The organism is Spirillospora sp. NPDC047418 (genome assembly GCF_040643275.1).
Taxonomy (GTDB): Bacteria; Actinomycetota; Actinomycetes; order Streptosporangiales; family Streptosporangiaceae; genus Spirillospora.
Window position 1 is genome coordinate 55743 of record NZ_JBEYTW010000010.1, and the last position, 55720, is coordinate 111462.

A 55720-nucleotide genomic window follows, 5' to 3' on the forward strand; every position below is an offset into this window, starting at 1 on the left:
GCACGGCGGCCCGCCGCTCGTCCGCCATGACCCGGTCGTAGGCGTCCCAGTCGTCGTGGGTGCCGCCGGCGGCCCGGAAGACGTCCCGGAGCAGTCGCCGCAGCGCCTCGCCGTCAATGTCGGGGTGCGGATCGTCCGGGCCGATGATCTCGGCGTCGCCCTCCACCGCCGTCCAGCGCCAGCCCGCGCGGGCGACGATCGTGACCCGGGGATCGGCGCGCAGGTTGTGCAGCTTGCGCGCCCCGCCCCTGGCGACCAGCCCCACGACCCGCCCGTCCCGCAGCGGATGCTCCAGAACCCCTGCGTTGACCACGGACGACTGGACGCTCCCATCGCGCCGGACCGTGCTGACGACGCACAGTCCGTGGTCGAGAGGTACGAGTTCGGTGAAGGCCGCGAGATCGATCCCCATGCCGCCAGCCTCTCACGCCCACCGCGAGCAGCCCGCGGCGCGACGACGACTACCGGGTCGAAGACCGTCCGACCAGGCGCGACGGCTCGCGTCTTGACGATAGGCAGGCAGATACCTGCATAATGAGATGGTGAGCCCCGAAGCGAACACGATGGACCCCGTCTTCAAGGCGCTGGCCGATCCCACCAGGCGGCTGCTGCTCGACCGGCTGCGCGAGCACAACGGCCAGACGCTGCGCGAACTGTGCGAACACCTGGGCATGGCGCGCCAGTCGGCGACGCAGCATCTCGACATCCTCGTCCGGGCCGGCCTCGTGACCGTGGTCCGGCGCGGACGGGAACGCCTGCACTACCTCAACCCGGCGCCGATCCACGAGATCGAGGAGCGCTGGATCTCCGTGTTCGACAGACCGCGCCTGCAAGCGCTCAGTGCCATCAAGAACCAGGCAGAGGAGTACGCCATGACCGATACGACCGTGCCGGACTACGTCTACGTCACCTACATCCGCGCCAGCGCCGACCAGGTCTGGAAGGCCCTCACCGACGCGGACCTCACCGCGCGCTACTGGGGGCACGCCAACGTCTCGGACTGGCAGCCGGGCTCGTCCTGGGAGCACCAGCGCGCCGACGGGTCGGGCGCCGTCGACGTCGTCGGGCGGGTGCTGGAGGCCGAGCCCCCGACGCGGCTGGTCATCACGTTCGAGGACTCCCCGGACGTCCAGCCGCCGCGAGACCCGTCGGTCGTCACCTTCCGCGTCGAGCCGCACCAGGACATCGTCCGCCTCACGGTGACGCACGAGAACCTGCCCAACGAGGAGATGCTCCACGGCATCTCGAGCGGCTGGCCCGCCGTGCTGGCGAACCTGAAGTCGCTGCTGGAGACCGGCGACGTCCTCCCGCAGGCGCCCTGGGAGATGACCGACGCCCACGCCTGACCCCGCCGGCGGAAGGAAGAGGACATGCTGGACACCGAACCACTGGACACCGCACCACTGGACACCGCACCACTGGACACCGGACCGCTGGACACCGGACCGCTGGACACCGAACCGCTCCGGGACGCCTACCGCGGGCTGCTGGACGCCGCCACCACCGTGGCCGGCTCCGGCGGCCCCGTCCCGGGCCCCGTCCCCGTCCCGCCGCCCGGCGAATGGGACGCCGACCAGATCCTGGCGCACATCGTGCTGGTCGGCACCGCCACCATCACGGCCGTCTCCTCGGCCGTGACGGGAACGGTCACGACCTACGACAACCGCCTCGCGCACGACGCCTGGACCATCGACCGCGTCATCACGCTCACCGGCGGCGGCACGGGACTCCGGAACCGCATCCGCCACCAGGCGGACGCTCTGTGCACACTCGCGATGTCGTGCAGCAAGGCCGAACTCGACACGCCCGTACCCACCCTGCTGCTGTCCAAGGGCAAGGTCATGGTCGACCAGCCCGTCCCGCTGAGAGACCTCATCACCGGCCTGACGGAGTCAGAACTTCCCGGCCACACCCAACAACTCCTAGCCCTACCCGCAACCAACTAGCACGCCACCCGGGCCACCCCCTCGTTGATCTGCGGCGTGTTGTTGTTTTCGAGGCGCTCATAACAACAACACGCCGCAGATCAACGCGTCTGGTGAACCTGGTGGAGACCGCTAGCCGAAGGTCGCCGCCGTTGGTCGGAGCTCTCAGCGGGCGTGCTCGGCTCGGCGGCTCGGCGACGAGCGGTCTGCCACGACCGCGGAACGAACACGGAATCCGATTCCCGCCAGGCCGAGGACGGCGGCCGCAGGGGTGACGTAGGCGGGTACTGAGGAGGTGGCGTAGCTTCCGCCGTCCTTGAGACGGCATTCGAAGCGAAGCGGGACGAAGCCGATGCCGTAGTCGACCACGTGTATCGCCTTGTCCATGCCGGCAGCACGGCAAGGGAGGATCGGTGACGAGTCCGCGCCGCCGTCCTCGGCGTACATGACGTCGGAGAGCACGTGCGCCATCCCCCAGACGTACATGCCGATCGCCCCGGCTCCGGCGAGGAGCGCGGCGGCCTTCCACAGGACGGCCGGGGAGCGCCGCTTCCGCGAGACACCCAGCACGAGACCGCGGAAGAAGAGGACAGGCGTGATGACCAGCCCGGCCAGCAGGCCGAGAAGCAGAACGATCACCGACACCATGGTCCCCCGCCCATCCACGCCGCAAGTCACCGCAAGGATGACAAACCCCACGATCCTGGCAGACGAGAGCCGCCCCCGCCAGCGCATCGGACGGTGCGCGGCACGCCGTCCGGGGACGCGGCAAGGACATCGAAAGGTCGGCACCCGCCCGCTCGCCCCTCGCCGTCCGGCCGTATGTCCCGGGTCACCGGCGCACTGCGCGGGGTTTCGCGGACGGGTTGCCGCCGCTTGCGGAAACCGTCCGGTTCCGTAGGAGGTAGCTTGGAGCGGCCGCACACTCCAGTCAATTCTTGGATTTCCTTGTAGATCCCCAAGGGATACCTTTGAGGAGTGACGCTAGACGACCTGCGGGTTTTCCTGGCCGTGTGCGAGACCCGCAATCTCAGCGCGGTCGCCCGCCACCTGTCGTGCAGCCAGCCGGCGGTCAGCCAGCACGTCAGACGGCTCGAACGCGAGATCGGCCTCACGCTGATCGAACGCCGGCCGCGCGGGGTCTCGCCGACGGACGCGGGGCAGATCCTGTACCAGGCGGCGCTGACCGGCATCGCCTCGCTCGACGCCGCGCTGCGCCATCTCGGCGAACTCCGCGACGGCAACGGCGGCACCCTGAGAATCACCACGGGCGGCGTGACGGTGCGCCATTTCATGCCGGACGCCATCACCGCCTTCCGCGACCGGCATCCGGAAGCGACCCTGCACTTCCAGTCCGCCCACTCCACCCGCCGCTGCCTGGACCTTCTGCGCAGCGGACAGGCCGACCTGGCATGGATCACCCTCGACGGGCCGGTACCCGACATCGAGCAGCGTCCGGTCATCGACCTGCCGTGGGTCCTGGTGGTCAACGCCGCCGATCCGCTGGCCGCCAGGGAGGTCATCGACCCAGCCGACCTGCGCGCGATTCGCCATATCGCCCATCCGGCGAATTCCGCGTCGCACCGGCGCCTTGAGGAGAACTTCGTCCGCCTCGGCTGCACACCCGCGGAAACCGTCGGCGTCGCCGACTGGGACACGGCCGTCCTGCTCGCCGAACTCGGCGTCGGCCACGCCGTCCTGCCGTCCCTGCCCAGGCTGGCGCTCGCACCGTCCAGCGCGGTGCGGACCGTCCCGATCCCCGCGCTCTCCCCCATCACCGTCGGCTGGGCCGCCCGCCAATGGGACGCCCTGAGCCCCCTCGCCACCGAATTCGCCGCCCTCGTCGCCGCCGACCAACCTCACCAGTACACCGGATCGTCCGTCTCCCACCAGTAGCAAAACTGCGCGAGCCGGACCACACTTTCGAGACGACCGGTGAACGTCCGAGGGTCCTTCTAAGGTCGCGGCATGGATCGAGTAGACCTTGCGCCGTTTCATCGGGCCTGGGAGCGCTTCTCCGGGTGGTTGGCCACGAACGCTCCTTACAATCACGCCACGCTGGGGCCGCCGGCCACCGAGGAACAGATCGCGGCAGTCGAGGAGGCGTACGGCTTCGCATTGCACCCCGAACTCAAGGCGCTTCTGCGCCTGCACAACGGCACGCCTCCGGACGCTTCGCAACCGGTCTTCGCCAGCTTCCTGCCGATCGGACATCGCCTGAGCAGCACCAACCAGATCATCGGCGCGCGACAGACACTGATGCATTTCTACAACGACTTCCCCGAGAACTGGGGGGATTGCTGGGAGGAAGAGGAGGTTCTCGCCCACTCCCACCAATGGGTCGTCTTCGCCGAACCCAACGACGGCGGGATGGCCTTCATCGACCACCGCCCCGGGCCGACCTACGGACACGTGTACGAGTTCGGCATGGGCTCGGGCGCAAGCGAGGTCACCGAATGGGCCACCAGCCTGTCCGCACTGTTCGACGCGCTGGCCACGGCGGTGGAGACGGGCACTCCTTTCCAAGGCTCCCACCCGACCTTCCTCGAATTCGCCCGAACCGACATCGCCTCCCTCGCATCATTGGTCGGCCGACGCTTCCTCGAGTGGAACACCGACCCGCAGGGCCCCGTCCCGGACGACTACATCGTCCATCCGGTCACCGGAAGCCGCTGACCCGCTCACCGAGACCGGCGATGGTTCGGTCACTCGCTCCTGGCCGCCGTCACAGTTCGGCGTTCCGGCGGATCAGCCGAGGATGAAGGGGAGCCTTGTGGAGAGTTCGCCCAGGGCGGTCTTTTCGGCGGACGTCGGCGGGCGGCGGCCGGTGCCTATGAGCAGGGCGTCCCTGTCGGAGAGTGCTGGCGGGAACGGTGTTCCGGCTATGTTTTCCAGCATTGTGCGGGCGGCGGCGAGGGTTTCGGCGGGCGGGTCGGCGGCCGAGGGCAGGTGCGCGATCAGGTCGAGATGGTGCAGCGTCCATTCCATGACGTACGCGGAAAGGTAGTCGCCGGCGGTCAGCACCATGTCCTGGGTGCTGACGCGAAGGTCGCGGTCGGCGAGTTCCGCGGCGCGGCCGGCGGCGGAACCGACGTCGTCGAAGTGGAACTTCAGCAGGCTCGGGTCGCCGTAGGCGGCGGCCAGCCGCGGGATCAGCGCGTCGAGCGGGTCGTCGCCGGTCGGGGGCTCGACGAGTTTCCAGTAGGTGACCGAGTCCGCGGTCGGGTCGGCGTCGGCGGGCGTGACCAGGGTGATCAGGACGTCCTGGGCGTCGATGACCAGGTGGCACACCAGGTCGCGGACGAGCCAGCCGGCGCAGCCGGACGGACGCTCCCAGTCGTCGCCGGAGAGTTCGCCTACCGCCGCGCGCAACGCCGTCCAAGAATGTGAGAACAGGTCCACTCCGGCAAAGCTAGTGCCGCCACGGAACAGCGGACAAACACAGTGTTCTCCACAGAGGCGAGTCGGGAATGAAGTCGGAGCGCCTCCATGTTGAGCATCGTCGTCCGACTCCCCTACTCCCGGGAAGAAGGCGGGCTCATGCCGCCCACGCCGACCGTTATGCACGCCGTCCAGCTCACCGGTCCGGGTCCCGTGGAGAACCTGCGGCTGACGACGCTTCCGCTCCCGCCGGAGCGGGACGGCTGGGTGCGCATCCGCATCGAGGCGTTCGGCCTCAACCGCTCCGAGTTGAAGCTTCGGCTCGGGGTGAGCGTCGGCGTCACCTTTCCCCGGGTACCGGGCATCGAGGCCGCCGGGACGGTCGACGCGGCCCCGGTCGGCAGTGGGCTGACGCGGGGGCAGAAGGTCGTCGCGATGATGGGCGACATGGGGCGCACTTACGACGGCGGCTATGCCGAGTACACGTCGGTGCCGCTGTCCCAGGTCATCCCCGTCGAGACCGACCTGCCATGGGAGGTGCTGGGCGCCCTGCCGGAGATGGTGCAGACCGCCCACGGCTCGCTCACCGTCGGGCTGGATCTGCAGCCGGGCCAGTCCGTGCTGATCCGCGGCGGGACGTCCTCGGTCGGCCTGGCCGCGGCCGCGCTGGCCGGGTGGCGCGGCGCGACGGTGCTGGCCACGACCCGGCGGGCCGACCGCCTGGCCTTCCTGAAGGAGCGCGGTGTCGACCACCCTTTGCTCGACACCGGCGAAGTCGCGCCTGCGGTGCGCGAACTGTTCCCGGACGGTGTCGACGCCGCCCTCGATCTCGTCGGCACGCCGACTCTGCCCGACACCCTGCGCGCGGTGCGCGTGCACGGCACGGCCTGCTTCGGCGGGAGCCTCTCCAACCAGTGGACGGTCCGGGACTTCTCCCCCAACGAGTACATACCGAGGGGCGTCCGCCTCGCGGGCTACTTCGGTGACGCCGCCGACCTGTCCCGGGAGTCGTTCCAGGACATCCTCGACGCTGTCGCGGCCGGTCGGCTGACCTTCCCCGTGGACCGCGTCTATGACGGCCTGGAGCAGGTGCCGCAGGCCCACGACGACATGGAGCACAACCGCGCCACCGGCAAACTCGTCGTCCGCGTCCAGCACTGAGGCGTCGTCAGCGGACGTCGTAGGTCAGGTGCGTCGCGGTCGATGTCGCGGTCACGGTCCGCTGTGCGAGCGTGCGCGGCGTCCCGCCGGTGAACAGCGGTGTGCCGGAGCCCAGGACGACGGGTGCGAGGTGCAGCGACAGCACGTCGGCCAGTCCTGCGTCGAGCGCCGAGCGGATCAGCGCGCCACCGCCCATGAGGACGACGTCGAGGTCCGTGCCGGTATCCGACGAGGCCGCCTCGGCACGCGCGCGGGCGGCGGTGATGGCGTCCGGCAGGCCGGTGGTGACGAACGTCCAGTCGAGGCCGGTGAGTCGCACCGGGGACGGCCGTGTGCTCGTCACGACGAAGAACGCGGGCTTGCCGACCTCACCGGCGCCGTAGCCGACGTCGTCGTCCCAGCCGCCCGGCCCGTCGACCACGTCGAAGAGCCGGCGGCCGAGGACGACGGCGCCCGAGCGGGCGGTCGCCTCGCGCAGGATCCGGCGATCGCCGGGGTCGTCGGAGAAGGCCCAGGTGTGAAGGCCCTCCCCGCCGGTGCCCAGACCGTTGTCCGGGCCGGGGTCGGGCCCGGTGACGAAGCCGTCCAGGGACACCGAGATGTCAGCGATGATTCGAGTCATACCAGGCAGACTCCCCCTGCCGCCGGAACTCATCTCTCCCGCGAGGAAGCCCGCGGAAAAAGGAGTTGGGCGGACGGCGGCCGGATGTTACCGTGCCGGAGGCCGTGACATCACGCGAGGAGGTGAGACCCATGAACGCTGTATCGATGTGGGTGCTCCCCTCGTCGTCACGGTAGGGCGATCGACGTAGGGGTCGCCGGGAGCGCCGCGACAACAAGGCACTCCCGAAAGGCAGAACCTATGCACTCTGTGCGTTTCACCGCGGATACATCGTCCAGCGGTGTCCTCGAACGCGAATTCGCCGTGGGCGAGATCCCCGGCATGCTCTGGACGCCCGCCTCCGGCGGCGACCGCGCCCCCCTCGTCCTGCTGGGACACGGCGGCGGCCGCGACAGCAAGGCCGCGCCGACGGCCGGTCGGGCACACCTCCTCGTCACCCGCTGCGGTTTCAACGTCGCGGCCATCGACGCGCCCGGCCACGGCGACCGGCCGCGCACCGCGATCGACGACCGGGAGATAGCCGCGATGCAGCAGGCGATGGCCTCGGGCGAGCCGGTCGGCCCGATCGTCGTCCCCTACAACCTGCATCTGGCGGAGCGCGCCGTGCCGGAATGGCAGGCGACCCTGGACGCCCTCCAGCAGCTTCCCGAGATCGGCGACGAAGGCCCGGTCGGCTACTACGGCATCAACATGGGCACCGCGATCGGCATGCCGCTGACGGCGGCCGACTCCAGAATCACCGCCGCGGTGTTCGGCCTCTTCTGGCACAACGAGTACCTGGCCGAGGTGGCGAGCCGCATCACCGTCCCGGTCGAGTTCGCGATCCAGTGGGACGACGAGCACATCCCGCGCCAATCCGGCCTGGCATTGTTCGACGCCTTCGCCTCGAAGGAGAAGACGCTGCACGCGAACGCGGGCGCGCACAAAGCCATGCCCCGGTTCGAGGCGGACAGCGCCGTGCGCTTCTTCGCCCGGCACTTCAGCGGCGCCATGGCACCCGCCTGACGTGACGGTATCGGCGTCCAGCAACACCTGGGCGCCGATACCGCCCCACGCCGCAGGGCCCGCGCCGCAGGGCGCCACTCGCCCAGCGGCGGATCCCGGCTCGGCCGCCCGGACGCTTCAGCCGGTGGGACAGCCCGCTCCAGCGCGCGGCGGCGCCATAACGTCGTTCAGGCCTGACCACCCAGGTCGAACTCGCGCGCCTTCACCCGCCGCGCGAACACCCGCCACTCACCGACACCGAACGACAGCCGGGGACCACCAGGGTCCTTGGAGTCACGCACCGCGACCACAGGAGCAAGCGCCGCCACCTCCACGCACTCGCCCCCCTGAGGTCCGCTGTGGCTGCTCTTGCGCCACCGGACGTCCACTCCGTCAGAGATGCTCATAGCTGCCCCATCGCTTTCTCGATCATGGCCAGTGACTCCTCGACGGAGAGGGTATGGCCCTGGACGAGGTCCCAGGTTATGGCTTGCAATGCGACCCTGTCGCACTGCTCCAGCAGTATTCCCTCTCCGGACGACTCCGTATAGGCGACCTCTGGTCCCTCCGCAAAACGGAGGATAGTGAAACTTCCTGTTAGGCCGACGTGGAAGCCTGCGGTGTACGGAACGATCTGGAGTTGAGTTCTCTTTCGTTGCCCCACCTCCAGTAGATAGCCGAGTTGCTCGCGCATGACATCCTTGCCGCCCACGTTTCGGCGGATGACGCCCTCGTCCAAGATGAGGAAGGTGTGGGGAGGGTCGTCACGATCGAAGATCGACTTCCGCTCCATGCGCTCGGCGACGACTCTCGAGGTCGCCGAGCCCATCAGCGAACTGATCACCGTGGTCGCGTACGCCTCGGTTTGGAAGAGGCCGCTGATCAGGTTGGCGCTGAAGACGCGGAGGTGGCTGGCCTTCTTCTCGTAGCCGAGGTACTCCGGGAAGCCCGGCGGCAGGACGGCAAGGTGGCGGGTCTCGTTGATGCGTTCCAGGAGGCGATCGAACAGGCCGTCCGTCTTGAAGAAGGTGTCGAGGGCGGCGGTGAACTCGTCGGACGGCAGGTTCTTGCAGAGTTCGACCTGGCCGACGTAGGAGTCGGCGAAGCCCAGCTTTTCGGCGAGTTCCCTCTTGGTGAGGACGGCCTGCTTCCGGCGCCATTCGAGCTCTTTCGCGTACGTGACGATGGCGGGGGCTTCGTAGGGCTCTGACTTCGCGGGCATCTCGACCTCCGGGGGACTGCACCCGGGGGGCGGGTGCGATCGATCTTGCCTGTGGTGCATTGCAGGTAGTGCTCGGTCTACTCCTCAGCGTAATCGACCGTGTGAGTGTGGTCACATCAATCGGTCAAGGCGAGCGATCAGAGGTTCCTGATGGACGTGCGAGAGCGGGATGAGCGGGAGTTGGAGCGGCTGCGGGGCGACTTCGGCGGGTGGCGGATCTGGCGGTCCGTGAAGCAGGACGGCCGGCTGGGCGAGTGGGTCGCCAGCCTGCACGACCCGCGGGTGGGCGTCGAGCCGACGCTGATGTTCCCCACCGCGCCCCTGCTGCGGAAGGCGCTGCTGCGGCAGGCCGAGCAGGCGCAGGTCCGGAACCGCTGATACGCGCGGCGGTGGCGGGTGTGCCGCCGCCTCACGAACGCGGCGCGGCCGGTGGACGTCCCCCCGGGCCCACCGGCCGCGCCGTCCCACGAGAGGAGATGGAGTCATGGCCACCGGAAAACACAGCACGACCGGCGTCCTCCCCACTATGCGCAACGACCGTCGCTCCCACCTGGAAGCCCTGCAAGTCGCTGTCGCAGCACGGCCGGAACTGGCTTGCGAGGTCGTTGAGCGGCAGGGAGTCGCGTGGGTGAGCGTGGTCGGGCTGTCGCGGCGGACGGTCGAGGTCGGATGCGACTACGTCCGGTCCGGGTAGTGGTTCACCTGGGCGGACGGACGGCTGATCGCGCCGGTGCGAGACATCCAGGACGTCGTCGAACGGCTCGCCCTCTGAACCGTTCTTCGCCGGCCGTCCGGTCAGCCGACCTTGAAGCCGAGGACGATCGATCGGTCGGGCTCCGACAGATACTGGGAGTAGATGCTGACCCGGCTGATCTCCGGTGAGCCCTCGGTCCTGACGGTGAACCGGCAGCCGGGGTTCTCCTCGCAGCTGGTCCTGGGGCCGTCGAAGCTCACGGATTGCACGTTGCGCTGTGCCCGCAGCCATCTGTCGATGGCCGCGATCAAGCTGTTCACGTCGCATTCACCGGCGGAGAAGCGGGTGTCATCGCACAGTTCCGACTCCACATAGGCCTTGCCCGCCTCATTGGCCTCGACGATCTTCCAGACCTTTCCTGGAATCGACGGCATTCTTTCGGCGATCCTCTTGTTCGCTTCGAAGCGCGCCTTCGCCTGATTCTCTTGGTGCTCCTGCCACATGTCTTCGACGAACGCCGCCGCGGCGACCGCGAGGCCGAGTGCCAGGACGGCTGACGCCGCGACGGTCCCGAGGCGGACGGCCCTCCTCTTGCGCGAGCGGGCCGCACGCGGCGGCGGGCCCGGCGGCTGCAAGACGGTCGGTGGCACGGGCGGCCGGTCCTGAGCGAGCGCGGTGAGCTGGGCGTGCAGGTGATCAGCAGTCGGGCGCTGCGCCGGAACACGGTTCAGCAGCGCTCGCAGCACCGGTTCCAACGGACCCGCGTGCACGGGCGGCAGGGGGTCCTTGGTGGCGATGGCGATGAAGATCGCCCCGGTGCTCGCGCCCGCGAACGGAGGGCGCCCCTCCACCGCGGTGTAGAGCGCGGCTCCCAGCGACCACAGATCGGAGGAGGCCGTGACCTCTTCACCGTTCACCTGCTCGGGTGACATGTAGGCGGGGGTCCCGAGGACCGCGCCCGTCGCGGTCAGCGTCGCGTCGCCCTCGACGGCCGCGATGCCGAAGTCGGTCAGGACGACGCGGTCGTCCTCCAGCAGGACGTTGGCGGGCTTGATGTCGCGGTGCGTGATGCCCGCCCGGTGGGCCGCCCGCAGAGCGTCCAGCATCCGCAGTCCGATCTGCGCGACCCGGCCGGGCGGCAGCGGTCCCTCGGCCTTGAGCAGGTCGTCCAGGGAGCGCCCGCGCACCAGTTCCATGACGATCCAGGGCCGCCCGTCCGCGCCGGTGACGCGGTCGTGCACGGTGACGATTCCCGGATGTCGCAGCCGCGCCGCAGCGCGCGCCTCCCGGTCCAGCCGGGCGATCCAGGTCCGCCGCCCGGCGCCGTCCAGGTGCTCGGGGAGGCGCAGCTCCTTGACGGCCACCTCACGGTCGAGGGTCTCGTCGTGGGCGCGCCAGACCGCTCCCATGCCGCCCCGGCCCAGCAGCGAGACCAACCGGTACCGGCCTGCCAGCAGCTGCGTCTCCGCGTCCGCCGCCTGCCGTGGGATGTCGTGTCTCGGCGGCTCCACCGGCGGCTCCCCCAGGAACATTCATGTCTGTTCGACCTCGGTTGAGATCATCCCAGACACGGGAGCCACACGTCCCGGCCGATCCGGGTGCTCGTCCGCCGTCAGGCTATGCGATCGATGATCAACGGGGTCACGGCCGGTCCCGCGTCGGCGATCTCGTAGGCGCCGTCCAGGGACTCCAGGGCTCGGGGCAGGCGGGTCTCGTCGTCGGTGTGGAGTGTCAGGAGGGGCTGGCCCTCCTTGACCGTGTCGCCGGGCTTGGCGTGGCAGATCACGCCTGCGCCGAACGAGACCGGGTCTTCCTTGCGGGCGCGGCCGGCGCCGAGGCGCCAGGCCGCTACGCCGACCCCGTACGCGTCCAGCTTCGTCAGGACGCCGGAGGACGGGGCCGTGACCGTGTGGGTCTCGCGGGCGGACGGCAGCGGCGCGTCCGGGTCGCCGCCCTGGGCGGTGATCATGCGGCGCCAGACGTCCATGGCGGAGCCGTCCTTCAGCGCGTCCGCCGGGTCCTTCGAGGTCAGGCCGGCGGCGGCGAGCATCTCGCGGGCCAGGGTCAGGGTCAGCTCGACCACGTCGGACGGGCCGCCCCCCGCCAGCACCTCGACCGACTCCGCTACCTCGACGGCGTTGCCGACCGCGTTGCCCAGCGGGCGGTCCATGGCGGTCAGCAGGGCGATCGTGCGGAGGCCGTGGTCGGTGCCGATCGCGACCATCGTCTCGGCCAGCTCGCGGGCGTTCTCGACCGTCTTCATGAAGGCGCCGGAGCCGACCTTCACGTCCAGCACCAGGGCGCCCGTGCCCTCGGCGATCTTCTTCGACATGATCGAGGAGGCGATCAGCGGAATCGACTCCACCGTCCCCGTCACGTCGCGGAGCGCGTAGAGCTTGCGGTCGGCCGGGGCCAGGCCGCTGCCCGCCGCGCAGATCACCGCGCCCGCCGAGCGCAGGACGTCCAGCATCTCGGCGTTCGACAGCGACGCCTTCCAGCCGGGGATCGACTCCAGTTTGTCCAGGGTGCCGCCCGTGTGGCCGAGGCCGCGGCCCGACAGCTGCGGGACGGCCGCGCCGCACGCGGCCACCAGCGGCGCCAGCGGCAGCGTGATCTTGTCGCCGACGCCGCCCGTCGAGTGCTTGTCGGTGGTGGGGCGGTCGAGGGCCGACCAGTCCATCCGCTCGCCCGACCGGATCATCGCCTCGGTCCAGCGCGCCACCTCGGGACGGGTCATGCCGTTCAGCAGGATCGCCATCGCCAGCGCCGACATCTGCTCTTCGGCGATCGCGCCCCGCGTGTAGGCGTCGACGGCCCAGTCGATCTGCGCGGGGCTCAGCTCGCCGCCGTCGCGCTTGGCGCGGATGACGTCAATGGCGTCCACGGATCACGCTCTCTCAATCAGGTCGTCGGGGCCGAACGCGTCCGGAAGGACGTCCGACATGGGCAGGATGCCGCGAACCGTCTCCAGCAGCATCGGGGCGCCGCCGTGCTCCCAGAGGAGCTGGCGGCAGCGCCCGCAGGGCATCACCGGGTCACCGTGCTTGTCGACGACCGACACGGCCACGAGGCGGGGCCGCGACGACTTGCCGGGGCCGTGCAGCGCCGACACGAGCGAGCATTCCGCGCAGAGCCCGACCCCGTACGAGGCGTTCTCCACGTTGCACCCGGTGATGATCCGGCCGTCGTCGGTCAGCCCTGCGGCGCCGACCGGGAAGCCGGAGTACGGGCAGTACGCACGTGTCATCGCCTCCCGCGCGGCGTCGCGCAGGGCCGGCCAGTCGATCTCCATGCCCTTATCGTGCCTCACCACGGCGGTACTGCACCCCGTTGGCGGCGGGCATGCGGAGCCGCTGGCTGGCCAGGGCCAGGACGAGCAGCGTCGTCAGGTGCGGCGTGAAGGAGACCAGCTCGCCGGGGACGATCTCGCTCAGCAGGAACCAGGTGAGCAGCCCGGCGGCCGAGACCAGCGCCAGCACCGCGCCGAGGTAGGCGTTGCGCATCTCGCGGCGGTTCAGGTCGGTGACGAGTTCGGACCGCAGCCGGTTCGCCCGGATCCCCTGCCACACCGCGACGGCGACCAGCAGGACCGCCACGAACAGCAGCAGCGCGTGGACGGACTGCCCGCCGCCGCGCACGTTCATCGCGTCGGTGTACCCGAACAGCAGCGAGCCCGCGGTGAGCCCGCCGGGACGCCAATTGCCGAAGATCATGGCGGCGAGGCCGATGAAGCCGCGGCCGTTGGTCTGGCCGTCCTGGTAGAGCGGCGCGGCGACGGTGACGAGGAACGCGCCGGCCAGGCCGGAGAACGCGCCCGAGATCATCACCGCGGCGTACTTCATCCGGTACACCTGCACGCCGAGCGACTCGGCGGCGTACGGGTCCTCGCCGCAGGAGCGGATGCGCAGGCCGAACGGGGTCCGCCACAGGATGAGGAAGCTCAGCGGGACGAGCAGCAGCGACACGAGCGTCAGCAGCGACATGTCGCTGGTCAGCCCGCGGACGATGCCGGCGACGTCGGAGAGCAGGAACCAGTGGTGCCCCTCCAGCGAGCCGAGCCAGTCGGGACTCTGCCAGCCGCCGATCTTGCCGCCGGACAGCACCGGCAGCGTCAACGTCATGATCGGATCGACGGGTGGCGACTGCCGGGGGCCGCCGCCGAGCGCCTTCGCCGCGCCGGTGTCGAAGATCAGCCCGGCGAGGAACTGCGTCAACCCCAGCCCGAGGATGTTGATCGCTACACCCGACACGATGTGGTCGACGCCGAACGACACCGTCGCGATGGCGTGCAGCAGGCCGCCGAGCGCGCCGCCGATGATCCCGGCGAGGACGCCGATCCACGGGCCCCACTGGTAGCCGGCCCACGCACCCGTCCAGGTGCCGAGGATCATCATGCCCTCGAGGCCGATGTTGATCACGCCGGAGCGCTCCGACCAGAGCCCGCCGAGACCGGCGAGGAAGATCGGCACGGCGAGGCGCAGCGACGCGCTAACCGTCCCGCTGGAGGTCACCGGGTCGGCGTCGTCGATGACGCGGACCAGCGACAGCAGCACCAGCAGCCCGGCGATGATCAGCGCGTAGTGCGGCCAGCGCAGCTGGATCTTGCGGGAGCCGGCCTTCGCGGCGGCCACCGTCTCGGTCACGGCGCTCATGAGGAGCTCCCAGCGGCCTCGCGGGCCAGGTCGTGGCCGGTGGCCAGTTCGGCGGCGACGGTCCGCTGCTGCAGCCGGATCTCCCAGCGCCGGACGAGCTCGTACACGATGACGACGGTCAGCACGACCACGCCCTGCATGACCCCGACGATCTCCTTCGGCACGTCGACCTCCTGGAGCACGTCGGAGGTCTGGTCGAGGAACGCGAACAGCAGTGCGGCGAGCGCGATGCCGGCCGGATGGTTGCGGCCGAGCAGCGCCACCGTGATGCCGGTGAAGCCGAGCCCGGCCGGGAAGTTCAGCGAGTACTCATACGACGCGCCGAGCAGCTCCGGCATGCCGATCAGCCCGGCCACCACACCGGACGCGATCATCGTGTAGACGATCATGCGCCGGGCGTTGACCCCGCTGGCCTGCGCGGCGGACGCCGACAGCCCCGAGATCTTCAGGTCGAACCCGAACCGGGTGTAGTTGATGACGACCCAGAACACGATCCCGACGAGGACGGCGACGGGCAGCATCCCGTACACGTCGTTCGGCGGGTTGATCCCGATGGAGGACAGGAACCCGTTCAGCGGCCCGATCCGTCCCGACTCGGGGATCTGCGGGGTCGCGACGTTGTTGCTGCCCGGCCGCACCTCGGCGAGCCGCTTGTCGTTCAGCAGGTAGGCGATGATGCCGGTCGCGATCGCGTTCAGCATGATCGTGGACAGCACCTCGCTGACCCCGCGGGTCACCTTCAGCACGCCCGCGATCGCGGCCCACAGCCCGCCGACGACCATCGCGGCGACGATGACGAGCAGCTGCCCGAACGGGGCGGGGAGTGTGAGCGCGCCGCCGAGCGCGGCGGCGAGGAACGCGGCGATGCGGTACTGGCCGTCCACGCCGATGTTCAGCAGCGCCATCCGGAACCCGATCGCCACCGCGACGGCCGACAGGTAGTACCGGGTCGCGCGGTTGACGATGTCGACGAGCGAATGCTCGGTGGTGCCGTAGTCGACCATGCTCTGGATGGAGCTGACCGGGTCGGCGCCGGTGATCCGCAGCAGGATCATCGTGATGCCGAGCGAGATCAGCAGCGCCAGCACCGGCGCGCCGATCTTCAGGCCGAGCCCGGTCGGGCCCATCCCCTTGATGATCGCCTTCCAGGCCGGCACCGCGGCGATCTCCGCCGCGCCGGGTGTGGTCGCCGTTCCGCCGGACGCGGGGGGTTCGCCGGAGTCAGCCCCCGGCGCAGGCTCGGGCGGCTCGGCGGACGTGGTCTCCGCAGGGTCCGGTTCGCGCTGCTCCGGTACGGACGGCTCGCGTCCCTCCGGCTCGCCGCCCGGCGGCTTCGGGTCCTTCGGGTCGCTCATGAGGCGCCGCCGGCGCCGGTCATGGCGGAACCGAGCTCCTCGGGGGTGACGGTCCGCGGATCGACCTCCGCGACCAGCCGGCCCCGCAGGATCACGTGCAGGGTGTCGGACATTCCGATGAGTTCCTCAAGGTCTGCGCTGATCAGCAGCACGGCCAGCCCGTCCGCGCGGGCCTGCCGCAGGTAGTCCCAGATGGCGGCCTGGGCGCCGACGTCGATACCGCGCGTCGGATGCGCGGCGATCAGCAGCCGCGGGTCGCCGGACATCTCCCGCCCGACGATCAGCTTCTGCTGGTTGCCGCCCGACAGCGCGGCGGCGGGCACGTCGATCCCGGGCGTCCGGACGTCGTACTCCCGGACGATCCGGGTCGTGTCGCGGCGGGCGCCGCGCCGGTCCACCCACGGGCCGCGGACGTTCGGCTTCTGCGTCTGGTGGCCGAGCATCCGGTTCTCCCAGAGCGTCCCCTCCAGGACGAGCCCGTGCCGGTGCCGGTCCTCGGGGATGTAGGCGATGCCGGCCTCGCGGCGCCGCCGGGTCGCCCAGTGGGTGATCTCGTCGCCGCCGTAGACGATCGTCCCGGCGTCCGCGTTGCGGATGCCCATGATCGCCTCGATGAGCTCGCTCTGCCCGTTGCCCTCGACACCGGCCAGCCCGACGATCTCGCCGCGGCGGATGCGCAGCGACACCTCGTCCACCACGGGGCGGCCCTCGCCGGTGAGCACCGTCAGCCCGCCGATCTCCAGCTGGACGTCGGAGGTGACGGTCGACTCGCGCAGCTCGGGCGTCGGCAGCTCGGACCCGACCATCAGCTCGGCCAGCCGCCGCGAGGTGACCTCGCCGGGGTCGAGCCGGGTCGCGACGGTGGTGCCGCGCCGGATCACCGAGATCGTGTCGGCGACGGTCAGCACCTCGTCCAGCTTGTGCGAGATGAACAGCACGGTGAGGCCCTCGGCGCGCAGCTCCCGCAGGTTGCCGAACAGCTCCTCGACCTCCTGCGGGACGAGCACGGCGGTCGGCTCGTCCAGGATCAGGACGCGGGCGCCCCGGTACAGCACCTTGAGGATCTCCACGCGCTGCCGCTCGCCGACGCCGAGGTCCTCCACCAGCGTGTCCGGGGCGACGCGCAGCCCGTACGCCTGCGACATCTCCTTGATCTTGGCGCGGGCGGCGGCGAAGTCGATGCGGCCGCGCCGCCAGCCCTTGCCGCGCGGCTCGGCGCCGAGGACGACATTCTCCAGCACGGTCAGGTTGTCGGCCAGCTTGAAGTGCTGGTGGACCATGCCGATGCCGCGGCCGATCGCGTCGGCCGGGGTCCGGAACGCGACCTGCTCGCCGCCGACCTCGATGGTGCCCTCGTCCGGCTTCTGCATCCCGTACAGGATCTTCATCAGCGTGGACTTGCCGGCGCCGTTCTCACCGCAGAGCGCGTGCACCTCGCCGCGCTCGATGGTCAGGTTGATGTCGCGGTTCGCCACCACTCCGGGGAACCGCTTGGTGATCGATGTCAGCCGCACGGCCGGCACCTGCTCAGGCACGAGTGCCCCTCCTCCTGCCTAGGACGCGCTGTCAACGACGGGGGACGCAACGGGCACCGGATGCCACCCGGAGGGGTGGCTCCCGGTGCCGCACACTCCCGGCCGGCCGGTCAGGGCTTCGTCGGGACCTTGATCTCGCCGCTGACGATCTTGGCCTTCAGCTCGTCCAGCTTGGCCTTGATGTCGTCGACGTTGCCGCCGGACGTCGAGTAGCCCACGCCGTCGTTGCTGAGGTCGTAGGTCTTGGTGCCGGCCTTGAACGAGCCGTCGGCGACGCTCTCCACGAAGTCGAACACCGACACGTCCACGTGCTTCACCATGGAGGTGAGGATGTGCTCCTTCACCCCGGCGACCGCGGGCTGGTTGTACTGGTCGGAGTCGACGCCGATGGCCCACTTGCCGGCCGCGCCGACGGTCTTGATGACGCCGATGCCGGCGCCGCCCGCGGCGTGGTAGATGACGTCCGCGCCCTGGTCGAGCTGGCCCTTGGCGGCCTCGTTGCCGAGGCTCGTGTCCTTGAAGCCGTTGAAGTTCGGCGGCTGCGTCAGGTACTTCGCCGGCAAGATCTTGATGTCCGGCTTGGCCGCCTTCGCGCCCGCCTCGTAGCCGGCCTGGAACTTCTGGATCAGCGGCACGTTGACGCCGCCGATGAACCCGATCGTCCCGGACTTGGACTTCAGCGCCGCGGCCGCCCCGACCAGGAAGGAGCCCTGCTCCTCCGCGAAGCACGAGCCGCTGACGTTGGCGCCCTCGACCTTGCACTGGTCGGCGTCGACGACGAGGAACTTGGTGTTCGGGAAGTCCTTGGCGACCTTGACGACCGAGGTGGTGTAGGCGAAGCCGACCCCGATGATCGGGTTGTAGCCCTTGTTGGCCATCAGCCGCAGGCGCGACTCCTTGTCGGAGTCGGGCTCGTCCGGCTTGGCGGAGATCTCCTCCGTCTGGAGCTTCAGGTCCTTCTTGGCCTTGTCCAGGCCGGCGGCGGCCGAGTCGTTGAAGGACTGGTCGCCGCGCCCGCCGATGTCGAAGGCGAGGCCGACCTTGAGGGTCTTCTTGGCGCCCTCGTCACCGCCGCCGGTGTCCGCCTTCTTGCCGCCGCACGCGGAGGCACCGCTCAGCGTCAGTGCCGCACCCGTCACGGCGACGAGCGTCGTCTTCAGTCCACGGCGCAAGGTAGCGCTCCTTCCGTTCCCCACCCACGGGTCGGCGACCGCTTCGGTCACCGAAATCGATCGGACGCTACCCCGCGAAAGGGGGCAAACTTCCCGCCTGCACCGATTCGCAACAGGTCCGTTACCAATGCGTACGCATATCGCCACAGGTCAGCGGCGACGTCGACGGCGAACGGGCAGCACCGAAGGCCCATGTCCGGCGGGCATGGGCAGGGAACGGAAGACCACACTGCGTGATCATGCAGCGCGGTCAAGCCCTGTGATCATGCTTTGTGATCATGCAGGGTGATCATGCGGCCGGGGAGGCTAGGCCAGGGCGCCCTCGATGGGCTCGGCGTCGCCGGGACGGCCGCCCTCCCACAGCGCGGTCAGCGCGGTCGCGCCGAGCACCCGCAGGCCGACCGCGATGCACCGCTCGTCGACGTCGAAGTCGCCGCGGTGCAGGTCGTACTCGCCGGACGAGCCGGGGGTGCGGACGCCGAGCCGGGCGAGCGCGCCGGGGATCGACTCCAGGTACCAGCCGAAGTCCTCGCCGCCGAGGCTCTGCGGGGTCGGGACGACGCCCTCCTCGTCGATCACCTGCGCGGCGGCGTCGCGGAACATCTGCACGCTGGCCGCCTCGTTCACGGTCGGCGGGACGCCCCGCACGTACTCCAGGGACGCCTCCACGTCGTAGGCGGCGGCGACCGACTGCAGCAGCGCCTTCATCATCTCCGGCGCGCGGTGCCACGCCTCGTCGTCCAGGCAGCGGACGGTGCCCTCGGCGACCCCGTCGTCCGGGATCGCGTTGGCGACGGATCCGGCGGCGACGCGGCCCCACACCAGCGACAGACTGGAGCGCGGGTCGACGCGCCGGGACAGCGCGGACGGCAGCTCGGTGACGATCTTGGCGAGCGCGTACACGAGGTCGGCGGTCAGGTGCGGCCGGGCGGTGTGCCCGCCGGGCCCGGTGACCTTCACGTACACCTTGTCGCAGGCCGCGGTGATCGGGCCGCTGCGCAGGCCGAGCTGGCCGACCTCGATGCGCGGGTCGCAGTGCAGCGCGAACGCGCGGTCGACCCCGGCGATGCCGCCAGCGGCCATCACGTCCAGGGCCCCGCCCGGGGTCTCCTCGGCGGGCTGGAACAGCAGCCGGACGCGGCCCGGCAGCAGCCCGGCCTCGGCCTGCTGCGCGAGGAACAGGCCGGCGCCCAGCACCATCGTGGTGTGGACGTCGTGGCCGCACGCGTGCGCGACGCCCGGGACCGTCGACCGGTAGGGGGCGTTCTCCTTCTCGTCCTGCAGCGGGAGCGCGTCGATGTCGGCGCGCAGCGCGACCGTGGTGCCCTCGGCCGGGCCGATGTCGCAGAACAGGCCGGTGCCCTTGGGCAGGATCACCGGGTCGAGCCCGGCGGCGCGCAGCCGCTCGGCGATCTTGGCGGTGGTCCGGTGCTCGGCGTAGCCCAGCTCGGGGTGCGCGTGCAGGTCGCGGCGGAACGCGATCAGCTCGTCCTCGTGCGCGGCCAGGAACGCGTCGAGCTGCGGCTGCAGGACGGCGCCGCCGAGCGGCACGGCCGGCCGGCTCGTCCCGGCGGCGGGCATCGGCGCGGACGCCGGCTCGGACATCGGCGCCGCCTCGCCGGCTGCCGCGGCCCCGTTCAGGCGGGCGGCGTCGGTGCCGGAGTCCCGCTCCGCGGGGTCCGCGGCGGTGGGTGGTTCAAGGCCGGGCATCACCCCGGGTCCCGGATGTGTCATCTGCGCCCCCTGCGCGACGGCGGAGCCGAACGGCGTCCGCCCGGTGGTGTTCTCGTTCTCGGGAACGTTCTCTGCTACTTGTTCGCTCTTCGGCGTCCGAGCGTTCACGGACCCGGCCGGGGTCGCCGCGCCCGCCCGGTTCACCGCCCGCGCACGCTCCCCGGGGCGGGCCGTCCGCTGCGGCCTGTCAGGCTCCGGCATGTACGACCTCCCCCAGTGTGACGAACCGGTCCTCCGCCAGCTCGGTGATCGCCGCGTCGACGATGTTCTCCAGCGTCCCGCCCTCGGCGCGGATCGCGCGCTGCCGCTCGTAGGGGGCCCCGTGCTCCAGTACCTCGCCGGCCACCTTGAGCTCCTCGGCGCAGCCGAGCCGGTCGGCGACCGGCTCCAGCTCCCGGATCAGCTCGTACAGATCATCGCGGAGCGGTGCGGTGTTGCCGCTGTCGTCGGTGATGACGATGGCGTCGAGACCGTACCTGGTGGCGCGCCACTTGTTGTCGCGCACGACCCACGCGGCCGGTCTCGGCAGCGTGTAGCCGCGGTCGAGCTGCTGCTCGAACAGCGTGACCAGACTCTGGCACAGCGCCGCGGCCATCCCCACCTCACGCAGGGTGGGAATGCCGTCGAACATCCTGATCTCGATCGTCCCGAAGTCGGGATGCGGCCGGATGTCCCACCAGACGTCCTTGATGCTCCTTATGGTTCCCGAACGCAGCAGCGTGTCCATGTAATCCTCGAACGCCGCCCAGTCGTCCAACAGGTGGGGAGGTCCGGCCGTCGGCATCTGGCCGAAGACGATCGCCCTGCAGGACGCGAGGCCGGTGTCGCCGGCACTCCAGAACGGGCTGGACGCGGTGAGGGCCAGGAAGTGCGGAAGGTAGGACGAGAGCGCGTTGACGATCGGGATCGCCTTGGCGCCGTCGGAGATGCCGACGTGCACGTGAACGCCGAACGTCTGGATGCGCCGGGCCAGCCACTGCATCTCCTCGACCAGCTGGGCGTAGCGGCCCATGGGGGCCGTCACGGCGTCCCGCCAGTCGCTGATCGGGTGGGTGCCCGTGCAGGCCAGCGCGATGCCGCGGTCGGCGGCGGCGCCCCGCAGCGCGCCGAGCGTGCCGGCCAGGTCGGCCTTGGCCTCCCCGACGGTGCTGCAGATGCCGGTCACGATCTCGACCATCGACTCCATCAGCTCGTGGCGGATGCGCGGGTTGTCGCCGTCCAGGCTGAGCGAGGGCAGGTCGGCGAGCACCTCGCGGGCGTCCTGCCGCAGGTGCCTGGTCTCCGCATCGACGAGCTGGAGCTCCCACTCGACGCCGAGCGTCGCACCGTTCGATACATTGAAGTCAATGGCCACGGCCAACCTCCGTCCACAATCCTTGCAGGTCGTTGCGTGGCACGTGGCGCAATTCAGCCAGCGGGTCCCTAAGCCTGGACAAACGCCGGTCCAGGTCACGTGTTCGCTCCATGATGGCGCCCGTGCCCGCCACCCTGCCGGTTGTCCATGCCCTTTGCGGATCATTTGACTCATGCGGGCGGGGGCGGACGCCCGGGGGTCCTACTTTTCGGTCATCGATCTTGTTCGGGACACCACTAGATCGAACTAGTCAGCCCGTCCCAAACTACCTGGCGTGACGGACCGTGACCAAGGTCGAGTGTCCCTTACGTACCGTCATATCACGTCTGAGTCATGCGTCGCGTCCGTCCCGTGCTTGCCGTCTTCGCAGTCGGGTACCCCTTCGCCGGATACGTCGCCTAGTCTTCGGGGGAGTCATGGGCGTTGGGCGCCTGCGCGTCGGGAGCGGTTCCGCACCCACGGGAAAGAGGAGCGTCGAGAGCTTGCGAGCCGAGCGACGAGGGCCGGCCGGCGTCCGCCGCGCCCTGACGATGGTCACCATTCCGGTCGCGGTGTCCGCCGTCGCCGCCGCGCCCGTGCTGGTCGCGGCGCCCGCCACCGCGGCGCCGTCACCCGCTGCCCTAGCGCCTACGGCATCACCCGGGGTCGAGACCGTCGGCGGGCCGCAGCTCGCCGGCCGGGGCGTCGTCGTCAACGCCGCCCCCGGCGTCCCGGCGGTACCGAAGATCAAAGCCTCCTCCTGGCTGATCGCGGACGCCGACACCGGGGAGGTCCTCGCCGCCAGGGACCCGCACGGCCGCTACCTCCCGGCCAGCACGATCAAGACGCTGACCGCGCTGACGCTGATCCCCAAGCTGGACCCGAACCGGCTCGTCCGGCCCTCGCAGAAGGCGTGCGACGTCGAGGGCACCAAGGTCGGGCTGACGCCGAAGATGCAGTACAAGGTCTCCGACCTGTTCCACGCGATGCTGATGATGTCCGCCAACGACGCGGCGTTCACGCTCGCCGAGGCGGACGGCGGGGTGAAGAAGACCCTCGCCGACATGAACGCCGAGGCGAAGCGGATCAACGCCCACGACACCCTCGCCGGGTCCCCGAACGGCCTCGACAAGGACCTCGGGCTGGACGTCCGCACCCAGCACACCTCGGCCTACGACCTGGCGCTGATCCTGCGCCAGGGCATGAAGAACCCCCAGTACCGCGCCTACATGCAGGCCATCGACTTCCCCTTCCCCGCGCCGCCCACCAAGAAGCAGCGCAAGAAGGGCAAGAAGGTCGGCGGGTACCCGATCCACACGCACAACCACATGCTGGCGGGCGAGCGCGAGGCCTACGCGGGCATGGTCGGCGGCAAGAACGGCTACACGATCGCCGCCAAGCAGACCTTCGTCGCCGAGGCGCGGCGCGGCGGGCACACCATCGTGATCTCGCTGATGCACGCGGACCGCCCGCCGTCCCCGTACGCCGCCAAGCTGCTGGACTGGGGGTTCGCCGCCCGCGGCAAGGTGCAGCCGGTCGGCGCGCTCGTCCCGCCCGGCGAGGTGAAGCAGGCCAAGAGGGACGGCGACACCGGCGGCGTGCTGCCCGACGCCCCGCTCGCCTCGGACGACTCGTCCCGCAGGTGGCTGCTCGTGGGCGGCGGCGCGGCCGGGGCCCTGCTGGCGATCGCCGTGCTGTTCGTCGTCCTGCGGCGCCGTCGCCGCCTCGAAGCGGCCCGCTTCCGCGACACCGGCCGGTAGCTCACCGCGCGGAGCGCGCGGACGAGGACTCGTCGTCGGTGTCGGTTTCGTGGTCGGTTTCGTGGTCGGTTTCGTCGTCGGTGTCGGTGTCGGCGCGTTGGTGGAGGGCCTCGACCTCGGCCTTGTCCGCGCAGTTCTCGGGGTTCTCGGCGTCGGCGGTGAGGACGACGCGGCGGGTGGCCGTCCACGCGGCGGCGAACAGCGCGAACCGGGACGCGATGTTGATCCACACCATCAGCCCGACCAGGACGGCGAACGTCCCGTAGACGGGGTTCTGCGTCGTCCGCGCGAGCAGGATCGCCGCGCCCTGCTTGAGGATCTCGAACCCGACGGCGCCGAACAGCGCGCCCCGGATGATCCGCCGCCACGGCGCGCGGGTGCCCGACAGCCGGCTGAACAGCACCAGGAACACCACGGTGTCGAACAGGACGGCCATGGCCAGCGCCAGCAGCCGCAGCCCCGTCCCGGCCCCGGTCACGTGGTCCCACCCGAACCAGCCAAGGACGGTGTGCGTGGCGGACGTCGTGACCGTCGTGACCGCCATGCCGCAGACGAGGATCACGCCGAGGAACGCCAGGACGGCCGCGTCCCACACCCGCTTCAGGAAGAAGTTGCCGCCGCCGCCCGGCTCGTTGCCCCAGATGTCGCGCAGGGACTCGCGCAGCACCTGCACCCAGCCGAGCCCGGTGAACAGCAGCGCGACCAGGCCGACGATCCCGACCGCCGTCTTCGACTGGGCGATCTGCTCCACCTGGAGCTGGCCCGCGAGACCCGGCAGCTGCGAGTTGATCGCCCGGACGAAGTAGTCGCGGGCCTGCGCGCTGACTCCGACGAGGTATCCGAGCAGCGAGTACGCCAGCGCCAGCAGCGGAAAGAACGACAGGAAGGCGTAGCAGGTGAGCGCGGCCGCGAGCCGGTCGCCGCGCCGCTCCTGGTAGCGCTCGAAGGCGCGGGCCTGGTGGTCGAGCCACGGCCAGCCCGCCCGCGCGTCGCGCAGCAGGTCCTTTCCCTTACCGAACAGAGACTCGATCCGTCCCTGCACCTTGTTGATCACCTGCCGCATGCACGAAACGTACCCACACCGCCCACGTCGATGCCACTTTCGGTAATCGATCGTTCAACCCAGCGTTCATCCGGCGGCGCGCGGCGGTCAGGACCGGTAACCGGGCGCGAGGACGGCGCCGTCTCCGAAGATGTAGTCGCAGTGGCGGCGCCACACGCCGTCCAGGCCGTGCTCGTAGAGGGAGAACCCCCAGGCGTGGAAGTCGGCGCCGTAGCCGGCGAGTTCCTTGAAGGCGCGGTCCATCACGTCGTCGGGCAGGTGGTGGGCGATGGTCACGTGCGGGTGGTACGGGAAGGGCAGCGGGCGGGCCAGGGGGCCCGACAGAACCCTCTCCTGGACGCGTTCGCAGCCGCCGATTCCCTCGGCGAGCGCCACGAACACGACCGGCGACACCGGCCGGAACGTTCCGCTGCCGCGCAATCTGATCGGGAACGCGCGCTCGGTGTGCGCGACGCCGAGGAGGTGCCGGTGGATGCCGTCCAGCGCGGCCTCGTCCACCTCCGTCGGCGGGAGCAGCGTGATGTGCGTCGGGATGGCGTGGGCGAGCGGGTCGCCGAACGAGGCGCGCCTGGCCTGCAGGTAGGAGCCGTGCGGGTCGGGGATGGGGATCGCGACGCCGATCGCACGGCGGCCGGGGCCGCTCACGGCCGGAATGCCCCCGACCATCGTGGTCTGGGCCCCGCCGCGGGCCTCCCCCTGGCCCGCCGCGGCGGCGTCGCGCGGTGCGCGGTCAGCGACCACGTACCACGAATCCCACCCGTTCGCGCACGGCCTCCATCGTCCGCACGGCGACCTCGGAGGCGCGCCCGGCGCCCTGGGCGAGGAGGCGGTCGAGGTGCTCCTCGTCGTCCAGCAGCTTGAGCGTGCGCTCCCTGATGGGGGTGAAGGTGTCCAGGACGACCTGCGCGAGGTCCTTCTTGAACTGCCCGTAGCCGGAGCCCGCGTAGCGGGCCTCCAGGTCGGGGACGGACGTGCCCTCCAGCGCGGCGAAGATCCGCAGCAGGTTGGTGACGCCGGCCTTCTTCTCCTCGTCGTAGACGACCTCGGAACCGGTGTCGGTGACCGCGCGCATGATCTTCTTGCGCATCGGGCCGGGCTCCTCCAGCACGTCGATGATGCCCTGCGGCGAGGACGCCGACTTGCTCATCTTCGCGCCCGGCTCCTGCAGGTCGGTGATCTTCGCGGCGCCCTCGGGGATGTGCGCGTCCGGCAGCGTGAACGTGTCGCCGAACCGGTGGTTGAACCGGCCCGCGAGGGTGCGGGTCAGCTCCAGGTGCTGCCGCTGGTCCTCGCCGACGGGGACGCGCAGCGGCACCCCGGACGCCGGGTCCGGGGTGTAGAGGAGGATGTCGGCGGCCTGCAGGATCGGGTACGTGAACAGGCCGACGCTGGTCCCGCTGGTGCCCTGCTTGGACGACTTGTCCTTGAACTGGGTCATCCGGCCCGCCTCGCCGAACCCGGTGAGGCAGCCGAGGATCCACGCCAGCTCCGCGTGCTCGGGGACGTGGCTCTGCACGAACACGTGGGCCCGGTCGGGGTCGAGGCCCATCGCGAACAGCTGCGCGGCGGCGACCTTCGTGCGGCGGCGCAGCAGCGCCGGGTCGTGCTCGATGGTGATCGCGTGCAGGTCGACGACGCAGTAGAACGCCTCGTGGGTGTCCTGCATCGCGACCCACTGCCGGAGCGCGCCCAGATAGTTGCCGAGGTGGAACGAGTCGGCGGTGGGCTGGATGCCGGACAGCACGCGCGGCTTCGCCGCGGTGGTTCCGGACGCTGGCTGGCTGGGCGCTTCGGGCATGGGCACGATTCTCTCAGGTGTCACGTGGAAACTTCGTCGCCGGGCACCGCCCGCGGGGTCGCGGACGGCAGGGTCGCGGACGGCGTACCGGACGCCGTACCGGACGGCACCGGCACGGCCTGCGGCGTCGCCCGCGGCATGACGCGCACGCGGGCCACCCGCCGGCCGTCCATCCGGGCCACCGCGAGGCGGCGGCCGCCGGCCTCCACCGAGTCGCCCTCGGCGGGGACCCGGCGCAGCACCGCCATGATGTGCCCCGCGACCGTCTCGTACGGCCCGTCCGGCAGCCGGATGCCGGTCTCGGCGGCGAAGTCGTCCAGGTTGAGCAGGCCGTCGACCTCGACCACCCCGCCGTGCAGGCGCCGTGCCTGCGCGTCCTGCACATCATATTCGTCGCGGATGTCCCCGATCAGTTCCTCCAGCAGGTCCTCCAGGGTGACGATCCCGGCGACACCGCCGTACTCGTCGGTGACGATCGCCAGGTGGCAGCGCTCGCGGCGCATCTCCGACAGCGCCGGGAGTACCCGTTTCGAGGGCGGCAGGAACTTCACCGGGCGGACGAGATCGCCGACGGCGGCGCTCTCCGCCTCCGCGCCGGGGGCCAGCAGGTCCCGGATGTGGACGAAGCCGACCACCTCGTCATGGGACTCGCGGCAGACCGGGAACCGGGAGTGCGGGCTGCGCGCGGCGAGACCGGCGGCGGCGCGCAGCGGGAGGGCGGTGTCCAGGAACACCACCTCGGTGCGCGGTACGAGGACCTCGCGCAGCGGCCGGTCCCCCGCCGCGAACACCTCCCCGATCAGCGTCCGCTCCTCCGCGGTGAGCTGGGTGTTCTCGGCGATGAGCGCCCGCATCCGCTCGGCGGTGATCTCCTCGCGCAGCGCGTCCGGGTCGCCGCCCGACAGCCGGACCACGAGGTCGGCCGAGTGCGACAGCAGCCACACCAGCGGGCGCACGAGCGGACGCACGGGGCCCGCGGGGGGCCGGGGCGGCGTCCGGTCCATGGGTTCAGCCTTCCCCGATCGGCCTTCCGGATAGCCTGGACGGGCCCCCGGGGTCCGAATTCGCGGTGGCCCGCATCCGCGATGGTCCGGATTCGTCGTGGTCCGGATTCGCCATGGTCCGGATTAGCCGTGCTCGCGTTCATCCTGCTCCAAGTACCGTGCCCGCATTCATCGTGGAGGTCAGTCAGTGAAGCTGCTCGTCACCGGAGGCGCCGGCTACGTCGGCAGCGTCGTCTCCGCTCTGCTCCTGGAGGCGGGGCACGAGGTCGTCGTGCTGGACGACCTGTCCACCGGGCACGAGGACGCCGTCCCCGAGGGCGCCCGGCTGGTGCGCGGCACGCTGCGCGACACGGCCGCCGACCTCCTCGCCGGGGCCGGGTTCGAGGCCGTGCTGCACTTCGCGGCCAGGTCCCTCGTCGGCGAGTCGGTGGAGAAGCCCGGCCTGTACTGGGACAAGAACCTCGGCGAGTCGCTGGCGCTGCTGGACGCGATGCGCACCGCCGGCGTCCCCCGGATCGTGTTCTCCTCGACGGCCGCGACCTACGGGGAGCCGGAGTCGACGCCGATCCTGGAGACGGACCCGACCCGTCCGACCAACCCCTACGGCGCGTCCAAGCTGGCGATCGACACGGCCCTCGCCGAGTACGCGCGGCTGCACGGCATCGGCGGCGTGTCGCTGCGGTACTTCAACGTGGCGGGCGCCTACGGGCGGCAGGGCGAGCGGCACACCGTCGAGACCCACCTGATCCCGAACGTCCTGAAGATCGCGCAGGGCGACGGCGGGGCGGTCAAGATGTTCGGCGACGACTACCCGACGCCCGATGGCACCTGCGTCCGCGACTACATCCACGTCGTCGACCTCGGCCGCGCGCACCTGCTGGCGCTGGACGCCTGCGAGCCGGGCGCGCACCAGGTATTCAACCTGGGCAGCGGCACCGGCTACTCCGTCCGGGAGGTCGTGGAGGTGTGCCGCGAGGTCACCGGCCGCGACATCGCGGCCGAGGTGGCGCCACGCCGCGCCGGGGACCCGGCCGTGCTGATCGCCTCGTCGGACAAGATCCAGTCGCAGCTCGGCTGGAAGCCCGAACGCGACCTGCGCACGATGGTGGACGACGCCTGGACCTTCCTGCGGTCCCGATGATCGAGGACTTCACCGCGGCGTTCGGGCACGCGCCGGACGGGGTCTGGCGCGCACCCGGCCGGGTCAACCTGATCGGCGAGCACACCGACTACAACGACGGGTTCGTGCTGCCGTTCGCCCTGTCGCGCGGGGTCTCCGTGGCCGCCGCACGCCGCGACGACGGCATGATCGAGGTGCGGTCGCGCCAGGCCCCGACCACCGTGACCGCTCCAGTGGACGGCCCGCCGGTCGTCTCCGAGGGCTGGCCCACCGACCGCGCCTGGGCGGCATACCCGGTCGGCGTGGCCCGCGTACTGCGCGAACAAGTGCAGCGCGAACAAGCGCAGGGCCCGCAAGCGCAGGGCGAGCACGGGACGGGCCAACACGGGACGGGCGAGCAGCGGACGGGCGAGCAGCGGACGGGCGAGCACGGGGTGGGCGGCGTGTCGCTGCTGATCGACTCCGATCTTCCGCAGGGTGCGGGGTTGTCGTCGTCCGCCGCGCTGGAATGCGCGACGGCGCTGGCGCTCTGCGACCTGTACGGCGTCGAGATCGACCGTCCCGCGCTGGCGCGGCTGGCGCAGCGCGCGGAGAACGAGCAGGTCGGCGTGCCGTGCGGGCTGATGGACCAGTCGGCGTCCCTGCTGTGCACGGCCGGGCACGCGCTGATGCTCGACTGCCGCAGCGGGCTGTCGTCGCAGGTCCCGTTCGACCCGGCCGCCGCCGGGCTGACGCTGCTGGTGGTCGACACGCGCGCCTCGCACACGCTGACCGGCGGCGAGTACGGCCGCCGCCGCGCCGAGTGCGAGGAGGCCGCGTCCCTGCTGGGCGTGGACGCGCTCCGCGACGTCAAGGACCTGGCCGCCGCACTGGGGACGCTGCGCGACCCGGTGCTGCGGCGGCGCGTCCAGCATGTCGTCACCGAGAACCACCGGGTGGAGGCCGGTGTCGGCCTGCTGCGCGCGGGCGCCCTGCCGGAGTTCGGCGCGCTGCTGAACGCGTCCCATCTGTCGCTGCGCGACCAGTTCGAGGTCTCGTGGCCGGAGGCCGACGCCGCCGTGGACGCGGCGCTCCGGGCGGGCGCCCGCGGCGGGCGCATGGTGGGCGGCGGCTTCGGCGGCTCCGTCATCGTCCTGACCCCGGCGGCCCGCGCGGAGAAGGTCCGCGACGCCATCACGGCGGCCTACCAGAAGCGCGGCTGGACACCCCCGCAGTTCCTGGAGGCCGTCCCGTCGGACGGCGCCCGCCGCGTCCGCTGAGGCAGGCGGACGGGCGCCCGGAAGGCCCTGGTCAGCCGAGGGCGGCGCGGATCTCCTCCAGGAGGCGGGCGGCGTCCTCGGCGGGCTCGGTCTGGTCGATGGCGGTGAAGCCGTCCACGGCGGCGGACGCGTGGGAGGCGGCCTCGTCGAGCCGTCCCGCCTGGGCCAGGACGCGGGCCTGCTCGAAGGAGGTCAGGGCGGTCTCCCAGACGCGGGCGGGCTCGTTGTCCGGCGGCAGGCCCGCCAGCGCCGCGCGGGCGGTCTCCATCGCGGTGACGGCCCCGTCCCGATCGCCGCTCCACATCAGGCACACCGCGCCCCGGCGGCGGGCGCGGACGACGCCGTACGGGTCGCCGGCCTTCTCGGACGCCTCGGCGGCCTGCGCATAGCGTTCGGCGGCCTGCGCGTCCTTGTCGAGGGCCGTCAGGACGTCGGCGGCCTCGTTGAGGAAGTGCGCCACGGCGTCGTGCTCGCCCGTCCGCGCCGCGTCCTCGGCGAGGCCGGTGAACAGGGTCGCGGCGTCCTCCTCGCCGAGCTGCTTCTGCGCGTGCGCGAGGATCAGCCGGCAGCGCCGCGCGTTGCCGGCGTCGGGGCCGGCGTCGGGGTCGCCGTCGAGTCCGCCGTCGAGGTTCGGCAGCGCCTCCTCGGCGGCCTCGGCGGCCTCCAGGGCGCGGTCCGTGGACAGGTAGGCGGCGGCGAGGTCCACGCGGAGCTCGACGGCCTGCGAGTGCATGCCCGCGGCCGTCCACGCGGCGATGCCCTCCACCAGGTCGGCGACCGCGTCGGCGGGACGGTCGGCGGCGAGGAACGCCAGGCCGCGCTCGGAATGCGCCGCCGCGCGCATCGGCGACGTCCCCGGCAGCACGCCGATCACCTCGTCGAGGAGGGCGAACACCTCGTCGTCCGGGCCGCTCTCCCGGCGGGCCAGCGTCCGGGCCAGCAGCAGCGCGGGCGAGGCGGCCAGCTCGGGATCGCCGGACTCCCGCGCCGCCTCCATCGACCGGCGCAGCGCCGCCGCCGCGTCGTCGGCGCGGTCGATCAGCAGGAGCGCCTGCCCGCGCAGGAACCACAGCTCGCCGGTGTAGTCGGGCACGTCCTCGGCGATGACGCCGTCCAGCACGGCGAGGGCGTCGCCGGGACGGTCGAAGCGGATGTGCGCGGTGGCGAGCCGGAGCAGCGCGGACGCGGTGTCGGCGGCCTCCCCGGGGTTCGCGGTGAAGTGTCCGGCCGCGGTGACCAGCAGGTCGAACCCGCCCTCGTCGCCGAGGTCGATGCGCATCGCGCCGAGGCGGCCGAGCGTGCGGTGCCGGCGCGTCTCGTCGCCCAGCTCGCCGAACAGCCGGGACGCCTCGTCCCAGACCGCGGCCGCCTGCTCACCGTCGCCGTCGACGGCGAGTTCGACGCCCCGGGCGTCCAAGCGCCGTGCCCGCTGCAGGGGTGTCGGCCCAGTCGGGTCGGGCTGCCCGATCGGCCCGCTCGGCTCGGGCGCGTCGGGCGTGTCAGTCGGGTCGGTAGGGTCGGCCGGGTCGGGCGGGGTGGTTGCCTGGGCGACGGTGTCGAAGCGGTGCAAGGCCGCCAGCATTCCGGGTACGTCGCCGTTCTTGCGGCACCGGTCGCCGATGTCGAGGAGCTCGTCGAGGTCGCCGACGGCGGCCAGGTCGTCCTGCGCCGGGGCGGGCTCCGGGGCCTGCGCGCGGGCCTGGGCCGGGGGTGCGGGGCGGCGATGGTGGGCCGCGAGCGGGACGAAGTCGACGACCGGCTCGGCGGCCAGCGTGGCGCGCACCTTGTCGCCCTGGTGGGACGTGCCGTTGCGCGCGTCGAACCGGGCAGCCAGTGCCGTCGCGCGTTCCGCCAGTTCGGCGCGCAATTCGTCCAGCGGCACGTCCGCCGCCCGCCCCTCCGGACCCGGCCGGCGGACGGTCGCGGCGCCGTGCCCGGCGGCCGCCACCCGGCCGAGCAGGAGGGCCGCCGCGGCGGAGAACTCCATGTCCGCGTGGGCGCTCGGGGCGCGGTCGAGCCAGCCGATGTGCCGCTGCAGGATCTCCAGGCCGCGCGCCTCGTTGCCGGTGACCGCGCAGAACTCCAGGTGCTCGGCGACGTCGGCGAGGTCGGCGAGCCGCGTCCGGTGCACCCGGTAGGCGCGGCGGTGCGCGTCGGCGGCCTGGTCGGCGCGGCCCGTCCGCAGGTAGACGGGCAGCAGCGCGGTCTGGATCGACTGCGGCTGCTCGTTGCAGTTCAGCTGCGCGCTCAGGACGGGGGCTGCGACCTCGAACGCCTCCTCGTGGCGGCCGGCCTCGACGAGGTGCCGGGCCATGCCGGTGGGGTCGCAGCCCTCGCAGTCCGACAGCTCGTCGCGTTCGGCGGAACGCCACTTCACGTACCAGTCGTCGGCCGTCCCGTCGCCGACGTGCCGCGCCACCACGTTGCGGTAGTGGTACACCGCCTGGAGGCTGTGCCCGCCGGCCTTGTAGCGGCGCTCCATGTCGTCCAGGACGGCGTAGGTGCGGTCCAGCGGGATCTCCGGGAAGAGGGTGAGCGAGCTGACGATCGCCTTCATCTGCCACAGCAGGCCGTGCGTCTCGTCGAACCGGCCCGGGTCGCGGTCGTGGTCGGCGAGCGTCCGGCTGAACGTCGCGAACGCCTTCGCGGGCTCGCCGCCGTACCGGTACGCGTCGGTCAGCCGGACGCGGACGTGGAACGCCAGCACGTCGTCACCGGCCGCCTCGGCGCGGCGCAGCGCGTCCTCGACCAGGACGGTGCGGGCCTCCCCGTAGGGCAGTTCCTGCGAACGCGCCATCAGCGCGTAGACGTCGTCCGTGCTCACGTGGGGTCCTCCGGGGAGTGGACGGCCCACTCCAGCAGGCCGATGAAGGAACGGTTCAGCACCGCCGTGTCGGCGGGCCGCAGCGGATGGTGGCCGAGCAGCAGCGCCTGCCCGTACAGGGCCTGGACGGCCGGTTCGACCGGCCCGCCGTCGCCGAGCGAGGTGATGCGCCGGGCCAGCGGATTGCGGTAGTTCAGCACCAGCTGGGGCCGTTCGACGCCGGTGGGGGCGACGGCGCCGAGGACGTCCGCCCACAGCTCGCCGGCCTCCTCCCGCGCCCGCGTCAGCTCCTCCCGGAACTGCGCGTCCCGGCTGGTCAGGTACAGCGCGGGCAGGGACGCGGGGTCGAAGTCGCGGACCACCACCTCGCAGCCGAGCCGCTCCACCGCCCGCTGCGCCGCCGCGAGGAACGGCCGCAGCGCCAGCTCCGCCGCCGGGTCGAGGACGCCGAACGTGGTGGTCAGCTCCGCCGCGTCCAGCCGGGCCAGCCGGATGTCGGGGTCCAGGTCGGGCAGCCGCTCGATGATCTCGGTGTCGTGCACGTAGCCGCCGTTGACCAGCCCGACGCCCTGCGCGCCCGCGACCGCCGACAGCCGCCGGAACTCGTCCACGCCGGTGGTGAACCGGCCGTCCGGATGGCGGCGGCGGAACTCGTGCAGCGTCATCGGCCCGGCGGACGTCTCGTACTCCAGCCAGCGGTCGACGATCCGCAGCATGTCGTCGTCGTGCAGCGCCATCGCCTTCACGCCGAGCTGATGCAGCCGCAGGAACGCGCGGAGGCTCGCCGGGTCGGTCTCGGCCAGCTTCACCAGCCACTGCCGCAGGACGTCCCCGAGGGCCTGCCGGGTCGCGTCGAGCAGTTCGTCCTCGTAGAGGGCCTCGCGGCTGGCGGTGGGCCGCAGCTCGCCCGCGTCGACGACGCACCGCGCGAAGAACGCCCACTCGGGGAGCAGCCCTTCGACGCTCTCGGCCAGCAGCATCCGCTTCAGGTAGACCCGATGGGAGGCGCGCGCGGTCGGCGAGACGGGCGCGGGCAGGATGAACGCGACGCCCGTCAGCCCCGCCTCGGGCACGTCGAGGTCGACCACGTCGAACGGCGTGAACCCGTAGAGCTCCTCGCAGTACTGCTCCAGCGCCCGCCGGCGCCCGGCCGGATCACGATGGGACGCCTGCCACGGCGGCCCGTCCCCCGTGATCGGCGCGCCGTCGACGGTCAGCTCGACGGGGAGCAGCGACCCGTACGTGCGGGCCAGCTCGGCCACGGCCTCCGGGGCGAGCAACTCTTGCGCCCCCGGCCGCGCCCGCAAGGTGACCGTCGTGCCGGGCTCGTCGCGCTCGCCCGGTTCGACCTGGTAGCTACCCTCGGAGCGGCCCGTCCACCGGACGGCGTCGCCGCCCCGCGCCGACCGGGTGACGACCTCGATCTCGTCCGCGACGAGGAAGGCCGACAGGAGCCCGATACCGAACTGGCCGAGGAAGTCGTGCCGGGCGAAGCCCAGCTCGTCCCGCTTGGACGACCGCCCGATGGTCGCCAGCAGCGTGTGGACCTCGTCCTCGGTGAGCCCGACCCCGTCGTCATGGACCCGGAGCGTCCCGCCGCCGGTCTCGATCCCGACCCGGCCGCCGTCGCCCCGCGCGGTGATCGCGTCCACCGCGTTCTGCAGCAGTTCCCGCAGGTAGACGCGCGGGCTGGCGTAAAGATGGCGGCTCAGCAGATCCACCACGCCGCGCAGATCCACCTGAAACGCTTGTTCCGCCACCATCCGCCTCCCCGATCGCTTTCCGAGCGATCAAACACTAGCGACCGGTACCGACGCCTTCAGATCATTTCGTGACCACTACGGTGCCGATTACCGTCCGATCACCCGCCCCACCGCCGCCCAGAGGACGCACGACCGACGCCCAGAGGACGAATGACCGCCGCCCGGAGGACGCATGACCGACGCCCTGCCCGCCCTTTGGCGCGGAGCCCGGACGCTGGTCATCGCCCTGCTCGGCCTGGCGGCGGCCTCGGCCGGCTACCTGTGGTGGGGCATGGCGAACGCGGCACTGCTCGCCATCGTCGGCTGCGTCTGCTCGGCCGTCGCCATGGGCCTGCTGTACGGCTCGGGGCGGCCGTTCCGGTTCAGGGCCGTGCCCCTGACGCTCGGCTACCTGGCACTGTTCACCCTCTACGCGGTCGGCGTCATCGCCGTCCGGGACGTCACGATGACCCTGGTCGGCGCCGACTCCGACGCGATCGTGGCCAAGACCTGGACGACCGGCGGCCACAAGGGCAAACCGCAGCACCACTGCACACTGCACCGCCCCGACGGCACCCCGCTCCCCCGCGAGTACGCGTCGAACTGCGAAGGCCGCGAGCGCGGCGACACCATTCCCGTCGTCCTCGACCCAGCCGGACGATTCGCCCCGATCGGCGGGCCCAAATCAGAGATGTCAACGACCGGAGAACTACAGGTAACGGCCATCGCCGGCCTCATCCTCGTCTTCTCGATCGCCATAGGCAGCCCACCCAAACGCAAGTGATCGCGTCCGCGAAAAAGCCGCCACCGCAGTACGCCTTTCCTTCCGCAGGCCGCCGCGACGCCACTAAACTCGGTCGCCCTCCCACATGAACGGGCCGACCGACCCGAAGGCGGACGATGAGCTCCCAGGAGAAAGACCGGTGCCACTTCCTGATGACGGGCGACAAGTTCGTCGACTGGAAGGGAGACGAGTTCGCGGTCGTCGAACGTCCACGCTGGTCTTTCCGCGCCATGTTCTCGCGCTCCGACCAGGAGGTGCGCGTCCTGTCACCGGACGGAGCCCCGCTGTTCCGGATGCCATCGCAGCGGACGCGGGACATCGACGTCCTCTGGATCGAGGACGATTCCGAGGCCCGCATCGCGACCGTGCGGCGCACCGGCCGGGAAGCCATGACCGCGAACCTGTTCCAGGCGGCGGACGCGGACGCGGAACCTTTCGGCAGCATCCGCGGCAACTTCCTCTACACCAACTTCGAGGTCATGGACGTCCGGAACATGCCCGTCGGGCACATCTCGACGAGCGGCGGCATGACCACGATCAAATGCCCCGACGACAGCGACCGCTGGCGCTTCCTCCTCATGGGCCTCGCAATAGCCGCCGAGGTCGCGGCCGAACTCCAAGCCCAGCGCACTCCGTGACCGGGCCACTCGACACCCCCGACGAAACGAGAGAGAACATGGTCTTCGATTTCGCCGCGCTGGCCGACAGCGCGCAGCAGTTCGCCGCCAACTCCGAAGATCTGCGGCGGCGGATCGAGGAACTGGAGGCCGAGGCCGAATCCGCCGACGGCCGGGTGAAGGCCCGCTGGACCGGCGCGGGTCTCGCCGGCGTCGACCTCGACCCGAGGGCCCTGCGCATGCCCGCCGCCGAACTCGGCGAACTGATCACCGCGACCGCGCAAGACGCCAAGCGGGAGTTCGAACGCCGGGCGGCCGAGTTGACGACCGAGTCATTCGGGCCTGACGGCGAGCAGATGGCGGCACCGCCCAGTGCGGAGGAGGCCGCCGCTTTCATCACCGACATGCACACGACCTTCGAAGGCACTCTCCAGGAGACCACCGCGATCATCGACAACATGCGGCGGGCCTTCCAGCAGCGCTGACATTTCCGCCTGTCAGTAGCGGCGGGGTTCCGCCTCCCACGAGCCCATGCCCGTCTCCTCGACGAACCGGCGAAGCCGCCACAGATCCTCCAGGCTGAGGGAGCCGAACCCGTCCTCGTCCTTGACCACTGCGAGCAAGAGGCGGCCCGGAATCTCCTCCATGCCACGAATCGCGCGCGGTGGCTCGTAAGCTTCGTCCCTGCTGTAGCGCAGTTTCAGTTGCACCGCCCCGCCGTCCCCTGGGTCGATGACCTCGAACCGCTGGAACCGCTCGGCCGGAAGGATCTGCGCGGGCTTCCTACCCCTCGTCACGACCAGGCCCGTAGCGTCGACGTAAACGATGAATTCGTTCCCGGGCAGGAGCGGGTAGACGCCCAGCAGCAACAACGCGACGAGCAGGACCGCCAGCACAGCCAGCACGAAACGCCAGCCGTTGTCCACAGCCACTGCTCCCCACGTGCACAGGGCACACAAAAGCGCCACAAGGGCGAGCATCATCGGCGCATCTCGCTTGGGGTCCCCGATAACGACTTTGAAATCCTCGGGAAGGGTCATCAGCCGAGTTCCTTGCCCGTGTCCGCCGGGATCGGGTTCGTCCGTTTAACGTAGTCGTCCCCGTACCCCTCCTGACCGGTGATCGATGTGATCCCCTTGTTACCCCAGGGCGCGCCAGGGTTCAGGATGCCTTCGGGAGCGTAGGGGATGCCCGTGTCCGCGACCCCTTTCGCGCCGCCGAGGCCGGACCAGAGCGTCTTCCACTTCTGCGGGAGCCGTTGCATGGGAAGCCGCCACTTTCCATACCCCGTGCCGCCGACGGCGCGGCCGCGCATCAGCTGCCCGGTGAGCTTCTGCTCGATGAGGGCGAGTCGGCTGATGGCCACGTCGTCGGCGCTGCGGACGGTCGCCTCGAAAAAGTCCGGGAATGCGTTGGTGTTGCCTGTGAGCATCTGGCCAAGCACGTCGACCCCTGTGGCGGCGGCGATGGCTGCCGCGCACGCCGTGCCGGTCTTCTCCAGCGCCATCTCGCCCATGCGGAGGATTTGCCGGACGCTCTGCGCGGCCTGCCGTGCAGCCGTCTGAACCGTGGCCAGATACGCCTGGCCGTACCCCGGCACCGGCAGCAAGGCCCAGGCGATGATCACCCACGCGGCGAAGAACGCGAGGACGAACGCGCACACCACCATCATCATGATGAACACGGCGATCAGCAGCGCCATGATCGTGAGCACGATGAACATGACGAACGCGTACGCGAACGCCAGCATCAGCTGATTCGCGTAGTCGTTCATCTTCTTCTCGAAGGCGTCGCGGTCCTTGCCGTACCAGCTGTCGTGCGGCAGCGAGCGCAGCTCGTCGTCGATCCGGTCGCGCGCCGCCTTGATCTTGTCGACGGCCTTCTTCCAGTCCTCGGCCGCGTCCCAGAGCTGCGCGGGGTCCGACTGCGCCATGTACATGACCGAGACCGACGGCCACGCCGACGGGATCACGAAGGCCGCAGCCGTCGAGGTGTCTAAGGCGATCTTGGCCATCTCGGCCAGATTGCCCATTCCACTGGGAGCCATGGGGGAACCGCTTCCGCTCAGGCCGAAGACCTACTGGCTCTTCGGCGCGCTCTTCTCCTCGGCCGCCTTCATGATCTTGGCGGTGGTGTTCAGCCCGTCCTGGACTTCCTTCAACTGGCGAAGCTTCGTCACCAGATCGACGTCCGCGTACTCCACGCCCTGCACGTAGGCGTGCGCCAGGTGGGCGCAGAACGTCGTGAACGCGCCCGCCTCGACCTCGCGAGGCGCGGCGTTCACATGGCGCCGCGCCTGGGTCAGGTCGTCCCCCAGCCTGCCGACGAGTTCGCCGCCCAGCCGCACAAGGTCGTCCGGCTTGAAGCGCACCTCACCCGACCCCGTCGAGACCGGCATGTTGCCGAACGGCGACTTCGGCTGCGCCGGCCCCATGGACGGAGGCGTACGGCCCCCAGGCGACGTGACAGGCCCCGGCGTACCGGTGGTCTGCGTTCCAAGGGCCTGGGCGACCCGGTTCGGAGGGCTCATAGGATCTCTACTCCAGGCATGCGAACTGTCATGGTTCGGGCAGGCAATGGTCAGCAGGCCGGTCAAGAGTAACGAAGCTCGCCTTGGCGTAGTAGCCGATACGAACGATTCGCCGATGACGATTCCGACGCGTGCGGGCCTATCCTGAGGCGCCATATGTCTAGTGGCGAAGGACGGTGCGGTGGGTGCCGAACTGCGGAACGTGACGGTCCACGTCGACACCGGCCGGTGGAGCGAGACCGTCCTCGACTCGGTGGACATCGCCGTGCCAGACGGGCAGATCACCGCCCTCCTCGGTGAATCGGGCTGCGGCAAGTCCATGCTCGCCGCCGCACTCACCGGGCTGCTGCCAGAGCCCGCCCGCAGCACCGGCCACGTTCTGGTCAACGGCACCCTCGTCCGGGATCAGCGACAATGGCGCCGCCTCCGTGGCCGCACCATCGGCCTGTTGCCCCAAGCAGGCGTCGACGCCTTCTCCAGCACAGAGACCGTCGGCGCGCAGTTGCACGATCTGGAACGCCACCACGGCCGATGGACCATCGAGCGCGCCTGCACGGCAGCGCGCTATCCCACCGAGTTGTTCGACCTTTATCCCGGCGAGCACTCCGGCGGCCAGATCCAGCGCGCCGCACTCGCCGCCGCGCTGCTCCCGGCCCCGGACATCCTGGTCGCGGACGAACCGACGGCCTCCCTCGACACCGAACTCGCCTACGAGGTGTGGGTGACGCTGTACAAGTACGCCGCCGGCGGAGCCGCCGTCCTGGCGATCACCCACGACGTCCCGATGCTCACCGCGACCGACGTCGCCGACCGCCTGGTCCTCATGCGCGCAGGCAAGATCACCGCCACCGGCGACCTCGCCGCGCTGAATACCCTCACCGACCCATACACACGCGGCTTCTTCCCCTAGCTAGTACGGCAGTCCGAGACGGTGATCTCGTCACGGTCGGCTGACGCCGGTCGCGAGCGCGCAGGGCGTCGGGCTCGTTGGTGGCACCAGCGGGCGCGGCCTTGGAGACATCGTCAACCAGAGATGCCAGCGCAGGTGGTGTTCAGGCCGTGTTGCAGGCCGAGCCAGGTGCGAGTGAGTAGATTGACCAGGCGTTTCACGTCGTGGACCGCCAACGAGAGCATGCCTGGGGCAGCGGGTGGATCATCGCCGGGACAGGCGGGTGCCAATCGTGCCACCGGTGGCGCGGGCGCAGACGGCGGTGCGGCGCGGGCGGCAGTGCGGCCGCAAATGGCGGTGCGGCTTGGGCGGCGGCGATGGCGCAGACGGCCAGGGCGGCCAGGGCCAGCACGAGGTAGCGAAGCAGCGTCGGGTAGGTCCTGACCTGGGAGTGGTCCAGCCCGAAGGCGGCTTTCCGGTCTGGAAGTCCTCCTCGATCGGCCACCTGCGACCGGCGATCCGCACAAGTGTCCGCAGCATCACCAGCCGCCGTCCCTGGGGGACGAAGCACAGGTAGAACGCCACCTCGCGGACGCTTTTGGCATCGGGAGTCAGGCTCCGGGCAGGTCAGCAGGTAGCGGCGGGCATCGGCGGTGCCGATCCACGCCCCGGCGTAGCGGCGTTCGCCCTTGGACCCGACCCCGCACGAATCAATCACCCAGTAGTCCGAGGCCATCAGCGTCTTCAGCACGTCGTCGGCCCTGCCCTTGGCGGTCGGGCTGAAGGCGATCGGGGTGAAAGCGATCGGGGTGAAAGCGATCGGGGTGAAAGCGATCGGGGTGAAAGCGATCGGGGTGAAAGCGATCGGGGTGAAGGCGATCGGGGTGAAGGCGATCGGGGTGAAGGCGATCGGGGTGAAGGCGATCGGGGTGAAGGCGATCGGCGCCGACCTGGCGATTGCGATTCCCAGCACATAACCGGCGCCGACCTGCGGGTTCTCCAGCCATGCGCGTAGTTTCGGGTCGGCGCCGTAGACCTCGTCGCCGGTCACCCGCGGCGGAAGCCGTTGTTCGGCGTGCAGATCAGCCAAGACAAACCCTCAACCGCCGATCTGGCCGCCCAGTTCAGGCTTGGTCGCGGACACCACCTGTCTGGGGTACCTGGTCGCGTTCGCCCCGGTCGGGGTCGGTGGCTTGCTCGCGGGGCGTTCCTGGCCTCGGAACGGGACATGATCACCGTCGTGACGGGCCCGTCCCGCTCGATCCGCGCCGCCACGCGGCCTCCCACGGCGGCCTTGCGGATGGCGCTGGCACCGCTCTCCGGGCGGGCGAGCGCCACCAGCGCGTGCCCGGCGGCGGTGGCGAAGTTGCAGTACACGACGTTGATGGCGTTGGAGACCCGGCCCGCGCAGCGGACGTACTGGCGTTTGACGCCGACGGTTCGGGTGCCCACCTTTTTCTCCTGTCCGGACTCGTCCAGGATCGCGGCCGCGTCGCCGTCGTCCAACCGCTGGCACACCAGCGTCCGGACCGCAGCCATCGCGGCCATCGCGGCCATGGTGCCCATTTGGCTGCGTTCAGCAGCTGCTGCATCCTGCCGGGCGTGGCGTCGCCGGCGTGTCGGCGATGCTCCAGCAGTTCTTGCGCGGCAGGTCGCTCATCAATGCGCAACATATTTGCGGAGCTGGGTGCAGGGTTTCCACCTGCGAAAGCACTCGGCCATCAGGCCCATCAACTCACCGAGGTGACGGGCCATGCCCCGACCTCGACCATGGCGACGGCAGCCGCCAAGAATTCTTCTTGCGTCACAATTCGAGGATCATCGGGCGGCCGTCCTACGTTACGGACACCGGCCGCTACCGGCTTAGATCACGATCTCGGGCTGCCGTGGTTAGGCGGCTTGGAGCCAGGGTGGTGGGTGGGTGGTGGTGTCGGGTGGGGCTTTGATGCGGTAGGTGTGGCGTCCGTTTTGGGTGGTGATGTGGATGCGGTCGGGGTTGGCTGCTTTCCAGCGGTTGTGCCATCCGCAGGTGAGGGTGAGTTGGTCGATGTCGGTGGGGTTGTGGCCGAGGGCCCAGCCGTGGACGTGGTCGACTTCGCAGAGGGTGCCGGGGACTTGGCAGCCTTCGGCGGCGCAGGTGGGGTAGAGGGTTTCCAGGACTTGGCGTTGGCCGGGGCTGGCGAATCGGACGCGGTGGCCGAGGTAGAGGGGGGTGTTGCGGTGTCCGAGGAGGAGGGGTGAGACTCCGGCGGTGAGGGCGATGCGGCGGGCTTGTGCGGCGGGGATGGGTGTTCCGTCGGTGAGGCGGGCGGGGGTGGTGGCGCCGGTGAGGGTGTCCAGGTCGCAGATGACCGTCACCTTGGTGGCCTTGTGTCCGCCCGACAGGACACTGCTCAACGCGGCGGCGGTGCGTTCGGACACGTCGCGCCGGTCGTCGGTCCCGGCGGGCTTGGCGAGCGGGGTGAGGGTGCCGTCCCAGATGGCGGCGTCTTCGGCGTTCAGCCAGCCTCGGATGTAGCGGCCGCCGTCCAGGGATCGGGTGGAGTCGATCCAGGAATGCTCGTAGCCGCGGCGGGTGTCGGTGTCGGGGGCCTGTTCGCGGCCGTCGCGTTCGGCGATGACGTCGCGGATGCGGCGGCCGAACGAGGCGACCTTCCCCGCCGAGCACCCCTGATCGACCAGACCCAGCAGAATGTCCTGCGCGGCCGCGCAATCGGCGTCGTCGAGGCGGGTGACGGCGCCGGCGATGGTGGCGGCGTACCCGGTGGACAGGGTCCCGGCCGTCCAGCGTCCGGTCACTTCGGTGAGGCGGTGCCGCTGCCGGGCCAGGGTCACCCGCTCCTTGGCGCGGGCATCGCGCATCCCGAGGCGGGACCGCAGCCACGCCCGGGTGGAGGGGAAACCCCACCGTTGCACCTCCCGGCCCCGATCCACCACACCCACCAGGCCGGCGAGCGCCGCCTCCTGCAGATCACCGGCCACAGCGAGAGCCTCCGCCAGCCCCATGCACGCGGCCGCGGAGTCGGGTGGGGTGCGGCGGGCGAGTTCGGCCGCGATCGCCGACGCGGCGTTCACCAATTCGGTGGTGGACGCCGCAGCAAGGTCGATCCCGGCCGCTTCCATGACCCCCATTTTACCTGACGCAGCCCGCTATTACATCGAATACCGATTCGAATATTGCCGTTTCTGCGTCACTCGCGAAAGTACGACAAATGTCACCATGAATGGAATTTCGGGAATCTCGGACATCACTTCTTCGGGGATGGGTTGTGTAGGTAGTTCTTGGAGGGCGGCCCCGCACGCAGCGCCGTCCCCAGCACCTACTCCTTCGATAGCTACTCACACAGCACTCACCCAAGGTGCGCTCGCTCGGCGTCCGTTACTCGTGCGGCTGCTCGACCCCGCGAAAAAGGGTCCCTGAGTCATCAACCGACAGAAACTGGACGGCCAGCGATTGCAGAGGGTCTTTTCTGCAGTCGCGGGATTGCCGGCCGGAGGAAGCAGAGCGCTTGCAACCTGTCTTCCGCGACGGTCGGCCGGTGTTCGGGAGCCTCGATGAGCCGCTCCGATCACTCGAATGGCCAGGGACGGCTTCGGGTGAGGGGTGCGGTTGGCGGGGCCGTCGTCGGACGGTATGGGCTGACGGTCACGTCCGGAGACGACAGGCTGCGACTGGACGAGCTGGCTCGCCTGATCGGAGGGACGCTCAGCGGCCGGTTGTGCCGTCGATGAGTTCGCGAAGGATGTCCGCGTGGCCGGCGTGACGGCCGGTTTCCTCGATCATGTGGGTGAGCGCCCAGCGGACGCTGGGGGCGGAGCGTCCCGGCCTCGGCCGGGGAATCGGTGTGGCAAGGTCGGTGCACCCGTCGAGCACCTCGTTCGCGCGCTCGACCGTCTCGCGGTAGCGGGCGACGACATCGGCCACACTGTCCGTCGGCGCTGCCTTGAACGTCGCCTGCCAGTTGGTGACGTCGTCCCCGAGGAAGAGCGCGCGTTCGACGAATGTCAGGTGGTTGAGCAGGCCGAGCAGGTTCGTGCCGGACGGTACAGCAGCCGTCCGCACCTGCGGTTCTGGAGCGCCTTCGACCTTCGCGGCGATCGACGTCCGTAGGTAGTCGAGGAATCCGCGCAGCACCTCCGCCTCGCTGCTTCCGGTCCGGGGCGGCGGGGTATCGGAGCGGCGCTTGCGGCCGGACGTGGCGGGCACGGTGACTCCATCCTGCGATACGTGTCGAGACGTTGTGGGCGGTACGACACTCAGCTTTGCCAGCTCGCCACGATGAGGCCTGAATCCTTGCGGTTTCAGCAAAGGCCGACTCACCGACGCTCGCGGAGTTCAACGGGCATATGGCCAGTGACAGGTCGGCGGAACTGCCGCGCAGTTCGGCTGGCGCCCCAGAACTCGCGGGCTTCCAGTCCGCGCAGCGCCCGCTCGCCGTCCCGGTAGGCAGCCATGAAGTCACCGAGGGCGTGGCGGACGCCGGTGGCCGCGGCCACCGGCGACCCAGCGGCGGTGCCCCGGCAATCCCTCGGCCAGCGGCCACGCCGTATGTCGGTCGTCCTCCGGGCAGCGGGTCGGCGCACAGGCGGGCGGTCGGGCGGGCGGTCGGCTGGCTCGAGCAGTTCCTGTACGCCGACCTCGTCCCTGGAGGCTTACTGAGGTCGTGCGATCGTGCCCGTCGATCGTCCCCACTAGCCATACCCACCAGCTCCGCATGCCCACCGCGCCCACCATCTGCGGACGCCTGCCGTACTCACCAACCGGGTCCAACCAATGCGCACGCCGGCCGTGCTTGCCATTTGTGCTCAGGGAGCCACCGCAGAGGGCGGCATGCCTGGGCGGGGGGCGGAGACGGGACGAGCCCCGGGCCTGGTGGGGTCCGGGGCTCGGCTGCTCGGTGGGTCAGATGAGGCCGAGCTTGCGGACGGCGTCGCGCTCCTCGGACAGCTCGTTCACCGTGGCGTCGATCTTGGTGCGGGAGAAGTCGTTGATGTCCAGGCCCTGGACGATCTCCCACTTGCCGTCCTTCGTGGTGACCGGGAAGGACGAGATCAGGCCCTCGGGGACGCCGTAGGAGCCGTCCGACACGACCGCCATGGACGTCCAGTCGCCGTCGGCGGTGCCGTTCACCCAGGTGTGGACGTGGTTGAGAGCGGCCGACGCGGCGGACGCGGCGGAGGAGGCGCCGCGCGCCTCGATGATCGCGGCGCCGCGCTTGGCGACGGTCGGGATGAAGTCGTTCTCCAGCCAGTTCTGGTCGTTGACCGTCTCGGCGGCGTTCTTGCCGGCGATCTCGGCGTGGAAGATATCCGGGTACTGGGTCGCGGAGTGGTTGCCCCAGATCGTCATCTTCTTGATGTCGGCGACGGAGACGCCGGCCTTCTTCGACAGCTGCGCGAGGGCGCGGTTGTGGTCGAGGCGCGTCATCGCGGTGAAGCGCTCGGCCGGGACGTCGGGAGCGTGCGACTGCGCGATGAGGGCGTTGGTGTTGGCGGGGTTGCCGACCACCAGCACCTTGACGTCGTCCGCCGCGCCCGCGTTGATGGCCTCGCCCTGCGGCTTGAAGATGCCGCCGTTGGCCTCCAGCAGGTCGCCGCGCTCCATGCCCTTCGTGCGCGGGCGGGCGCCGACGAGCAGTGCGACGTTGACGCCGTCGAACGCCTTGGTCGCGTCGTCGAAGATGTCGATGCCGGACAGCAGCGGGAACGCGCAGTCGTCCAGCTCCATCGCGGTGCCCTCGGCGGCCTTGACCGCCGGCGGAATCTCCAGCAGGCGCAGGCGTACGGGCACGTCCGCGCCGAGCAGGTGCCCGGACGCGATGCGGAACAGCAGTGCGTAGCCGATCTGGCCCGCGGCGCCGGTTACGGTGACGGTGACTGGGGTGCGCGTCATTGTCCTTCTTCTCCTGCAGTGACCTGACGGGGCTCAGGCGGCCATCCTTCGAACCCGACCGCCGAAGAGCCGCGCCGCCGCGGTTTCTCTCGCCGTCGAGATAGTTCCGGCTCAGGCTATCGCGCGGCACCTACCCGCCGACGCCCAGGTACACCCACCGGCATGCCGTCCCGTCCCCGAGCATGCGAAAGGCCGTCCCGGACGGACCCGGGACGGCCTTGACGGCCCTAACCCAGCATGCGGGGGGCACGGTGAGCAGGCGCCCTCCCCGACCACGCGGGGAGCGCTCATCCGCGTCCTATCCGTTGATCTTCTTCTGCAGGTTGGTGTCGAGCGCCGCGAGGAACTCCTGCGTCGTCAACCAGGGGGTCTCGCGCCCGACCAGCAAAGCCAGGTCCTTGGTCATCTGACCGTGCTCGACCGTCTCGATGCAGACCGCCTCGAGCTTGCGGGCGAAGTCGATGACCTCGGGCTGGTTGTCGAGCTTGCCGCGGTGCTCCAGGCCACGCGTCCAGGCGAAGATGGACGCGATCGGGTTGGTCGACGTCGGCTTGCCCTGCTGGTGCTGCCGGTAGTGGCGGGTCACCGTGCCGTGCGCGGCCTCGGCCTCGACGGTCTTGCCGTCCGGGGTCATGAGGACGGACGTCATGAGGCCCAGCGAGCCGTAGCCCTGCGCGAGCGTGTCGGACTGGACGTCGCCGTCGTAGTTCTTGGCGGCCCAGACGAACCCGCCCTCCCACTTGAGCGCGGCAGCGACCATGTCGTCGATGAGCCGGTGCTCGTAGGTGAGGCCCTTGGCCTCGAAGTCCGACTTGAACTCGGTCTCGTAGATCTCCTGGAAGAGGTCCTTGAACCGGCCGTCGTAGGCCTTGAGGATCGTGTTCTTCGTCGACAGGTACAGCGGCATCTCGCGGCTCAGCGCGTACCGCATGCTCGTCCGGGCGAAGTCGCGGATGGAGTCGTCGTAGTTGTACATCCCCATCGCGACGCCGCCGCCGGGGAAGTCCGCGACTTCCATCTCCATCGGCTCGGAGCCGTCCTGCGGGGTGTAGGTGATCGTCACCTTGCCCGGGCCGGGGACGACGAAGTCGGTGGCCTTGTACTGGTCGCCGTGGGCGTGGCGGCCGATGATGATCGGCTTCGTCCAGCCGGGGACCAGGCGGGGGATGTTGGAGGTGACGATCGGCTCGCGGAAGATCACGCCACCGAGGATGTTGCGGATCGTCCCGTTCGGGGACCGCCACATCTTCTTCAGGCCGAACTCCTCGACGCGCGCCTCGTCGGGGGTGATGGTCGCGCACTTGACGCCGACGCCGTGCTCCTTGATGGCGTTGGCGGCGTCGACGGTGACCTGGTCGTCCGTGGCGTCACGGTGCTCGATCCCCAGGTCGTAGTACTTCAGGTCCACATCGAGGTAGGGCAGGATCAGCTGGTCCTTGATGAATTTCCAGATGATCCGCGTCATTTCGTCGCCGTCGAGTTCGACGACCGGGCCGGCTACTTTGATCTTGGGCATGCTTGTGCTGTCCCTTTCCTACACCTGGCCAGCAGTCCTTGTAAGGCTCAACTGGCTAGGCTAGCCGAGGCGGTCATGCGGTCTAGACCTGGCCTGGCCCCGAACGCCTCTACCTGGGACGACGCACTAGCCCGGCGGCCCGTTTCCGGGCGGGGGACCCGCCGCGGAGCGGCGTCCGGTGATGAGCAGCCGGATGCCGCGGGCCACCGCCGTGAGCGCGATCAGGATGCCGAACGCGCCCGCGAGTGCGAGGCCGGTCTTGTTCATCGGCGGGACGCTCAGCGACACGAACGCCACCATCTCGCCGAGGATGACGAGCGTCCAGCAGTCGACGGACCGGCTGCGGACGGCGAGCGGGCCAAGCTGCGACTCCGGCAGCAGCAGCCGGGCGAGCGCGCCGATGAGCAGCGCGGCGGCCATCAGGCCGGAGCCCTTGCGGAAGTAGTTGAAGGCGCACAGGGTCAGCCCGGCCCCGACCCCGCTGAGCACGAACAGGTACGGCAGTTGCGCCAGCCAGTGCGGCGCGGCGCCCCTGCGGCGCGGCGCCTTCCGCCGGCGCCGCTGCACCTGAGTGCTCATGCACCTCACGGTATCGCCGATCGAGGGACGGGACGACATCGCTCACGCAGAACCCATGCGACGGCAGCGCACCTCCGGAGACCCATCGCGCCCCGACACGACGCGGCGGCTCCGGAAGTCCGGTGCGGCGCTTCCGGAATCGCGACACAGGGCACCCTCGATCGCAACGGAACGCAGCCGCGACCGCGATGGAACGGTCCGTCTTGTCGCGCGGCGCCGGGAATAGGGATGTGACGGAAGGTGCCCGGGTGATGCCCGAGAGGCCGGAATCCCTTGTCCCATCGGTGCTACTCGCCAGTAGGAGGGTGTGACGGCACGGCGCCCGGGTAACCCGGCAGACAGGGGTCGCTAACTAGCTGGGAGGACTGCCGTGGAGGGGCCGTTCATGCGGATCGAGGACAGCGGGCTGGTGATGCCGTTGCGCCCCGACGTTACGACGGTCGGGAGAGGGAGAGGAGTCGACGTACGCCTCGACGACCCGAGTGTGTCCCGTTTGCACGCAGAAATCGTCCGACGTGGTCCGTACGTCTACGTGGTGGACATGGGCCTGTCCCGCAATGGGACCCGAGTCAACGGCAGGCCGATCGCCCGCCGCGTCCTGGAGGACGGTGACGTCGTGAGCTTCGGCACGGCGCGCTGCCGGTTGGGGGGCATCCCCCGTGAGGAGGTCGACCCGGACGTCGAACTGCGGCGCGCCGTCGCGCCCGAGCTCACCCGCCGCGAGGTCGACGTGCTGACCTCGCTGTGCCGTCCAGCCCTGTCCGACGAGGCGTTCGTGGCCCCCGCCACGGCACGCGACATCGCCGGCGAGCTGGTGGTGACGGAGGCGGCCGTCAAGCAGCACCTGCTGCGCCTCTACCAGAAGTTCCGCATCCCCGAGGGCGCCAACCGGCGCACCCGGCTCGCCAACGAGGTCATCGCGATGGGCCTCGTCCGGCCGCTACCGCCGGTGCACGTCCCGCACCAGGGCCGTCCGCCGATGGACGGCCGGGTCCCCGGCGTCCGGACGGCGGAGACCCGCAGGCCGGGCCACGCCCACGGGCCGAGCCGCCCGGCCCCTAGCACCGCCGGACGGAGGGCCAGCTGATGTGAACCTGCGGTCGCCCTCCCCGGCAGCGCGTACGAGGGCGGCCGCTGAACCTCCTGGACGGGGCCCGCGCAAGTGACGGCGCGGCCCCCCGGCCGGAGCAACGCGGAAGGGCCGCCACCTCGGTGCTGAGTGGCGGCCCGTTCACGTGCCAGTCGTTCTACTCAGTGGCAGGCGCGCTTGTCGGGTGTCAGGTGTTCCTGTCGGTGGCAGACGCGCTTGCCCGTCGCCAGGCGTTCTGCCCGATGTAGGGCACTCTGCTCCGGCGTCGGGCGTGTTCTACTCGGCGGGCTTCTGTTCGGCGGCCTCGACGACGTTCGCCAGCAGCATGGCGCGGGTCATCGGGCCGACGCCGCCGGGGTTGGGCGCGACCCAGCCGGCGACCTCGCGGACGTCGGCGGCGACGTCGCCGGCGAGCTTGCCGTCCACCCGGGAGACGCCCACGTCGAGGACGGCGGCGCCCGGCTTGACCATGTCCGCGGTGATGAGGCCCGGGACGCCGGCGGCGGCCACGACGATGTCGGCGGCGCGGGTGTGCGCGGCCAGGTCGCGGGTCGCGGTGTGGCAGAGCGTGACGGTCGCGTTCTCGGTGCGGCGGGTCAGCAGCAGGCCGAGCGACCGCCCGACCGTGATGCCGCGGCCGACGACGGTGACCTCGGCGCCCTTGATCGGGACGTCGAAGCGGCGCAGCAGCTCGACGATGCCCTTGGGCGTGCAGGGCAGCGGGCCCGGCTGCATCAGGACGAGCCGGCCCAGGTTCGTCGGGTGCAGGCCGTCGGCGTCCTTGGACGGGTCGATGCGCTCCAGCACCCGCTGCTCGTCCAGACCCTTCGGCAGCGGCAACTGGACGATGTAGCCGGTGCAGGCGGGGTCGGCGTTCAGCTCGGCGACGACCTGCTCCACGTCGTCCTGGGTCGCGGTGGCGGGCAGGTCGCGGCGGATGCTCTCGATCCCGACCTCGGCGCAGTCGCGGTGCTTCATGTTGACGTAGGAGTGGCTGCCCGGATCGTCGCCGACCAGCACGGTGCCGAGCCCGACGGTCACGCCGCGGTCGCGGAGCGCCTCGACGCGCACCTTGAGGTTCGAGCGGATCTCGGCGGCCGTGGCCTTGCCGTCCAGAATCTGTGCCGTCATGCGTTCCTCCGCGTGGATCTGCCGGTTCTCGCCGGTTCTCGCCGGTTCTCGGACCGCCCCGCAGGACCGAGCCCGGCTCGAGGTCCCGTCCACCCAGGCGCGCGGTGTCCGGACTGTCGTTCGCTCCCCGGTGGTGATCCACCTTGCCGCGCCAGTCGCGTGAAAACCCATGGTAACGGGCGAGTGGCACCCGGAAATCGGGGCCGAGTGGCCCTGCCGGGGCCCGCCGGGCGCCTTCTAGCGTGGTCGGCATGAGCGACGCATGGTTCGAGCGGCCCGTCCTGACCGGGCGATATGTGCGGCTGGAGCCGCTGTCCCGCGAGCACGCCGCGGGCCTGTTCGAGGCGTCCAAGGACCCGGACGTCTGGACGTGGCTGAACGAGCCGCAGCCCGCGGCGGTCGGCGACATGGGCGTGCTCGTCGACAAGGCGCTGGCCGAGTGCGAGCGCCGCGCGCGCCTGCCGTGGGTGCAGATCGACGCGGCGACCGGCGAAGTGGCGGGGACGACGTCGTACTACGAGATCGCGCCGTCCCACCGCGGACTCTGCATCGGCAGCACCTGGCTCGGCGCCCGATGGCACCGGACGGGGGTCAACACCGAGGCGAAACTGCTCCTGATGGGACGGGCGTTCGACGACCTCGGCGCGATCAGGGTCGGCTGGCACACGCACGTCCGGAACACCAGGTCGCGGGCGGCGATCGAACGGCTCGGCGCCTCGTTCGAGGGCGTCCACCGCAAGCACCGGATCCGGCCGGACGGATCGATCCGCGACACCGCCGTCTACGGGATGACCGACGAGGAATGGCCCGCGGCCGCCGAAGCCTTGCAGGCCCGGTTGCGCTAGCTCGGTGGAAGGCTCGACCGACCCTCGCGGAGCGACTGCGTCGGCGGGACGGGCGGTGAGTCCTGCGAGCGGCCGCGCTAGTCATCCGCGCCGCTGCGCCAAGCTTCCGCGCGGCTGCGCCAATCCTCCAGCGGCTGCGCTAGTCCTCTGGGCGGCTGCGCCAACCTTCCGCGCGATTGCGCCAATCCTTCGCGTGGCCGCGGCTAGTCCTCGCGTGGCCGCGGCTAGTCCTCGAGTGGCCGCGGCTAGTCCTCGAGTGGCTGCGGCTAGTCCTCGGAGCGGCTGCGCCAGGCGAGGACGCGGTCGGTGCCGTGCCAGCCGAGTTGCGCGGCGAGCATGGCGGCCACGAACGCGGCGACCAGCCCGATCACCTGCCGGGAGTCCATCAGCAGGGAGTCGACCAGGTAGATCGATCTCAGCATGAGGGCCAGCAGCACGTCCATCGCGCCTCCATCACGGGATGCCCGCGCCGGAGTCAAGGGAGCGTCATGAGGGGCGCGGCTGCGCCGAGGCTACCCGCAGCCGCGAAGTGCAAAATCCGCAGCTGAACCCGGTGCGGCGGTGTCGCACGCCGCACCGGGTTCGCCGCGGGTCGGCGCAAGCCGATCGGTACGAACCGGTCAGTGCGGGCCGGTCAGTGCGGGCCGGTCAGTGCGGGCCGGCTAGTGGAAGAAGTGCCGGACGCCGGTGAAGTACAGGGTGATCCCGGCTTTCCGTGCCGCCTCGATCACCTTGTCGTCGTTGACGGACCCGCCGGGCTCGACGATCGCCTTCACGCCCGCCTCGGTCAGCACCTCGATGCCGTCCGGGAACGGGAAGAACGCGTCGGACGCGCCCACGGCGGACGCGGTGCGCTCGGCGCCGGCCCGCGCGACCGCGAGCTTGGCGGAGTCGACCCGGTTGACCTGGCCCATGCCGACGCCGACCGTCGCGCCGTCGGCGGCGAGCAGGATCGCGTTCGACTTCACCGACCGGATCGCCCGCCACGCGAACGCGAGGTCGCGGAGCGTGGCCTCGTCCACGGCCTCGCCGGTCTTCAGCTCCCAGGTGGACGGGTCGTCGCCGGACGCGTCCACGCGGTCGACGCCCTGCAGCAGCACGCCGCCGTCGATGCGGCGGTACTCGGTCGCGCCGGCCGGGGCGTCCGGGCAGACCAGCAGCCGGACGTTCTTGAACCGGTCCTTCAGGACGGTGACGGCCTCGTCGTCGAAGGACGGGGCGATCACGACCTCGGCGAAGCTCTCGGTGACCTGCCGGGCCATCGCGGCGGTCACCGGACGGTTCGCCGCGATCACGCCGCCGTAGGCCGACACCGGGTCGCAGGCGTGCGCCTTGCGGTGCGCCTCGGCGATGTCGGCGCCGACCGCGATGCCGCACGGGTTGGCGTGCTTGATGATCGCGACGCAGGGCTCGGTGAAGTCGTAGGCGGCGCGGCGTGCGGCGTCGGTGTCCACGTAGTTGTTGTAGGACATCTCCTTGCCGTACAGCTGCTCCGCGCCGGCCAGCCCGGTCTCGCCCGGCGAGCGGTACAGGGCGGCGCGCTGGTGCGGGTTCTCGCCGTATCGCAGGGTGTTCGAGCGCTCCCAGGTGGCGCCGAGGAAGTCGGGCCACCGCGTCTCGGCGGCGGTCTCGTCGGGGGCGTAGCCGCTCGCGAACCAGGAGGCCACGGCCACGTCGTAGGACGCGGTGTGCGCGAACGCCCGCGCGGCGAGGCGGCGCCGCTCCGCCAGGGTGAAACCGCCGGCCCGCACCGCGTCCAGGACCGTCCCGTAGGCGGACGGGTCCACGATGACGGACACGCTCATGTGGTTCTTCGCGGCGGCGCGCACCATCGTCGGGCCGCCGATGTCGATCTGCTCGACGCACTCGTCCGGCGTGGCGCCCGAGTCGACCGTGTCGGCGAACGGGTACAGGTTCGCGACCACCAGGTCGAACGGCTCGACGGCGAGGTCTTCGAGCTGCTGGAGGTGGTCCTCTTTGCGGCGGTCGGCGAGCAGGCCCGCGTGCACCTTGGGGTGCAGGGTCTTGACCCGTCCGTCCAGGCACTCGGGGAAGCCGGTGAGCTTCTCGACCTTCATCACCGGGACCCCGGCGGCGGAGATCCGGCCGGCCGTCGACCCGGTCGAGACGATCTCCACCCCGGCCTCGTGCAGGCCGCGGGCCAGCTCCTCCAGCCCGGTCTTGTCGTACACGCTGATCAGCGCACGCTTAATCGCCACCCGACTCACCGGCCGAGCTCCCCTCATGGTCGTCGGAAATTTCCTGGTCGTCGACGTTGCAGCCGTCGAAGTTGCAGTCGTCGGCGGTTCCGGTCGTCCGAAGTCCCCGGCCGTCGGCACTTCCCATCCGTCGACAGTTCCTAGCCGTCGGCAGTTTCACTGTCGGACGCGTCGCCGCAGGTCGCGCACTTCAGCGAGACCCGTCTGCCGCGCGTCGTCCAGCCGTCGCGGGCGAGCCGTCCGACGACGTCGACGAGGAGCCGGCGCTCCACCTGCTTGATCCGCTCATGCAGGGAGTCTTCGTCGTCATGCCAGCCCACGGGAACGGTCTCCTGGGCGATGACGGGTCCGGTGTCCACACCTTCGTCGACGAAGTGAACGGTACAACCCGTGACCTTCACGCCGTACGCCAGGGCCTCCCGTACGGCGTGGGCGCCGGGGAACGCGGGCAGCAGCGCGGGATGGGTGTTGACCGTCCGGCCGCCGAACCGGGCCAGGAAGCGCGGGCCGAAGATCTTCATGAAGCCCGCGGAGACGACGAGGTCGGGTTCGTGCACCGCGACGGCCTCGGCGAGCGCCGCGTCCCAGTCGTCCCGGGACGGGAAATCAGGGATGCAGAGCGTGAAAGTGGGCAAACCCACACGTTCTGCGCGTTCAGTTCCCGCGATATCGGGGCGGTCCGCCCCCACAGCCACGACTTTCGCCCCGTAGGCTGGATCCGCGCACGCGTCGAGCAGCGCTTGTAGGTTGGTCCCCGCGCCGGAGACGAGGACGACGAGCCGGGCGGACACCATGACTCCCAGTTGGACGTTGACGGGGTGTGCGGCCGACACGAAGCCTATCGGGCCGGTTCGGCGCCGCCATCATCGCAGAGCACCCCACGGGCCAGGAGGAAACGAACGTGAGCGAGCAGCGGGACCGTGAGGTCCGTCCCGAGGACCGCCCGGACGGGCGGCCGGCGGGAGAGCCGCCCGCGGGGCAGACCGAGACGCGGCAGGCCGGCGTGCGGGCCCTGTGGCTCGGCGGCATCGCGCTGGTGACCGCGCTGTTCTTCTACCCGCTCGGCCTGGTCCTCGGCATCGCCGCCCTCGTCGTCGGGATCAAGGCCCGGCGCGCGGCCCGCGGAACGGGCGGGGCGGGCGGCATGCGGGCCGCCGTTCCGGGCGCCGTCCCCGGCATGGTGATGGGCGGTATCGGCCTGGCGATGTCGCTGGTGATGGTCGCGGGGGCGATCGTCCTGCGGACGGAGTTCAGCGGCTACTGGGACTGCGTCAACGCGTCCAACACCCACACCGACGAGCAGGCGTGCCGCGACGAGTACTACCCGAAGATCGAGGACAAGCTCGACCTGCCGCGCGGCTGGATGAACAAGTACGGCGACCTGCTCTAGCCGCCTCCCACCGACTCGGCCTAGTCGTCCTGGTCGGGCTCTTCGCGTAGGACGTAGATGGCGCCGCCGCGGTTCTCGGTGCGGCTCGGGTCCGCGCGCGGCGGCGGGACGGGCCTGCGCGACTCCCCGGGCTCGGGTTCGGGCTCCGGGTCGTCCACGATGTGGCCCTCGACGACGACCGTGCCTTCGCCGCTCGGCGGCGGCGGGGGCGGGGACGGCGGCGGGGTCGGGGGCGGTCGCCGCCGGCCGCGATCCTCGGCGGGCTGGCGCTCCTCGACGAGGTCGGGCAGCGGGTCGCTCCGGCGGCGGGGCCGCCGCGGGGCGAGGACGGGCTCGGCCTCCTCGAACTCCACCGGATCCGGCGCGTGCGGAGACCTCGATGCAGCCCTCGACGCAGCCCTCGGCGCGGCCGGTGGGGGCTGCGCGGCCGGCTCGTAGTCACCCGGGACGGGCGCCGACAGCGGCACCGTCGCGGGCCTCGGCGAGACGGTCCGCTTCGCCTTCTTCGCCTTCTTCGCCCTCTTCGGCCTGGTCTTCCCGGCCTCGGCGCGGGCCGGGCGCCGCAGCACCATGGAGTTCGCCACCCACGCCGCGATCGCCGCCGAGATCCCCACCTCCAGGGCCGCGAGCAGGCCCACCTGCCAGGCGGACGGGCCCACGGTCGCCATCCGCCCGCCGCCCAGCGGACCACCCGACAGCGCGCTGAGCAGGGCCGCCACGGCGCCGGTCAGCGCCCCGGACACGAACCCCCACAGCGGCGCGCCCTCCGCCACCGGGCTCGGCAGCGACCTGATCGTGAGGACGCCGCCGACCGCGCCCGCGACGAACGGGGCGGCCAGCGCGATCAGCGACAGCGCGGGCGCCGGGCCGGGCTGCGGCAGCGCGGCCAGCGGCGGGAACGCGGGGACGATGTCGAGGAACACCCCGGTCGGCGAGACGCTCGTCCCCGCGCCGACCGAGAATCCGGGGCCGACCGCGTAGGCCATCCCCCAGATCACGGCGTTCGGCAGGAAGGCGAGTTCCACCAGCAGCAGCAGGACGCCGCCGACGACGCCCGGCGCGAGCATGTCGTACAGGTCGTCGGCGCCCCCGATGTTCATCGCGAGCGCCACGCCCACGAGAACCGCACCGGACGCGAGCAGCACGCCGAGCGCGCCCGCCACCCCGATGACCAGCGAGCGGGGCCGCTCGGGCAGCAGCCGCAGCAGCGCGCCCAGCCCCGACCGGACCCGCCGCCCCTTCGCCTCCGCCGCGACCTGCGCGGCGACCACGGCGCGCGCGGCGCCGAGGCCGCCCGCGATCACCGCGACGAGGAAGCATCCGATGAGCGCCTGCCACGCCGACGGCCGCACCTCCTTCGAGGACGCCGCGAGCGCGAGCAGCGCGGCCAGCGCCGCGTACGGCGCGGCCAGCGCCGCCGCCACGTGGACGACCGCGATCCGGGGACGCTGCCGCAGCCCCGCCACCCGGATCATCCATCCGCCGCCCCGGTACAGCAGCACGCCGGGCAGGACGAGCACGCCGAGCGGCAGCAGCCCGACCCGTCCCTGCCCGTAGGAGAAGCCCGCGTGGTGGGACACGAGCCAGAAGTTCACGGCCGTCCTGAACACCCCGGACATGCCGTTGCCCATCGCGGTCTTCGGCGCCGCGATCCACCCGATGAGCGTGATCGTGGTGAGCACCGCGAGCCCGATCCCGACGCACCACAGCGCCGCGACCAGCCCGGTCACGTACAGCGGCCGCGCGGGCTGCGCCGCCGACCGCGCCCTGCCACCCTCCGCACGCACCCGCCCGACCACCTCCTGCGCCGGCCCAGCATCCTCGCCCGACGCCGCGCTCTTGCCCGACGCAGCGCCCTTCGCCGACGCGGCGCCCTTCACTGGCACCGCCGCCTTGC

At 71.0% G+C, this 55720-nt stretch carries 54 protein-coding genes and 1 riboswitch (2 of these 55 only partly in view); of the genes, 18 read left to right on the plus strand and 36 right to left on the minus strand.

What is annotated here, in order from left to right:
- Positions 1 to 412, minus strand: the 5' portion of a protein-coding gene (locus tag ABZ806_RS08680) for a TIGR03618 family F420-dependent PPOX class oxidoreductase (protein ID WP_500216255.1). The gene continues 44 nt to the left of window position 1, outside the view; 412 of the gene's 456 nt are visible here — the first part of the coding sequence; it begins with the start codon at positions 410 to 412; its stop codon lies beyond the left edge, outside the window.
- Between the two features lie 130 nt (positions 413 to 542).
- Here ABZ806_RS08680 and ABZ806_RS08685 point away from each other — a divergent pair, with 130 nt between their 5' ends.
- Positions 543 to 1346 (plus strand): ArsR/SmtB family transcription factor, encoded by an 804-nt coding sequence (locus ABZ806_RS08685; RefSeq protein WP_500216256.1) that lies wholly within the window; start codon positions 543 to 545, stop codon positions 1344 to 1346.
- Positions 1347 to 1370: 24 nt separating this feature from the next.
- Entirely contained in the window at positions 1371 to 1946 is a 576-nt protein-coding gene (locus ABZ806_RS08690) for a hypothetical protein (protein WP_500216257.1), read from the plus strand.
- Positions 1947 to 2090: 144 nt separating this feature from the next.
- On the opposite strand, the gene ABZ806_RS08695 is transcribed toward ABZ806_RS08690, so the two are convergent.
- Entirely contained in the window at positions 2091 to 2564 is a 474-nt protein-coding gene (locus ABZ806_RS08695) for a hypothetical protein (RefSeq protein WP_500216258.1), read from the minus strand.
- A gap of 339 nt (positions 2565 to 2903) precedes the next feature.
- Here ABZ806_RS08695 and ABZ806_RS08700 point away from each other — a divergent pair, with 339 nt between their 5' ends.
- Positions 2904 to 3821 (plus strand): LysR family transcriptional regulator, encoded by a 918-nt coding sequence (locus ABZ806_RS08700; RefSeq protein WP_500216259.1) that lies wholly within the window; start codon positions 2904 to 2906, stop codon positions 3819 to 3821.
- 72 nt (positions 3822 to 3893) lie between these two features.
- Positions 3894 to 4601 carry an SMI1/KNR4 family protein gene (locus tag ABZ806_RS08705; protein WP_500216260.1) on the plus strand — a complete coding sequence of 236 codons (708 nt, stop codon included), beginning with the start codon at positions 3894 to 3896 and terminating at the stop codon, positions 4599 to 4601.
- Between the two features lie 72 nt (positions 4602 to 4673).
- Here ABZ806_RS08705 and ABZ806_RS08710 read toward each other — a convergent pair whose 3' ends face one another.
- The gene (locus tag ABZ806_RS08710; RefSeq protein ID WP_500216261.1) at positions 4674 to 5327 is read right to left on the minus strand and encodes a maleylpyruvate isomerase N-terminal domain-containing protein; all 654 of its coding nucleotides are present in this window, start codon (positions 5325 to 5327) and stop codon (positions 4674 to 4676) included.
- 87 nt (positions 5328 to 5414) lie between these two features.
- On the opposite strand from ABZ806_RS08710, the gene ABZ806_RS08715 reads away from it, so the two are divergent.
- Positions 5415 to 6467: a zinc-binding dehydrogenase gene (locus ABZ806_RS08715; protein WP_500216262.1), complete on the plus strand. Its 1053-nt coding sequence runs from the start codon at positions 5415 to 5417 to the stop codon at positions 6465 to 6467.
- Between the two features lie 7 nt (positions 6468 to 6474).
- Here the strand turns inward: ABZ806_RS08715 and ABZ806_RS08720 are convergent, their stop codons facing one another.
- Positions 6475 to 7089, minus strand: a complete 615-nt coding sequence (locus ABZ806_RS08720; protein ID WP_500216263.1) for a dihydrofolate reductase family protein — start codon at positions 7087 to 7089, stop codon at positions 6475 to 6477.
- Positions 7090 to 7329: 240 nt separating this feature from the next.
- On the opposite strand from ABZ806_RS08720, the gene ABZ806_RS08725 reads away from it, so the two are divergent.
- Complete coding sequence (locus ABZ806_RS08725; protein ID WP_500216264.1) at positions 7330 to 8094, plus strand: alpha/beta hydrolase family protein; 765 nt, start codon at positions 7330 to 7332, stop codon at positions 8092 to 8094.
- 167 nt (positions 8095 to 8261) lie between these two features.
- Here the strand turns inward: ABZ806_RS08725 and ABZ806_RS08730 are convergent, their stop codons facing one another.
- Both ABZ806_RS08730 and ABZ806_RS08735 read right to left on the minus strand, forming a co-directional pair.
- Complete coding sequence (locus tag ABZ806_RS08730) at positions 8262 to 8480, minus strand: DUF397 domain-containing protein (protein ID WP_500216265.1); 219 nt, start codon at positions 8478 to 8480, stop codon at positions 8262 to 8264.
- Positions 8477 to 9295: a helix-turn-helix domain-containing protein gene (locus tag ABZ806_RS08735; protein WP_500216266.1), complete on the minus strand. Its 819-nt coding sequence runs from the start codon at positions 9293 to 9295 to the stop codon at positions 8477 to 8479. The genes ABZ806_RS08730 and ABZ806_RS08735 overlap by 4 nt, the downstream gene beginning before the upstream one ends.
- Before the next feature lie 150 nt (positions 9296 to 9445).
- Between ABZ806_RS08735 and ABZ806_RS08740 the strand changes: the two genes are divergently transcribed.
- Both ABZ806_RS08740 and ABZ806_RS08745 read left to right on the plus strand, forming a co-directional pair.
- Positions 9446 to 9673, plus strand: coding sequence for a hypothetical protein (locus ABZ806_RS08740; protein ID WP_500216267.1), 228 nt, complete (start codon positions 9446 to 9448; stop codon positions 9671 to 9673).
- Between the two features lie 106 nt (positions 9674 to 9779).
- The gene (locus tag ABZ806_RS08745; RefSeq protein WP_500216268.1) at positions 9780 to 9989 is read left to right on the plus strand and encodes a hypothetical protein; all 210 of its coding nucleotides are present in this window, start codon (positions 9780 to 9782) and stop codon (positions 9987 to 9989) included.
- A gap of 101 nt (positions 9990 to 10090) precedes the next feature.
- Here ABZ806_RS08745 and ABZ806_RS08750 read toward each other — a convergent pair whose 3' ends face one another.
- The 9 genes from ABZ806_RS08750 to ABZ806_RS08790 all read right to left on the minus strand — a co-directional run bounded on the left by ABZ806_RS08750 (position 10091) and on the right by ABZ806_RS08790 (position 21791).
- Positions 10091 to 11500 (minus strand): serine/threonine-protein kinase, encoded by a 1410-nt coding sequence (locus ABZ806_RS08750; protein WP_500216269.1) that lies wholly within the window; start codon positions 11498 to 11500, stop codon positions 10091 to 10093.
- Positions 11501 to 11601: 101 nt separating this feature from the next.
- Positions 11602 to 12873, minus strand: a complete 1272-nt coding sequence (locus ABZ806_RS08755; RefSeq protein ID WP_500216270.1) for a thymidine phosphorylase — start codon at positions 12871 to 12873, stop codon at positions 11602 to 11604.
- Positions 12874 to 12876: 3 nt separating this feature from the next.
- Positions 12877 to 13281, minus strand: a complete 405-nt coding sequence (locus tag ABZ806_RS08760) for a cytidine deaminase (RefSeq protein WP_500216271.1) — start codon at positions 13279 to 13281, stop codon at positions 12877 to 12879.
- Between the two features lie 4 nt (positions 13282 to 13285).
- Positions 13286 to 14641, minus strand: a complete 1356-nt coding sequence (locus ABZ806_RS08765) for an ABC transporter permease (RefSeq protein WP_500216272.1) — start codon at positions 14639 to 14641, stop codon at positions 13286 to 13288.
- Positions 14638 to 15996 (minus strand): ABC transporter permease, encoded by a 1359-nt coding sequence (locus ABZ806_RS08770; protein ID WP_500216273.1) that lies wholly within the window; start codon positions 15994 to 15996, stop codon positions 14638 to 14640. The genes ABZ806_RS08765 and ABZ806_RS08770 overlap by 4 nt, the downstream gene beginning before the upstream one ends.
- Positions 15993 to 17531, minus strand: a complete 1539-nt coding sequence (locus ABZ806_RS08775; RefSeq protein WP_500216274.1) for an ABC transporter ATP-binding protein — start codon at positions 17529 to 17531, stop codon at positions 15993 to 15995. Before ABZ806_RS08775 ends, ABZ806_RS08770 begins: the two co-directional genes overlap by 4 nt.
- Before the next feature lie 110 nt (positions 17532 to 17641).
- On the minus strand, positions 17642 to 18703 hold the full coding sequence (locus ABZ806_RS08780) for a BMP family lipoprotein (RefSeq protein WP_500216275.1): 1062 nt from the start codon (positions 18701 to 18703) through the stop codon (positions 17642 to 17644).
- A 306-nt stretch (positions 18704 to 19009) separates the two neighbouring features.
- Complete coding sequence (locus tag ABZ806_RS08785) at positions 19010 to 20437, minus strand: amidohydrolase (RefSeq protein ID WP_500216351.1); 1428 nt, start codon at positions 20435 to 20437, stop codon at positions 19010 to 19012.
- Positions 20438 to 20624: 187 nt separating this feature from the next.
- The gene (locus ABZ806_RS08790) at positions 20625 to 21791 is read right to left on the minus strand and encodes a glutamate--cysteine ligase (protein ID WP_500216276.1); all 1167 of its coding nucleotides are present in this window, start codon (positions 21789 to 21791) and stop codon (positions 20625 to 20627) included.
- A 482-nt stretch (positions 21792 to 22273) separates the two neighbouring features.
- On the opposite strand from ABZ806_RS08790, the gene ABZ806_RS08795 reads away from it, so the two are divergent.
- A complete protein-coding gene (locus tag ABZ806_RS08795; RefSeq protein ID WP_500216277.1) occupies positions 22274 to 23530 on the plus strand; it encodes a D-alanyl-D-alanine carboxypeptidase family protein in 1257 nt (418 codons plus the stop codon).
- 1 nt (position 23531) lies between these two features.
- Here ABZ806_RS08795 and ABZ806_RS08800 read toward each other — a convergent pair whose 3' ends face one another.
- From ABZ806_RS08800 to ABZ806_RS08815, 4 genes are all read right to left on the minus strand, one after another.
- A complete protein-coding gene (locus tag ABZ806_RS08800) occupies positions 23532 to 24593 on the minus strand; it encodes a YihY/virulence factor BrkB family protein (protein WP_500216278.1) in 1062 nt (353 codons plus the stop codon).
- A gap of 87 nt (positions 24594 to 24680) precedes the next feature.
- Positions 24681 to 25334, minus strand: a complete 654-nt coding sequence (locus tag ABZ806_RS08805; RefSeq protein ID WP_500216279.1) for a 2'-5' RNA ligase family protein — start codon at positions 25332 to 25334, stop codon at positions 24681 to 24683.
- On the minus strand, positions 25324 to 26391 hold the full coding sequence (trpS, locus tag ABZ806_RS08810) for a tryptophan--tRNA ligase (RefSeq protein ID WP_500216280.1): 1068 nt from the start codon (positions 26389 to 26391) through the stop codon (positions 25324 to 25326). The genes ABZ806_RS08805 and trpS overlap by 11 nt, the downstream gene beginning before the upstream one ends.
- Before the next feature lie 20 nt (positions 26392 to 26411).
- Positions 26412 to 27395: a hemolysin family protein gene (locus ABZ806_RS08815; RefSeq protein WP_500216281.1), complete on the minus strand. Its 984-nt coding sequence runs from the start codon at positions 27393 to 27395 to the stop codon at positions 26412 to 26414.
- A 187-nt stretch (positions 27396 to 27582) separates the two neighbouring features.
- Between ABZ806_RS08815 and galE the strand changes: the two genes are divergently transcribed.
- Both galE and galK read left to right on the plus strand, forming a co-directional pair.
- Entirely contained in the window at positions 27583 to 28536 is a 954-nt protein-coding gene (galE, locus tag ABZ806_RS08820; protein WP_500216282.1) for a UDP-glucose 4-epimerase GalE, read from the plus strand.
- Positions 28533 to 29774 carry a galactokinase gene (gene galK, locus ABZ806_RS08825; protein WP_500216283.1) on the plus strand — a complete coding sequence of 414 codons (1242 nt, stop codon included), beginning with the start codon at positions 28533 to 28535 and terminating at the stop codon, positions 29772 to 29774. The genes galE and galK overlap by 4 nt, the downstream gene beginning before the upstream one ends.
- Before the next feature lie 31 nt (positions 29775 to 29805).
- On the opposite strand, the gene ABZ806_RS08830 is transcribed toward galK, so the two are convergent.
- Both ABZ806_RS08830 and ABZ806_RS08835 read right to left on the minus strand, forming a co-directional pair.
- Positions 29806 to 32598: a hypothetical protein gene (locus ABZ806_RS08830; protein WP_500216284.1), complete on the minus strand. Its 2793-nt coding sequence runs from the start codon at positions 32596 to 32598 to the stop codon at positions 29806 to 29808.
- Positions 32595 to 34358, minus strand: coding sequence for an HSP90 family protein (locus ABZ806_RS08835; RefSeq protein ID WP_500216352.1), 1764 nt, complete (start codon positions 34356 to 34358; stop codon positions 32595 to 32597). The genes ABZ806_RS08830 and ABZ806_RS08835 overlap by 4 nt, the downstream gene beginning before the upstream one ends.
- Before the next feature lie 175 nt (positions 34359 to 34533).
- On the opposite strand from ABZ806_RS08835, the gene ABZ806_RS08840 reads away from it, so the two are divergent.
- The 3 genes from ABZ806_RS08840 to ABZ806_RS08850 all read left to right on the plus strand — a co-directional run bounded on the left by ABZ806_RS08840 (position 34534) and on the right by ABZ806_RS08850 (position 36226).
- Positions 34534 to 35124, plus strand: coding sequence for a hypothetical protein (locus ABZ806_RS08840; protein ID WP_500216285.1), 591 nt, complete (start codon positions 34534 to 34536; stop codon positions 35122 to 35124).
- Between the two features lie 116 nt (positions 35125 to 35240).
- Positions 35241 to 35762 (plus strand): LURP-one-related family protein, encoded by a 522-nt coding sequence (locus tag ABZ806_RS08845; RefSeq protein WP_500216286.1) that lies wholly within the window; start codon positions 35241 to 35243, stop codon positions 35760 to 35762.
- 38 nt (positions 35763 to 35800) lie between these two features.
- Positions 35801 to 36226, plus strand: a complete 426-nt coding sequence (locus ABZ806_RS08850; RefSeq protein WP_500216287.1) for a YbaB/EbfC family nucleoid-associated protein — start codon at positions 35801 to 35803, stop codon at positions 36224 to 36226.
- A gap of 12 nt (positions 36227 to 36238) precedes the next feature.
- Here the strand turns inward: ABZ806_RS08850 and ABZ806_RS08855 are convergent, their stop codons facing one another.
- The 3 genes from ABZ806_RS08855 to ABZ806_RS08865 all read right to left on the minus strand — a co-directional run bounded on the left by ABZ806_RS08855 (position 36239) and on the right by ABZ806_RS08865 (position 38175).
- Positions 36239 to 36781, minus strand: coding sequence for a hypothetical protein (locus ABZ806_RS08855; RefSeq protein WP_500216288.1), 543 nt, complete (start codon positions 36779 to 36781; stop codon positions 36239 to 36241).
- A complete protein-coding gene (locus ABZ806_RS08860; protein WP_500216289.1) occupies positions 36781 to 37755 on the minus strand; it encodes a hypothetical protein in 975 nt (324 codons plus the stop codon). Before ABZ806_RS08860 ends, ABZ806_RS08855 begins: the two co-directional genes overlap by 1 nt.
- A gap of 63 nt (positions 37756 to 37818) precedes the next feature.
- Entirely contained in the window at positions 37819 to 38175 is a 357-nt protein-coding gene (locus ABZ806_RS08865) for a hypothetical protein (RefSeq protein ID WP_500216290.1), read from the minus strand.
- Between the two features lie 277 nt (positions 38176 to 38452).
- On the opposite strand from ABZ806_RS08865, the gene ABZ806_RS08870 reads away from it, so the two are divergent.
- Positions 38453 to 39181 (plus strand): ATP-binding cassette domain-containing protein, encoded by a 729-nt coding sequence (locus tag ABZ806_RS08870; protein WP_500216291.1) that lies wholly within the window; start codon positions 38453 to 38455, stop codon positions 39179 to 39181.
- Positions 39182 to 39377: 196 nt separating this feature from the next.
- Here ABZ806_RS08870 and ABZ806_RS08875 read toward each other — a convergent pair whose 3' ends face one another.
- The 7 genes from ABZ806_RS08875 to ABZ806_RS08905 all read right to left on the minus strand — a co-directional run bounded on the left by ABZ806_RS08875 (position 39378) and on the right by ABZ806_RS08905 (position 47148).
- Entirely contained in the window at positions 39378 to 40250 is an 873-nt protein-coding gene (locus ABZ806_RS08875) for a transposase family protein (protein WP_500216292.1), read from the minus strand.
- A complete protein-coding gene (locus ABZ806_RS08880; RefSeq protein ID WP_500216293.1) occupies positions 40208 to 40717 on the minus strand; it encodes a transposase in 510 nt (169 codons plus the stop codon). Before ABZ806_RS08880 ends, ABZ806_RS08875 begins: the two co-directional genes overlap by 43 nt.
- A gap of 333 nt (positions 40718 to 41050) precedes the next feature.
- Complete coding sequence (locus ABZ806_RS08885) at positions 41051 to 42283, minus strand: HNH endonuclease signature motif containing protein (protein WP_500216294.1); 1233 nt, start codon at positions 42281 to 42283, stop codon at positions 41051 to 41053.
- A 583-nt stretch (positions 42284 to 42866) separates the two neighbouring features.
- Positions 42867 to 43367 (minus strand): DinB family protein, encoded by a 501-nt coding sequence (locus ABZ806_RS08890; RefSeq protein ID WP_500216295.1) that lies wholly within the window; start codon positions 43365 to 43367, stop codon positions 42867 to 42869.
- A 696-nt stretch (positions 43368 to 44063) separates the two neighbouring features.
- Positions 44064 to 45053 (minus strand): malate dehydrogenase, encoded by a 990-nt coding sequence (locus ABZ806_RS08895; protein WP_500216296.1) that lies wholly within the window; start codon positions 45051 to 45053, stop codon positions 44064 to 44066.
- A 298-nt stretch (positions 45054 to 45351) separates the two neighbouring features.
- A complete protein-coding gene (locus tag ABZ806_RS08900; RefSeq protein WP_500216297.1) occupies positions 45352 to 46569 on the minus strand; it encodes an NADP-dependent isocitrate dehydrogenase in 1218 nt (405 codons plus the stop codon).
- 126 nt (positions 46570 to 46695) lie between these two features.
- Entirely contained in the window at positions 46696 to 47148 is a 453-nt protein-coding gene (locus ABZ806_RS08905) for a DUF3017 domain-containing protein (protein WP_500216298.1), read from the minus strand.
- 412 nt (positions 47149 to 47560) lie between these two features.
- On the opposite strand from ABZ806_RS08905, the gene ABZ806_RS08910 reads away from it, so the two are divergent.
- The gene (locus tag ABZ806_RS08910) at positions 47561 to 48235 is read left to right on the plus strand and encodes an FHA domain-containing protein (protein ID WP_500216353.1); all 675 of its coding nucleotides are present in this window, start codon (positions 47561 to 47563) and stop codon (positions 48233 to 48235) included.
- A gap of 279 nt (positions 48236 to 48514) precedes the next feature.
- Here the strand turns inward: ABZ806_RS08910 and ABZ806_RS08915 are convergent, their stop codons facing one another.
- Positions 48515 to 49369: a bifunctional methylenetetrahydrofolate dehydrogenase/methenyltetrahydrofolate cyclohydrolase gene (locus ABZ806_RS08915; RefSeq protein WP_500216299.1), complete on the minus strand. Its 855-nt coding sequence runs from the start codon at positions 49367 to 49369 to the stop codon at positions 48515 to 48517.
- 84 nt (positions 49370 to 49453) lie between these two features.
- A riboswitch (ZMP/ZTP riboswitch) is annotated at positions 49454 to 49538 on the minus strand.
- Between the two features lie 82 nt (positions 49539 to 49620).
- Between ABZ806_RS08915 and ABZ806_RS08920 the strand changes: the two genes are divergently transcribed.
- Complete coding sequence (locus ABZ806_RS08920; RefSeq protein WP_500216300.1) at positions 49621 to 50214, plus strand: GNAT family N-acetyltransferase; 594 nt, start codon at positions 49621 to 49623, stop codon at positions 50212 to 50214.
- 266 nt (positions 50215 to 50480) lie between these two features.
- Here ABZ806_RS08920 and ABZ806_RS08925 read toward each other — a convergent pair whose 3' ends face one another.
- From ABZ806_RS08925 to purN, 3 genes are all read right to left on the minus strand, one after another.
- Positions 50481 to 50657 carry a hypothetical protein gene (locus tag ABZ806_RS08925; RefSeq protein WP_500216301.1) on the minus strand — a complete coding sequence of 59 codons (177 nt, stop codon included), beginning with the start codon at positions 50655 to 50657 and terminating at the stop codon, positions 50481 to 50483.
- A 219-nt stretch (positions 50658 to 50876) separates the two neighbouring features.
- A complete protein-coding gene (gene purH, locus ABZ806_RS08930; RefSeq protein ID WP_500216302.1) occupies positions 50877 to 52442 on the minus strand; it encodes a bifunctional phosphoribosylaminoimidazolecarboxamide formyltransferase/IMP cyclohydrolase in 1566 nt (521 codons plus the stop codon).
- A 131-nt stretch (positions 52443 to 52573) separates the two neighbouring features.
- Entirely contained in the window at positions 52574 to 53227 is a 654-nt protein-coding gene (gene purN / locus ABZ806_RS08935) for a phosphoribosylglycinamide formyltransferase (RefSeq protein ID WP_500216303.1), read from the minus strand.
- A gap of 107 nt (positions 53228 to 53334) precedes the next feature.
- On the opposite strand from purN, the gene ABZ806_RS08940 reads away from it, so the two are divergent.
- Positions 53335 to 53823 carry a hypothetical protein gene (locus ABZ806_RS08940; protein WP_500216304.1) on the plus strand — a complete coding sequence of 163 codons (489 nt, stop codon included), beginning with the start codon at positions 53335 to 53337 and terminating at the stop codon, positions 53821 to 53823.
- Between the two features lie 20 nt (positions 53824 to 53843).
- On the opposite strand, the gene ABZ806_RS08945 is transcribed toward ABZ806_RS08940, so the two are convergent.
- On the minus strand, positions 53844 to 55720 hold the 3' portion of the coding sequence (locus ABZ806_RS08945) for a cell division protein PerM (protein WP_500216305.1). The gene runs 94 nt beyond the window's last position; 1877 of the gene's 1971 nt are visible here — the last part of the coding sequence; its start codon lies beyond the right edge, outside the window — the gene reads right to left on this strand; its stop codon occupies positions 53844 to 53846.

Excerpts from the sequence above, each read along its gene's own strand:
- ABZ806_RS08925 (WP_500216301.1), bottom strand. The coding sequence starts at position 50,657 with ATGGACGTGCTGCTGGCCCTCATGCTGAGATCGATCTACCTGGTCGAC.
- ABZ806_RS08895 (WP_500216296.1), bottom strand. The coding sequence starts at position 45,053 with ATGACGCGCACCCCAGTCACCGTCACCGTAACCGGCGCCGCGGGCCAG.
- ABZ806_RS08720 (WP_500216263.1), bottom strand. The coding sequence starts at position 7,089 with ATGACTCGAATCATCGCTGACATCTCGGTGTCCCTGGACGGCTTCGTC.
- ABZ806_RS08725 (WP_500216264.1), top strand. The coding sequence starts at position 7,330 with ATGCACTCTGTGCGTTTCACCGCGGATACATCGTCCAGCGGTGTCCTC.
- ABZ806_RS08840 (WP_500216285.1), top strand. The coding sequence starts at position 34,534 with ATGACCGACGCCCTGCCCGCCCTTTGGCGCGGAGCCCGGACGCTGGTC.
- ABZ806_RS08765 (WP_500216272.1), bottom strand. The coding sequence starts at position 14,641 with ATGAGCGCCGTGACCGAGACGGTGGCCGCCGCGAAGGCCGGCTCCCGC.
- ABZ806_RS08745 (WP_500216268.1), top strand. The coding sequence starts at position 9,780 with ATGGCCACCGGAAAACACAGCACGACCGGCGTCCTCCCCACTATGCGC.
- ABZ806_RS08905 (WP_500216298.1), bottom strand. The coding sequence starts at position 47,148 with ATGAGCACTCAGGTGCAGCGGCGCCGGCGGAAGGCGCCGCGCCGCAGG.
- ABZ806_RS08815 (WP_500216281.1), bottom strand. The coding sequence starts at position 27,395 with ATGGACCGGACGCCGCCCCGGCCCCCCGCGGGCCCCGTGCGTCCGCTC.
- ABZ806_RS08785 (WP_500216351.1), bottom strand. The coding sequence starts at position 20,437 with ATGACACATCCGGGACCCGGGGTGATGCCCGGCCTTGAACCACCCACC.
- ABZ806_RS08760 (WP_500216271.1), bottom strand. The coding sequence starts at position 13,281 with ATGGAGATCGACTGGCCGGCCCTGCGCGACGCCGCGCGGGAGGCGATG.
- ABZ806_RS08715 (WP_500216262.1), top strand. The coding sequence starts at position 5,415 with ATGTTGAGCATCGTCGTCCGACTCCCCTACTCCCGGGAAGAAGGCGGG.
- ABZ806_RS08735 (WP_500216266.1), bottom strand. The coding sequence starts at position 9,295 with ATGCCCGCGAAGTCAGAGCCCTACGAAGCCCCCGCCATCGTCACGTAC.
- ABZ806_RS08885 (WP_500216294.1), bottom strand. The coding sequence starts at position 42,283 with ATGGAAGCGGCCGGGATCGACCTTGCTGCGGCGTCCACCACCGAATTG.
- ABZ806_RS08915 (WP_500216299.1), bottom strand. The coding sequence starts at position 49,369 with ATGACGGCACAGATTCTGGACGGCAAGGCCACGGCCGCCGAGATCCGC.
- ABZ806_RS08855 (WP_500216288.1), bottom strand. The coding sequence starts at position 36,781 with ATGACCCTTCCCGAGGATTTCAAAGTCGTTATCGGGGACCCCAAGCGA.
- ABZ806_RS08730 (WP_500216265.1), bottom strand. The coding sequence starts at position 8,480 with ATGAGCATCTCTGACGGAGTGGACGTCCGGTGGCGCAAGAGCAGCCAC.
- ABZ806_RS08910 (WP_500216353.1), top strand. The coding sequence starts at position 47,561 with ATGCCGTTGCGCCCCGACGTTACGACGGTCGGGAGAGGGAGAGGAGTC.
- ABZ806_RS08880 (WP_500216293.1), bottom strand. The coding sequence starts at position 40,717 with ATGGCCGCGATGGCCGCGATGGCTGCGGTCCGGACGCTGGTGTGCCAG.
- ABZ806_RS08900 (WP_500216297.1), bottom strand. The coding sequence starts at position 46,569 with ATGCCCAAGATCAAAGTAGCCGGCCCGGTCGTCGAACTCGACGGCGAC.
- ABZ806_RS08800 (WP_500216278.1), bottom strand. The coding sequence starts at position 24,593 with ATGCGGCAGGTGATCAACAAGGTGCAGGGACGGATCGAGTCTCTGTTC.
- ABZ806_RS08690 (WP_500216257.1), top strand. The coding sequence starts at position 1,371 with ATGCTGGACACCGAACCACTGGACACCGCACCACTGGACACCGCACCA.
- ABZ806_RS08850 (WP_500216287.1), top strand. The coding sequence starts at position 35,801 with ATGGTCTTCGATTTCGCCGCGCTGGCCGACAGCGCGCAGCAGTTCGCC.
- ABZ806_RS08705 (WP_500216260.1), top strand. The coding sequence starts at position 3,894 with ATGGATCGAGTAGACCTTGCGCCGTTTCATCGGGCCTGGGAGCGCTTC.
- trpS (WP_500216280.1), bottom strand. The coding sequence starts at position 26,391 with ATGCCCGAAGCGCCCAGCCAGCCAGCGTCCGGAACCACCGCGGCGAAG.
- ABZ806_RS08920 (WP_500216300.1), top strand. The coding sequence starts at position 49,621 with ATGAGCGACGCATGGTTCGAGCGGCCCGTCCTGACCGGGCGATATGTG.
- ABZ806_RS08860 (WP_500216289.1), bottom strand. The coding sequence starts at position 37,755 with ATGGCCAAGATCGCCTTAGACACCTCGACGGCTGCGGCCTTCGTGATC.
- ABZ806_RS08740 (WP_500216267.1), top strand. The coding sequence starts at position 9,446 with ATGGACGTGCGAGAGCGGGATGAGCGGGAGTTGGAGCGGCTGCGGGGC.
- ABZ806_RS08845 (WP_500216286.1), top strand. The coding sequence starts at position 35,241 with ATGAGCTCCCAGGAGAAAGACCGGTGCCACTTCCTGATGACGGGCGAC.
- galK (WP_500216283.1), top strand. The coding sequence starts at position 28,533 with ATGATCGAGGACTTCACCGCGGCGTTCGGGCACGCGCCGGACGGGGTC.
- purN (WP_500216303.1), bottom strand. The coding sequence starts at position 53,227 with ATGGTGTCCGCCCGGCTCGTCGTCCTCGTCTCCGGCGCGGGGACCAAC.
- ABZ806_RS08770 (WP_500216273.1), bottom strand. The coding sequence starts at position 15,996 with ATGAGCGACCCGAAGGACCCGAAGCCGCCGGGCGGCGAGCCGGAGGGA.
- ABZ806_RS08865 (WP_500216290.1), bottom strand. The coding sequence starts at position 38,175 with ATGGGGCCGGCGCAGCCGAAGTCGCCGTTCGGCAACATGCCGGTCTCG.